General features: G+C 34.5%; 44 protein-coding genes, 3 tRNA genes and 2 pseudogenes (1 of these 49 running past the window's edge). 10 read left to right on the top strand and 39 right to left on the bottom strand.

Annotated features, from left to right (window positions below; genetic code table 11):
• Positions 1 to 2684, bottom strand: the 5' portion of a protein-coding gene (fdhF, locus tag BAQ44_RS04240) for a formate dehydrogenase subunit alpha (RefSeq protein WP_071720956.1). The gene continues 253 nt to the left of window position 1, outside the view; only the first 2684 of its 2937 coding nucleotides appear in the window; its start codon is at positions 2682 to 2684; its stop codon lies beyond the left edge, outside the window.
• Between the two features lie 301 nt (positions 2685 to 2985).
• Here fdhF and fdhD point away from each other — a divergent pair, with 301 nt between their 5' ends.
• Both fdhD and BAQ44_RS04230 read left to right on the top strand, forming a co-directional pair.
• On the top strand, positions 2986 to 3792 hold the full coding sequence (gene fdhD / locus BAQ44_RS04235; RefSeq protein WP_061676980.1) for a formate dehydrogenase accessory sulfurtransferase FdhD: 807 nt from the start codon (positions 2986 to 2988) through the stop codon (positions 3790 to 3792).
• A gap of 230 nt (positions 3793 to 4022) precedes the next feature.
• The gene (locus tag BAQ44_RS04230; RefSeq protein ID WP_000405874.1) at positions 4023 to 4529 is read left to right on the top strand and encodes a GNAT family N-acetyltransferase; all 507 of its coding nucleotides are present in this window, start codon (positions 4023 to 4025) and stop codon (positions 4527 to 4529) included.
• Positions 4530 to 4873: 344 nt separating this feature from the next.
• Here the strand turns inward: BAQ44_RS04230 and BAQ44_RS31555 are convergent, their stop codons facing one another.
• Positions 4874 to 4996, bottom strand: a complete 123-nt coding sequence (locus BAQ44_RS31555; RefSeq protein WP_001068388.1) for a hypothetical protein — start codon at positions 4994 to 4996, stop codon at positions 4874 to 4876.
• A 330-nt stretch (positions 4997 to 5326) separates the two neighbouring features.
• Between BAQ44_RS31555 and BAQ44_RS04220 the strand changes: the two genes are divergently transcribed.
• The 3 genes from BAQ44_RS04220 to BAQ44_RS04210 all read left to right on the top strand — a co-directional run bounded on the left by BAQ44_RS04220 (position 5327) and on the right by BAQ44_RS04210 (position 8185).
• The gene (locus BAQ44_RS04220; protein ID WP_063261618.1) at positions 5327 to 5998 is read left to right on the top strand and encodes a response regulator transcription factor; all 672 of its coding nucleotides are present in this window, start codon (positions 5327 to 5329) and stop codon (positions 5996 to 5998) included.
• Between the two features lie 65 nt (positions 5999 to 6063).
• Entirely contained in the window at positions 6064 to 7527 is a 1464-nt protein-coding gene (locus BAQ44_RS04215) for a sensor histidine kinase (RefSeq protein ID WP_071720954.1), read from the top strand.
• 145 nt (positions 7528 to 7672) lie between these two features.
• Positions 7673 to 8185, top strand: coding sequence for a GNAT family N-acetyltransferase (locus BAQ44_RS04210; RefSeq protein ID WP_000351216.1), 513 nt, complete (start codon positions 7673 to 7675; stop codon positions 8183 to 8185).
• A 32-nt stretch (positions 8186 to 8217) separates the two neighbouring features.
• Here BAQ44_RS04210 and pdxR read toward each other — a convergent pair whose 3' ends face one another.
• Positions 8218 to 9618, bottom strand: coding sequence for a MocR-like pyridoxine biosynthesis transcription factor PdxR (gene pdxR / locus BAQ44_RS04205; protein WP_071720952.1), 1401 nt, complete (start codon positions 9616 to 9618; stop codon positions 8218 to 8220).
• 120 nt (positions 9619 to 9738) lie between these two features.
• Here pdxR and BAQ44_RS04200 point away from each other — a divergent pair, with 120 nt between their 5' ends.
• Entirely contained in the window at positions 9739 to 10665 is a 927-nt protein-coding gene (locus tag BAQ44_RS04200) for a DMT family transporter (RefSeq protein WP_071720950.1), read from the top strand.
• 115 nt (positions 10666 to 10780) lie between these two features.
• Complete coding sequence (locus tag BAQ44_RS04195) at positions 10781 to 11305, top strand: DUF4871 domain-containing protein (RefSeq protein ID WP_071720949.1); 525 nt, start codon at positions 10781 to 10783, stop codon at positions 11303 to 11305.
• Between the two features lie 293 nt (positions 11306 to 11598).
• On the opposite strand, the gene BAQ44_RS04190 is transcribed toward BAQ44_RS04195, so the two are convergent.
• The 14 genes and pseudogenes from BAQ44_RS04190 to BAQ44_RS04130 form a co-directional block, all read right to left on the bottom strand.
• Positions 11599 to 12798, bottom strand: coding sequence for an NAD(P)-dependent malic enzyme (locus BAQ44_RS04190; protein WP_071720947.1), 1200 nt, complete (start codon positions 12796 to 12798; stop codon positions 11599 to 11601).
• A gap of 59 nt (positions 12799 to 12857) precedes the next feature.
• Positions 12858 to 14204, bottom strand: coding sequence for a 2-hydroxycarboxylate transporter family protein (locus BAQ44_RS04185; RefSeq protein ID WP_071720945.1), 1347 nt, complete (start codon positions 14202 to 14204; stop codon positions 12858 to 12860).
• Between the two features lie 122 nt (positions 14205 to 14326).
• The gene (locus BAQ44_RS04180; RefSeq protein WP_071720943.1) at positions 14327 to 15034 is read right to left on the bottom strand and encodes a response regulator; all 708 of its coding nucleotides are present in this window, start codon (positions 15032 to 15034) and stop codon (positions 14327 to 14329) included.
• Positions 15031 to 16635, bottom strand: coding sequence for a sensor histidine kinase (locus tag BAQ44_RS04175; RefSeq protein ID WP_061676990.1), 1605 nt, complete (start codon positions 16633 to 16635; stop codon positions 15031 to 15033). The genes BAQ44_RS04180 and BAQ44_RS04175 overlap by 4 nt, the downstream gene beginning before the upstream one ends.
• Before the next feature lie 78 nt (positions 16636 to 16713).
• Positions 16714 to 17532 (bottom strand): methyl-accepting chemotaxis protein, encoded by an 819-nt coding sequence (locus tag BAQ44_RS31915; protein WP_462934490.1) that lies wholly within the window; start codon positions 17530 to 17532, stop codon positions 16714 to 16716.
• 120 nt (positions 17533 to 17652) lie between these two features.
• Positions 17653 to 18666: pseudogene (locus BAQ44_RS31910) on the bottom strand (HAMP domain-containing protein); the annotation flags it as partial.
• Between the two features lie 277 nt (positions 18667 to 18943).
• Positions 18944 to 19690 carry a C39 family peptidase gene (locus BAQ44_RS04165; protein WP_063261627.1) on the bottom strand — a complete coding sequence of 249 codons (747 nt, stop codon included), beginning with the start codon at positions 19688 to 19690 and terminating at the stop codon, positions 18944 to 18946.
• 13 nt (positions 19691 to 19703) lie between these two features.
• Positions 19704 to 20525: a hypothetical protein gene (locus BAQ44_RS04160; RefSeq protein ID WP_061676993.1), complete on the bottom strand. Its 822-nt coding sequence runs from the start codon at positions 20523 to 20525 to the stop codon at positions 19704 to 19706.
• 206 nt (positions 20526 to 20731) lie between these two features.
• Positions 20732 to 21982 carry a sensor histidine kinase gene (locus BAQ44_RS04155; protein WP_084669460.1) on the bottom strand — a complete coding sequence of 417 codons (1251 nt, stop codon included), beginning with the start codon at positions 21980 to 21982 and terminating at the stop codon, positions 20732 to 20734.
• Positions 21979 to 22650 (bottom strand): response regulator transcription factor, encoded by a 672-nt coding sequence (locus BAQ44_RS04150; protein WP_071720937.1) that lies wholly within the window; start codon positions 22648 to 22650, stop codon positions 21979 to 21981. Before BAQ44_RS04150 ends, BAQ44_RS04155 begins: the two co-directional genes overlap by 4 nt.
• Before the next feature lie 150 nt (positions 22651 to 22800).
• On the bottom strand, positions 22801 to 23505 hold the full coding sequence (locus tag BAQ44_RS04145) for a metallophosphoesterase family protein (protein ID WP_071720935.1): 705 nt from the start codon (positions 23503 to 23505) through the stop codon (positions 22801 to 22803).
• Between the two features lie 650 nt (positions 23506 to 24155).
• A complete protein-coding gene (locus BAQ44_RS04140) occupies positions 24156 to 24992 on the bottom strand; it encodes an ankyrin repeat domain-containing protein (protein ID WP_249024720.1) in 837 nt (278 codons plus the stop codon).
• 292 nt (positions 24993 to 25284) lie between these two features.
• Positions 25285 to 25788, bottom strand: coding sequence for a nitrous oxide reductase accessory protein NosL (locus tag BAQ44_RS04135; protein ID WP_071720933.1), 504 nt, complete (start codon positions 25786 to 25788; stop codon positions 25285 to 25287).
• A 131-nt stretch (positions 25789 to 25919) separates the two neighbouring features.
• On the bottom strand, positions 25920 to 26174 hold the full coding sequence (locus BAQ44_RS04130; RefSeq protein WP_000857649.1) for a hypothetical protein: 255 nt from the start codon (positions 26172 to 26174) through the stop codon (positions 25920 to 25922).
• A gap of 253 nt (positions 26175 to 26427) precedes the next feature.
• Here BAQ44_RS04130 and BAQ44_RS04125 point away from each other — a divergent pair, with 253 nt between their 5' ends.
• Positions 26428 to 27732, top strand: coding sequence for a CitMHS family transporter (locus BAQ44_RS04125; RefSeq protein WP_000880453.1), 1305 nt, complete (start codon positions 26428 to 26430; stop codon positions 27730 to 27732).
• Positions 27733 to 27777: 45 nt separating this feature from the next.
• On the opposite strand, the gene BAQ44_RS04120 is transcribed toward BAQ44_RS04125, so the two are convergent.
• The 7 genes and pseudogenes from BAQ44_RS04120 to colA all read right to left on the bottom strand — a co-directional run bounded on the left by BAQ44_RS04120 (position 27778) and on the right by colA (position 37770).
• Entirely contained in the window at positions 27778 to 28470 is a 693-nt protein-coding gene (locus tag BAQ44_RS04120; protein WP_071720931.1) for a response regulator, read from the bottom strand.
• On the bottom strand, positions 28470 to 30080 hold the full coding sequence (locus tag BAQ44_RS04115; RefSeq protein ID WP_080467863.1) for an ATP-binding protein: 1611 nt from the start codon (positions 30078 to 30080) through the stop codon (positions 28470 to 28472). The genes BAQ44_RS04120 and BAQ44_RS04115 overlap by 1 nt, the downstream gene beginning before the upstream one ends.
• A 189-nt stretch (positions 30081 to 30269) precedes the next feature.
• Entirely contained in the window at positions 30270 to 31130 is an 861-nt protein-coding gene (locus BAQ44_RS31750) for a methyl-accepting chemotaxis protein (RefSeq protein ID WP_371399490.1), read from the bottom strand.
• Positions 31131 to 31211: 81 nt separating this feature from the next.
• Positions 31212 to 32246 (bottom strand): annotated as a pseudogene (locus tag BAQ44_RS31745) (HAMP domain-containing protein); the annotation flags it as partial.
• A 245-nt stretch (positions 32247 to 32491) separates the two neighbouring features.
• Positions 32492 to 34066, bottom strand: coding sequence for a flotillin lipid rafts scaffold protein FloT (gene floT / locus BAQ44_RS04105; RefSeq protein ID WP_000155003.1), 1575 nt, complete (start codon positions 34064 to 34066; stop codon positions 32492 to 32494).
• A 12-nt stretch (positions 34067 to 34078) separates the two neighbouring features.
• Positions 34079 to 34627 carry an NfeD family protein gene (locus tag BAQ44_RS04100; protein WP_071720927.1) on the bottom strand — a complete coding sequence of 183 codons (549 nt, stop codon included), beginning with the start codon at positions 34625 to 34627 and terminating at the stop codon, positions 34079 to 34081.
• Positions 34628 to 34872: 245 nt separating this feature from the next.
• Positions 34873 to 37770 (bottom strand): collagenase ColA, encoded by a 2898-nt coding sequence (gene colA / locus BAQ44_RS04095; protein WP_071720925.1) that lies wholly within the window; start codon positions 37768 to 37770, stop codon positions 34873 to 34875.
• Positions 37771 to 38038: 268 nt separating this feature from the next.
• Here colA and opuD point away from each other — a divergent pair, with 268 nt between their 5' ends.
• Complete coding sequence (gene opuD / locus BAQ44_RS04090) at positions 38039 to 39589, top strand: glycine betaine transporter OpuD (protein ID WP_071721056.1); 1551 nt, start codon at positions 38039 to 38041, stop codon at positions 39587 to 39589.
• A gap of 93 nt (positions 39590 to 39682) precedes the next feature.
• Here opuD and BAQ44_RS04085 read toward each other — a convergent pair whose 3' ends face one another.
• The 13 genes from BAQ44_RS04085 to BAQ44_RS04025 all read right to left on the bottom strand — a co-directional run bounded on the left by BAQ44_RS04085 (position 39683) and on the right by BAQ44_RS04025 (position 56588).
• The gene (locus BAQ44_RS04085) at positions 39683 to 40549 is read right to left on the bottom strand and encodes a GNAT family N-acetyltransferase (protein ID WP_071720923.1); all 867 of its coding nucleotides are present in this window, start codon (positions 40547 to 40549) and stop codon (positions 39683 to 39685) included.
• 154 nt (positions 40550 to 40703) lie between these two features.
• The gene (locus tag BAQ44_RS04080) at positions 40704 to 43913 is read right to left on the bottom strand and encodes a leucine-rich repeat domain-containing protein (protein WP_084669459.1); all 3210 of its coding nucleotides are present in this window, start codon (positions 43911 to 43913) and stop codon (positions 40704 to 40706) included.
• 129 nt (positions 43914 to 44042) lie between these two features.
• Positions 44043 to 45218, bottom strand: a complete 1176-nt coding sequence (gene yhbH, locus BAQ44_RS04075; protein ID WP_063263516.1) for a sporulation protein YhbH — start codon at positions 45216 to 45218, stop codon at positions 44043 to 44045.
• Between the two features lie 446 nt (positions 45219 to 45664).
• Complete coding sequence (locus tag BAQ44_RS04070; RefSeq protein ID WP_000353281.1) at positions 45665 to 47560, bottom strand: PrkA family serine protein kinase; 1896 nt, start codon at positions 47558 to 47560, stop codon at positions 45665 to 45667.
• Between the two features lie 393 nt (positions 47561 to 47953).
• A complete protein-coding gene (locus BAQ44_RS04065) occupies positions 47954 to 50023 on the bottom strand; it encodes a sensor domain-containing protein (RefSeq protein ID WP_071720921.1) in 2070 nt (689 codons plus the stop codon).
• Between the two features lie 128 nt (positions 50024 to 50151).
• Positions 50152 to 50640: a tRNA (uridine(34)/cytosine(34)/5-carboxymethylaminomethyluridine(34)-2'-O)-methyltransferase TrmL gene (gene trmL, locus BAQ44_RS04060; protein ID WP_000538149.1), complete on the bottom strand. Its 489-nt coding sequence runs from the start codon at positions 50638 to 50640 to the stop codon at positions 50152 to 50154.
• A gap of 58 nt (positions 50641 to 50698) precedes the next feature.
• Positions 50699 to 51586, bottom strand: coding sequence for an amidase domain-containing protein (locus BAQ44_RS04055; protein WP_071720919.1), 888 nt, complete (start codon positions 51584 to 51586; stop codon positions 50699 to 50701).
• Positions 51587 to 51630: 44 nt separating this feature from the next.
• Entirely contained in the window at positions 51631 to 52773 is a 1143-nt protein-coding gene (gene queG, locus BAQ44_RS04050; RefSeq protein ID WP_060629454.1) for a tRNA epoxyqueuosine(34) reductase QueG, read from the bottom strand.
• A gap of 199 nt (positions 52774 to 52972) precedes the next feature.
• Positions 52973 to 53046: transfer RNA gene (locus tag BAQ44_RS04045), tRNA-Gly, on the bottom strand.
• A 114-nt stretch (positions 53047 to 53160) separates the two neighbouring features.
• The gene (locus tag BAQ44_RS04040; RefSeq protein ID WP_000841317.1) at positions 53161 to 53811 is read right to left on the bottom strand and encodes a DsbA family protein; all 651 of its coding nucleotides are present in this window, start codon (positions 53809 to 53811) and stop codon (positions 53161 to 53163) included.
• Between the two features lie 187 nt (positions 53812 to 53998).
• Entirely contained in the window at positions 53999 to 54775 is a 777-nt protein-coding gene (locus tag BAQ44_RS04035; RefSeq protein WP_071720918.1) for a transglycosylase domain-containing protein, read from the bottom strand.
• 482 nt (positions 54776 to 55257) lie between these two features.
• Positions 55258 to 55719 carry an NUDIX hydrolase gene (locus BAQ44_RS04030; RefSeq protein WP_071720916.1) on the bottom strand — a complete coding sequence of 154 codons (462 nt, stop codon included), beginning with the start codon at positions 55717 to 55719 and terminating at the stop codon, positions 55258 to 55260.
• A 149-nt stretch (positions 55720 to 55868) separates the two neighbouring features.
• The gene (locus tag BAQ44_RS04025; RefSeq protein WP_000532956.1) at positions 55869 to 56588 is read right to left on the bottom strand and encodes a YebC/PmpR family DNA-binding transcriptional regulator; all 720 of its coding nucleotides are present in this window, start codon (positions 56586 to 56588) and stop codon (positions 55869 to 55871) included.
• Positions 56589 to 56940: 352 nt separating this feature from the next.
• On the opposite strand from BAQ44_RS04025, the gene BAQ44_RS04020 reads away from it, so the two are divergent.
• A complete protein-coding gene (locus tag BAQ44_RS04020) occupies positions 56941 to 57261 on the top strand; it encodes a DUF3884 family protein (RefSeq protein WP_071720915.1) in 321 nt (106 codons plus the stop codon).
• A gap of 167 nt (positions 57262 to 57428) precedes the next feature.
• Here the strand turns inward: BAQ44_RS04020 and BAQ44_RS04015 are convergent.
• Positions 57429 to 57510 (bottom strand) — tRNA-Leu (locus BAQ44_RS04015).
• A gap of 10 nt (positions 57511 to 57520) precedes the next feature.
• Positions 57521 to 57591, bottom strand: a tRNA-Cys gene (locus tag BAQ44_RS04010).
• Positions 57592 to 57671: the final 80 nt, after the last annotated feature.

The following is a 57671-nucleotide window of genomic DNA, read 5'->3' as shown; positions in this document are numbered from 1 at the left end:
CCCGTTACACGATCTGTAATAAGCGCCTGTACTTTAATTTTCCCAAATGGTGATGCTAATTCCACAAGACCACCATCTTTCACATTGCGTTCTATAGCGAGTTCAGGTGAAATTTCAACGAATACTTCAGATACTTTAGATAAAATACCAGCCGACTTATTCGTCATGTTCCCTTCATGGAAATGTTCTAGCATACGACCATTATTTAAAAGTAAATCATACTCATCTGGCGCTACAACAGGTGGCACCCATTCATCTAAGGATAAACGAGCAAGTTTATCTGGGAAGTTAAATCCGTCTACATATAATAGCGGTGTATCGCTACCATCATGACTGCCCCAACATAAACTATTCCATCCTTCTAGACGGTCGTACGTTGCTTGAGAGTATAACGGTGCAAGTGATGCGATTTCGTCCATAATTTCACTTGGACTTTCATAATTCCAATCCCCGCCTAGTGCACGTGCAACTTTTTGTAAAATCCACCAGTCTGGTTTAGAATCACCAAGCGGTTTCAATACTTCATATAATCTTTGAATACGGCGCTCTGTATTCGTAAACGTTCCTTCTTTTTCTAAGCTTGGTGCCGCTGGTAAAATAACATCAGCAAAACGAGCTGTTTTTGATAGGAACATATCTTGAACAACGAGGAAGTCTAAATTCGATAAAATATGTTGCACATGGTTCGCATTTGAATCAACTAAAGCCATTTCCTCACCCATGACATACATACCACGTAGTTTTCCTTCTTCCGCCGCAAGTAACATTGCAATATTATTTAATCCTGGTGCTTTCGGAATAGTTGTACCATATGCTTTTTCAAACTTCGCACGAAGCGTATCATCTGATACTGCTTGATAACCTGGAAGCCAGTTTGGTAATGTTGCCATATCACAAGCACCTTGTACGTTATTATGCCCTCGTAATGGATATGCACCTGCACCAGGACGACGATAGTTCCCCGTAACAAGCAGTAAATTTGAAATTGCAGCGGATGTTGTACTTCCTCCTGTATTTTGCGTTACACCCATTCCCCAAAGTATACAAGTTCCATCTGCTTCATATACCATACGAGCCATTTCTTTCAGATTTCCTTTTGAAATCCCCGTAATTTCTTCTGTATAATCGAGCGTATACTTTTCTAACATTTTGCTATATTCATCAAAGTTCTTCACATTTTCAGCTAAAAACTTTTTATCGTGCCAATCTTGATCAATAATATATTTCGTAATACCAGCAAGCCATACGTAATCCGTACCTTGGCGCGGATGAATAAATAAATCCGCACGCTCTGCCATTTCATGTTTACGAAGGTCTGCTACGATTAGTTTTTGCTCGTGTAATTTATGAGCACGTTTTACTCTCGTAGCAAGTACAGGATGTCCTTCTGTTGGATTCGCACCAACGATAATAACAAGGCCTGCTTCCGCTATATCTTTCACTGTTCCAGCATCCCCGCCCATACCGACAGTTTTAAATAAACCGTCTGTCGCTGGAGATTGACAATAACGAGAACAGTTGTCCACATTATTCGTTCCATATATTTGTCGAGCTAGTTTTTGCATAAGGTAATTCTCTTCATTTGTTACTTTCGAAGAAGAGATGAACCCAAATGCATCGCTACCGTATTCAGATTTAATATGCTGCATGTTAGAAGCAACAACCTCTAACGCTTCTTCCCATGAAGCTTCAACAAACATATCTCCTTGACGAATTAATGGCTTCGTAATTCGATCTTCACTATTTACGAAGTCCCATCCAAATTTACCTTTTACACATGTGGAAATCCCATTAACCGGTGCATCTGAAACAGGTTGAACTTTTAATATATGGCGATCTTTCGTCCATACTTCGAAGGAACAACCGACACCACAAAATGTACAAACTGTTTTTGTTTTATTCACTTTCGTCTTACGCATCGCAGCCTCTACTTCTGAAACCGCTAAAATACTACTATATCCCGGCTCAACATCCTTTACAAAATCAATCATCGGATCTAACACATCTGGTTTTAATCCTGTCATAAACCCAGCCTCACCTAACATTGATTTTTCCATTAACGCATTACACGGACATACTGTTACACACTGTCCACAACTTACACAAGATGAGTCATTTATGCTTACACCATGATCCCATATAACACGTGGACGATCTAAGTTCCAGTCTATCGATATAGTTTCATTAACCTGTAAGTTTTGACATACTTCTACACACTGTCCACAAGCAATACATTGATTTGGATCATACCGATAAAACGGATGTGACATATCTACTTCACAAGCACTTACTTTCGGCTCATACGGATATTTCTGTCCTTCAATTCCCATCATATGTACGGTGTTATGGACTTTACAGTTACCATTATTGTTATCACAAACGGTACAATACAATAAATGATTCTCTAATATACGATCCATCGCCTCAGTCTGTGCCTCTTTTGCACGCTGGGACTGTCTTTCGATATGCATACCGTTCTCTAATTTCGTTGAACAAGCACGCAATAACTTCCCATTTACTTCTACAATACACGTATCACAAGTTTGAATTGGATCTACTTCTGGTACATGACAAATTTGAGGATGTTCCAAATTACTCTCGTTAAATAATTGTAGTATCGTCTTTTCACCCGATGTGGAAAATTCTTTACCATCCACGGTTACACGGACTGTCTGTTCTGCCATAGTTTCCCCTCTCCTTACAACCAACTGTACAACACAATTATGAATCCGTTTTCAAAACCGCATTACTGTACATATTTTTGAAACGCTCTGCCCGAATACTTTTCTTATGAAGTCGATTCTAGATGTTATAAGGTATAACTACGAAAGCTTGAAAATATCACTATTCTACAGTTCTATTATATCGTACATATACAATAATAACCAAAATAATCTGTGATCTTCTTCCTAATAGGTGTTTTTATTTTTTCCATTGTTTTATGATAAATATGGGAGAGAAATACATAAAAAAGGGGAATTTAATATGGAGCCTACGCAAGAAACTTATACAATTGTACGCTATCAATCTGGTACATTTTCAAAACAGCTTGATGAGATTGTTACAGAATCTCCTATTACTATTAAATTGAATGGTGAAGAATATGTAACAGTCGTATGCACACCAACCTATATTGAAGATATGGTTATTGGTTTTTTAATTTCTGAGGGGATTATTTCTTCTTATAAAGATGTGGAAGAACTATGGGTGCAAAAAGATAACGGAATTGTCCATGTAAAATCATCAAAAGTAAATCCGCTCTATCAAACTTTATATAATAAGCGATACATCACTTCTTGCTGCGGAAAAGGTAGACAAGGTTTTATTTTCGTTAACGATGCAGCAAAAGCAAAAGATTTACATGATATACACGTGAAAATTACTCCTGAAGAATGTTTTTACTTAATGAATACTTTACAACAATCTTCCACTACATTCCGCCAAACCGGCGGTGTTCACAATACCGCTCTATGTGATCGAAACAATATTCTCCTATCAAGAATGGATATCGGGAGACATAATGCATTAGATAAAATATATGGCCATTGTTTGCGCAACGATATATCCGTTAAAGGAAAAATCATTGCATTTAGCGGGCGCATTTCATCCGAAATTCTACTCAAAGTTTCAAAAATCGGATGTGAAATTGTTCTATCTAAATCCGCTCCAACAAAATTAGCATTGCAACTCGCTCACGATTTAGGCATTACAGTCGTAGGATTTATTAGAAATGAATCTTGTAATATTTACACCCATCCAAAGCGAATTGATGGTTATCAATCGAATAACTAAAATAACTCCTCAACCGAGGAGTTATTTTAGTTATAAAAATGTAATATATTAAAAGCTTGAATAGTTAATAAAGTTAATATATAATTTCATTACATATTAAAAACAAAACATTGTAGCATATATCTTTTCATTCTTTTACAAATTAAAAGAGACTGCTAACAAAACGCATACACAATCTTATAAAAATAATGGATGTATTTTATTTGAAATCGACCAAGGAGGTTACAACTATGGAAATTCGCTTATTAACGACAGAGGACGCAGAAATATATTTAAAAGTTTGTATGGAAGGTTTAACGAAAAACCCGGAAGCTTTTAGCTCTTCTTATGAAGATGTTCTGAAACATGAGGATCCTGTAGCTGCTATGGCAAAACGATTAAGCAATCCGGATAAGTATACTCTAGGGGTCTTCAAAGATAACGATTTAATTGGCATTGCTACTTTAGAAACAAAGCCTTTCATTAAACAAGAACATAAAGCAAAAATCGGTTCCGTTTTTGTTTCCCCAAAAGCGCGTGGCCTTGGAGCAGGACGAGCTCTAATTAAAGCCATTATTGAAAACGCCGATAAATTACATGTAGAACAACTTATGCTCGATGTTGTAGTTGGTAACGCTGGTGCCAAAAAATTATATGAATCATTAGGTTTCCAAACTTACGGCGTACAAGAGCGTTCATTAAAACATAACGGTCAATATTGGGACGAGGAACATATGGTTCTGTTCTTAAATGATTAATACTTCAATATAGTTTTTTTAAAGCATCTTCTTATTAAAGAAGGTGCTTTTTTCATTACAACAATGTAATCTTCATGTCACCTTTATCGATCGTACCAAACCTTTCCATTCATTATACTAAAAGTATAAAGTAAGGCACCAATCATGAAATGAACGTATAGCATTCAATTGATATATAAAGGAGAATGTGACATGAAACAAAACAAACGAGCTATGCTTTTAATATTTACTACAGCAATTGTAACTTCTGGGTTAGCAATTTTACCTTGGTTTATTATATGAACACTCCCCCTAACAACGAAAAAAGCTTATTGCTTCTTAAGAAGCAATAAGCTTTTACTATATTATAAAATCCCCAAAATTTTATTTACACAACTTATAATAATAACCATAGATACGGCAATGCACATGACAACCGTATTACGATCTTGCTTTTCTTTTTTTGAAATTTCTTCTTTTGGATTCATGTGTATGATCTCCTTTTAAAAAAAGTGTGAGATAGGAAATTTTTCTTATCCGATGCGAGGTGAATACGAAAACCCTCTCTATCTCACATACACAATAGAATGGAATTGTCATTTTATAAATAAAATGACATGACGTTATGTCGCAACATAGGGTATTTTGTGTCGCTACGTTTTCTATTATAAAAAATAGTTGTGCAAAACTAGTGCATTTTTTATGTCAATTGCTTTGAGTGAAAAAATCACTCTTCCACTCAATCACATAAAAAGAGTTTTTTATTATTTTCATGTAAACTATACAAGTAGAATGAACAGTTTGGGGTGCACAAGATTATGGTTAAAATTTTATTAGTAGACGATGAAGAACGCATGTTACGATTATTAGATCTGTTCTTAAGTCCTCGTGGCTATTTTTGTATGAAAGCTACTTCTGGCCTTGAAGCACTAAAGTTAATAGAACAAAAAGACTTCGATATTATTTTGTTAGATGTGATGATGCCGAATATGGATGGATGGGATACTTGCTATCAAATCCGTCAAATTTCCAACGTTCCAATTATTATGCTAACAGCTCGTAATCAAAATTACGATATGGTGAAAGGCCTCACTATGGGCGCGGATGACTATATTACAAAACCATTTGATGAGCATGTATTGGTTGCACGAATTGAGGCTATATTACGCCGTACAAAGAAAGATGGATTTGTTAGCTTCAATGGTATCGAGTGGGATAAAACGAAACATACTGTCACAGTATATGACGAAAAAATCTCACTAACACCTATCGAGTTTTCGTTACTTGGACTATTTTTACTAAATACAAACCGTGCTTATAGCCGAGATGATTTAATCGAAAAAATTTGGGGTTATGAAACAGACATTGAATATAGAACAATCGATTCACATATTCGCAATATCCGTGATAAATTACGCAAAAAAGGATTTCCAGTTGAAAATTACTTAGAAACAGTCTATAAAGTCGGATATAAATGGAAAAGTGAATAATTACTTCGGTCAGTGGACAATAGTATACCACTGACCCTTTATATGAAATAAGGTATGGTGAGAAAATGAGTAAACTTTCACTTAAAATTGGGACATACTTTTTAATATTAGCTTTATGTATTGAAACCATTGCTTTCGTATCTTTTTACAAAAGTATTTCAACAATGCGGATTGAGGAAGAAACACTTGCTCTTTTAGAAAAAGGTAATCGCTATAGTAACAAAATTACAAACCGCACAAAGTGGAGTGCAATTGCTAAAGAAAAGAAACACGTCGAACGCGCTGAATACAATAAAAATCCTAACCGTCCTATGTATTCAGAGTTCGATATCGCGGATGAAGCTGAACACTTAGTAGAATCAGAATCAATCGCTAACTCTGATATAGCTATCATTATAACTGACAATAATGGCAAAATCATTTCCAATTCAGAACCCGTAACAAAGGCAATGCAAAAACAACTTACTTGTAAAACAGAACCTATTCCAAAAGGCGGATTGATCGTCGAAAAGAACTGGAAAAAATCAAAATTCATCACAACGGTAAGCCCACTTAACACAGAAGAGTTTCAAGGAAAGTTATATATGTTATTAAAAACATCTTTTTTAGAAAATATGTTACTTAAACTCATGAACCAATTTCTTATCATTAGTGTCGTGACAATTATTTTAACGACTATTTCTGTCTTTGTTTTTTCTCGTGTTATTACAGAACCGCTTATAAAAATGAAGAGAGCGACAGAAAAAATGTCAAAATTAAATAAGCCAATTCAATTAGGGATTAAACGCAATGATGAACTTGGAAGCTTAGCAAAAACGATTGAAGATTTATCCAGTGAACTGACTTATATGAAAAAAGAACGCAATGAATTTCTCGCTAGTGTCGCCCATGAACTATTAACGCCATTGACCTATATGAAAGGTTATGCGAAGGTAGCAAAGAGAGACTCTTTAACGAAAGAAGAGCGTGAAGAATACTTACAAATCATTGAGGATGAAACAGATAGTGTAACCGATCTCGTCCAAGATTTATTTATGTTGGTGCAATTAGAACAACACCAGTTTGTTATCAAAAAACAAAAAGTAATCCTTAAACCATTTTTAGAACGAATGGTTGAAAAAACAAAAACAACATTAACAAATAAACAAATGCAACTCCATGTATATTGCAAAGATGATTTAGAAGTTTGCATAGACGAAAGACGTATGGAACAAGTTATGTTAAATTTATTACACAATGCTTATCAACATTCGCCTGAAAACACAACTATTACGATACGTGTACTCACAGAAACAGATTCATTTACAATAAGTGTAGATGATGAAGGAGAAGGTATTCCTGAAGAAGATATCTCACATATTTTTGATCGTTTTTATCGTGTTGATAAATCCAGAACGAGAGCTACTGGAGGCAAGGGTATCGGGCTAGCTGTTGCAAAAGAAATTGTAGAATTGCATAACGGTTCCATTCTAGTAACAAGCCAATTAGGAGTAGGAACAAACTTTATAATTGAGCTACCTTTTGAATAAGATGCGTGTGAAAACACCAGTAGTAGTAAACACTACTGGTGTTATTTTGTTCATAAAATCAGCTCATATAAGCTAAGCTTTTGAAATTATTCTTATTTCAATATAAAATAAAGGTACATTTGCAAAGATTTGGAGGGTGATATAATTGGATATCCATGTATTAACAAAAGACGAAGCGGAAATTTACTTAGAACTTCGTGTAGAAGGATTAAAGCAAAACCCTGAAGCTTTCAGCTCTTCTTATGAAGATATTATTAATAAAGAGTGTGCAATTGAATATAAAGCACAAAAATTAGCACAAGATGAAAACTATACGCTAGGTGCATTTAAAGATGGACAATTAATCGGGGTTGCAACACTGGAAACGAAACCATATGTAAAACAAGAACATAAAGCTAAAATCGGTTCTGTATATGTGTCTCCAAAAGCACGCGGACTTGGAGCAGGAAAAGCACTTATTAAAGAATGTCTTGAACTTGCTAAATCTTTAGAAGTAGAACAAGTTATGCTTGATGTTGTTGTTGGCAACGATGGAGCAAAAAAACTTTATGAATCATTAGGATTTAAAACATTTGGTGTACAAGAACGTTCGTTAAAATATAACGGACAATATTGGGACGAAGAGCATATGGTCTTATTCTTAGATGAAAATAAATAGTAAAAAACATCCTCATACTTGGAGGATGTTTTTTACTTTCTTGTATACCATGCCGTATGTAATAATTGAATCGCTTTCGCAATTTCTTCTTCTGATAAAATTGCAAACCCAAGTAAAACTACATTTTCAGGTGCAGTACCGTCTTTATAGTACGTAGAAACAGGATATAGCTTAATACTATATTTTGCCGCTTCTTTAATGAGTTCTTCTTCTCGCATTCCATTATGCACTTGTAATAAAATGTGTAATCCCGAATCTTCTCCTATTACTTCAACACGATTAGAGAAATACTTCTCTATTTCAAAAACAAGTCGATCTCTCTTTTTCCGGTAGACGACACGCATTTTATGAATATGTTTTTCCCAATAGCCTTCATTTAAAAACCTTCTTATCACTTCTTGATCCATTCTCGAAACACTTTGTGTATAAAACAAGTATTCCTTTTGATACTTGTTAATTAAATTCTTCGGTAATACTATATAGCTCATCCGTAATGAGGGCAACAAAGCTTTTGATAGCGTCCCCATATAAATAACTTTCCCATCTGTATCTAGTCCTTGTAGTGCGGGGATTGGCTTTCCTGAATAGCGAAATTCACTATCGTAATCATCTTCAATAATATATCTATCTTCTTCTTTCTTCGCCCATTGTAAAAGCTGCGTCCTTCTCGTAATAGGCATAATCATTCCATATGGGAATTGATGAGAGGGAGTTACAAATACAACATTTGCATCGCTATTTTCTAAATCTGCCATACAAATTCCGTCCCTATCTAAAGACAACATTTGAACCTTCTTTTCTCCCTGTTCAAAAACGACCATTTTCCTATGATAACCTGGGTTTTCAACTGCATACTTACTTCCATTCAACAATTGAAAAAGTAGCTTCACTAATATTTGCGTTCCCGCTCCTAATACAATTTGACTAGCTGAACAACGCACACCTCTAGATTCATACAAATAGCTCGCAATTTCCTCCCTTAAGCTCAATTCTCCTTGAGGGTGTCCAAGAAAAAGCAACTCATTATTATGTGGCTGCCATACATCATTTATAAGCTTGCGGTACATAGTGAATGGAAACGTATTCGTATCAACCCCTGTTTGGGTGAAATCAAATGTATAGTTCTCCTCCCGAAACGGCACTTCTTCTACTTTCACTTCGCTTCCTTCTACATAAATCATTTGTTCAACTTTACATACAAAATAACCTTTTCTCGATGCCGACTCTATATAACCTTCAGCAAGTAATTGCTCGTAAGCCGCTTCTACTGTATTCTTACTCACTTGTAAATAGCTCGCGAGCTTTCTTTTTGCAGGTAATTTTGTAAAAGCCGGAATTGTTCCATCTTTAATTTCTTTTTTTATATACTCATACAATTGCACGTACAATGCCTTTTTACTTTTCGTATTTAAATTAGGCGTTAATTCTAACACAATATCTGACCCCTTAATAAAACTAATATCTGATACTTTTTACAGTACCAGAAGTTATATATAATTCCTTTTATCATGTCACACATAAAAAATCAAATACTCGAGAGGAGATGCATGATCATGAACAACAATAGACGGATTGGACTCATTATGATTATTACAGGAGCTACCTTATGGGGATTATCTGGCCCAATGATTCAGTGGCTATTTCAACATACTAACGTATCATCAATTGATTTTTTGACGATACGCTTGTTGCTTGCGGGAATATTTATTTTATCTTTCTTACTTATAAAAAAACAAAACATATTTCAAATTTGGAAACATCCTAGACATTCTATACAACTTATTATTTTCTCTATTCTCGGCATGCTCGGTGCCCAATATGCCTTTATCGAAACCGTTCATATTAGTAATGCTGTTACAGCGACATTGTTTCAATTTCTAGGTCCTGTTCTTATTGCCATTTATATCGCATTTGAACAACGAAAATTCCCTGCTTCTCTGCAACTACTCGCAATTATAACAGCACTAACAGGGACGTACTTTATTATTACAAACGGTTCAATTGAAAATATTGTTTTATCAAAAGAAGCCATTATTTTTGGTCTATTAACAGCAATTGGCTTTGCATTTTATACCCTTCATCCAGCTTCTCTTATTAAAGAATGCGGAACAACTGTAGTAATTGGCTGGGGGATGTTAATCGGCGGCATTGCCCTGCTTATTTGTAATCGCTCGTTTGAATGGAATCAGCTTTCACAAACTTTTACACCAAAAACTTTTTCTATGCTTATTCTTATCATCATAAGTGGCACCCTTTCTTTCCTTCTTTATATCGGTAGTCTGAAATATTTAGCAGCAACAGAAACAAGCATTTTATCTAGCATTGAACCACTTGTAGCTGCCATTGTTTCAATCGCTTGGCTAAATGAATCCTTTGGAGCATATCAATTACTAGGCGGCGTATGTATCGTTCTTTCTGTTATTTTCTTAACGATGCCGCAAAAAGAACGAGAACCAACCTTTACAACTGAGCAAATATAAAAAATGTCAAAAGAGGTCGTACAAAACTTACGACCTCTTTTGACGTTTTAAAGGAATTGTCCCGCTTTCTAGCAAATACAATTACACTAACAATAAAAATTAGGAGTGTGACACCATGAAAAAAATTGGAACTATGCTACTTTTCTCCTTTCTCATCGCTGGATGCACACAAGCACAGCCTGATTCAGAAGCACCTAAAAAAGAAGCTATCGCAACGTCATCCACTCAAGTTAATGCACCTTCCTTCTTTCATCTTAGCGTTTTAAAAGATGTAAATTGGGAAGAAACACCCTCCTTCATACAAGAAAAAATACCTTTAAAAGGCATCGAAGAAAAAGTCGCAATGGCTGATAAACCTATTATCGCAAATGAACACAATGAAATGATGTGGTACTTTTTAGATCCTGAAATGCCAACTGGAAAACTATCTATTGTTGCACTAAAACAAGGATCAGTAACCCCAACACCCGTACTCTTTCAACAAGAAGATTCTAAACCAACTTGGACTACTTCAAATACAATTGATTCTACTACAACCGAACTCCCACTCACTATGTCACTACCTTCATCTGGATTATGGGTATTAAACATATATGTAAATGAAAAATATTATGAGCAATTTGTAATCACCGCTAAGTAAAGTGACAAAAATAAAGCACTTTCTTACAACAATGTAATTTCTACGTCATGTACTTCGATAGTTGAAGTATCTCTCTTCTCTTATACTTAAAGTAAGAAATGAAACGAGGAGAGATGAGAGATGAAAAAAGTGATAGAAGTGATCGTAGCAGTAACTGAGGTTTTAGTAAATGGTAAACAAGTTGCAATGGAATTAAATAAATAGTGAAGAAACATAAATAATTCTACACTTCTTCATTATTTTGATTTCTTATCTCAAAAAAGCAGTGCCTTTTTAGGCACTGCTTTTTGCTATTAATAACTTGGTATTGTCGTAATTTGCGCCACGCCTGAATCAATAGCTGCCTTAGCTACTGCTTCCGCAACACTTGGAACAACTCTTTTATCTAACGGATTCGGGATTACATAATTCGTATTACGTTCTTCGTCCGTAATGATGTTAGCGATCCCATATGCTGCCGCTAATTTCATCTCTTCTGTAATATCCGTCGCGCGCACATCTAACGCACCACGGAATATCCCTGGGAACGCCAATACATTATTTACTTGATTCGCATAATCCGAGCGCCCGGTTCCTACTACAGCTGCCCCAGCCTCTAATGCATCCTCTGGGAAGATTTCTGGAATTGGATTCGCCATAGCAAACACAATTGCTTTCTCATTCATCGTTTGTACAAGTTCTTTCGTTAATACGTTAGGAGCAGATACACCAATAAAAATATCAGCTTGATGAATCGCTTCTTTTAACGTTCCACGCACATATTCTCGATTTGTCTTTTTAGAAACTTCAATTTGTGCTTCGTTCATCCATGATTCACCTTCACAAACAATACCTTCTAAGCTAACTAACGTAATGTGTTTTGCACCAGCCTTTAATAATAATTTTCCAATTGCAATTCCTGCCGAACCCGCACCGTTAATAACAATTTTTACATTATCCATTTGTTTGCTAACAACTTTTAATGCATTAATAACAGCTGCCAAGACGACAATAGCGGTTCCATGTTGATCATCATGGAATACAGGAATATTTATTTCTGCTTTTAATCGCTTTTCAATTTCAAAACAACGTGGTGCCGCAATATCTTCTAAGTTAATTCCTGCAAACGTAGGCTCTAAATTTTTCACAAGGGTAACGATTTCATCCACATCAGTCGTACCTAAACATAACGGGAAAGCATCTACATTCGCAAATTTCTTAAATAAAATACTCTTCCCTTCCATAACAGGCATAGCTGCTTTCGGTCCAATATTCCCTAAACCAAGTACCGCTGTTCCATCTGAGACAACTGCCACCATATTACCGCGTGCTGTATAGTCATACACTTTTTCTTCATCCGCCGCAATTGCTTTGCAAGACTCCGCTACACCTGGTGTATATGTCAGGCTTAAATCATCCGCTGAATTTACTTCTACTTTACTTGTAATTTCAATTTTCCCTACTAATTCTTTATGCAATAACAATGATCTTTCATTAATTTGATTCTCTAACATACTTATAATCTCCCCTTAATTTGACAAGCTAGCTATATGAATATAGCTAGCTTGTTTGATCATGAAAACATTTTTAATAAAATTGTCGCTGTTACAACCATTGCTGCCCCGCCTAAACGTGTTGAAATTTGCGCAAACGGCATTAATTCCATACGATTTGAAGCTGATAAAATAGCAACATCTCCAGTTCCACCTAAACCACTATGACATCCCGTTACAATTGCTGATTCAACTGGATACATTTTCATCACTTTCCCTACAAGAAAACCTGATGCTACCATTGTAAGAACAACTGATGCGCACACAACAACATATCCTACTGAAAGAACTGCTGCTACGTCTTTTAGCGGAATATATAGCAACCCTAATCCGACCATTAACGGCCAAGTTAAATTCTTCGAAATAAATTTATATAAATGGAATGCTCCTTGCTCCATTTTTGCTGGCATTAATTTAAAATATTTCACAAGTGCTGCTGAAAAAATCATAATGATTGCTCCAGGAATACCGATGAACTTAGAAGCAAATCCTCCAAAGATGAAAAACGTACACGCAATTAATAAACCTGCTCCCATTAATGAGAAGTCAATTGGCTTCTCTGTATTTTGTTCTTTTAATAACTCTGCTTGATTATCTGTTTTCACTAATACACCGTTACCACTAAGTTCCGGCTTCTTCTCACCTAAACGCTTCATATACCCTGCACTCACGATTGCGAACATATTTCCAATAATAGCCGCTGGAATAAGCTGCGATACAAACGTTGCTGATGATTCATTTAAAATATCACTATAAGCTAATGACAATGGTAAAATCCCTTCTCCGATACCACCACTCACAATGGGTACGATGATAAAGAAGAAAGTTTGCTTCATTTCAAATCCAAATAGTGAACCGACCAATAATCCTACTGCTACAGAAGCTAACGTCCCTACTACTAAGGGAATAAACATACGAACGAAACCTTGTACTAACACTTTACGGTTCATTCCTAAAATACTTCCGACTACTAAACAAGAAATATATAAATATAAAAAGTTCGATTTTTTCATTAACATAGTTGCAGCTTCCATTGAAGCTGGATTCATCCAGTTAAAGAATACAAGTAATGATGGAATAAATAACGAAAGTATTGCTGGACCACCGATATTTTTAAAAATTGGAATTCTCATCCCAATGTCGCCTAAGAAAATACCCATGATCATAATAACTGCAAATCCACCAATCATATCTGCTGGCAATTTATTATATACAGATGCCCCATAAATAATAGCAGCCAATACTACATATAACGGTAAAGGTATAACACCGATTTTTACATTCATAATTTTAGAAGCGAACGATTCTCTTTGTACTTCATTTCCTTCAGAAAATGATACCGCTTCCACATTCTTTTGAATTCCCATATGGCACCCCCTTGTTTTCTTAATAACAATATTAAAACGCTTTCAATAGTAAAAATAGTTTTTGTAAGTTTTGTAATTGATTTTGTAATTAAAAAAAGTATAAGCGACTTATAATAAGTCGCTTATACGTAAAACTCTATTTTTTTTTGGTCAATACATCTTAATTTACTCACTGGTCTTCCCACATGTTGATACACCATTTCGTTTTCTAATACTCCAATTTCAGTCAAAAACATTACATACTTTCGAATAGAAACTCTTGAAACTCCTACTAATTGTGCCATTTCGTCTGTTGTAAATGCTCGTCCATTCAACGACTCGATCTTCTGCCAAATTAATTGCATCGTTTGCTTCGTTAATCCTTTCGGAAGCTCTTTAGTAACAGTAGGCTCTTTTTTTTCTTTTTGCAAAATTAACGAATCTAATTCGGATTGACTAATTTTTTGTTGTTCTTTCATGAAAGTAAGTTTTTCTCGATATATAGTTAATGCCTTTTTAAATCGTTCAAATGTAAATGGTTTAATTAAATAATCTACTACGCCATATTGTAATGCTTTTTTAATACTCCCCATATCATGTACAGCTGAAATCATTATAATATCGATTTCTTTTTCTTGGTTCCGAATATACATTAAAAGCTCAAATCCAGTCTCTTCAGGCATAAAAATATCAAGTAATACTAAATCTACTCGTGATTTCTCTAATACTTCTATCGCTGATTTTACGGAGTTAACTGCTTGAACAAGTTCAAACCCTCCTACTTGCTCTAAATAATGCGTATTTAACATTGCTACCATCGGGTCATCTTCTACAATTAAAACTTTAATCATATTTGTCTCTCATCCCTACCTTTAGGTATTTCAATTGTTATCGTTGTTCCCTTTCCTACTAATGAATGCATATGAATTTCCCCATTTATTCGCTGTATACTTTCTTTTACAAGATACAAACCATAACCACGGTTATCTCCCTTTGTGGAATAACCTTTCGTAAATAATGCCCCTATTTCTTCTTCTGGTATACCTTTCCCCGTATCTTGTACTGTAATGATTAATGTATCACCATATTGTATCTCAAGTTCAACTTGCTTCTTTTCACAATTCGTCACTGCCTCTAATGCATTATCAATTAAATTTCCGACAATCGTAATTAGTTCATGAATAATACTTTCATCATCTATTTCCGGCATGTAAGAGTCTTCACTTATGATTAATTTTATATTTTTCTCTCTAGCATAGCTAAGTTTCCCAAGTAAAAAACCAGCAAATACTGGACTTTTTACTCTTTCCATAACCCCACCAATTTCATATTGATGCTCTGATACCATACCGCTTATATACTTCTGCAATTCTTCATACTGCTTCATGTGTGTAAGCCCTAATACGACATGCATTTTATTCATAAATTCATGCGATTGTGCCCGTAATGCTTCCGCATATAGTCTAATACCAGTTAATTCTTCTGCTAATTTTCTAATCTCTGTTTTATCACGAAATGTTGCAATCGCACCAACTATTTCTCCTTTTACATATAAAGGAACACGATTCGTCACAATCGTAATTCCATAAATATTTTGTTCTTCGTTTAATTGTACCTCTCCCGTTTGTAATACTTCTTTTATACGTGAATTAGGCATATACAACTCAACATCTTTACCAATAAAATCTTCTTCAAGACCACTTTTCTTAAACAATCGTTTTGCCTCATTATTTATTAAAGTTACATTGGCCTCTTTATCTACAGCAATAATACCTTCCTTTACAGATTGTAGCATCGTATTTCTTTCTTCAAGAATTTTTGCTATCCTGTGAGGTTCAAGACCAAATAAACTTTTCTTTATATGTCTAGCTAGTAATATTGCTCCTATAATTCCGACTAGTACTCCAACTCCAACTCCAATATAAATGATATGTCTACTTTCCTTAACTCTCTCTTTTACATTATCTGCTGAAATACCAACGGCCACCGCTCCAAGTTGTTCACCTGTTTCAGAAAATACAGGTACAAACACTCGCATTGAAATACCTAAAGTTCCTTCTGCCAGCGATACATGTTCCTTTCCTTTCAATGCAGGCCCTTCATCTCCCCCAATAAAATGATGACCTATTTTTTGAGGATTTGGATGTGATTTTCTTATTCCATTCATGTCCATAACTACAATAAATTGAACACCTGTGTTTTTTAATATTCTATTTGTATACGTTTGGATTGCAGAAGTATCTGCTTTCCCAGTCAAACCATCGATTACAATCGAATCATTCGCCACAATGTGTGCAATTGTTTTTGCTTTCTCTGCTTGGCTATCCTCCGTCGTCCGTTCTACATTATGACTAATTAATATATCTGTCACAAGTAAAGAAAAAATTACAACTGTACAAACTAACAATGTAATCGTTTTCCATAAATTCCATAGTCTTTTTCTTTTCTTCATCCCGTTAATGACTCCCCTAATTGCTAAATAGAAAAATAAGTAAGGTGATATTATTTTCACCTTACTTATCTGCTGTTATTATACTTTAAATTTACTAGTCATCGCTTGTAGTTCTTCGGCCATCTCAGCTAAATTTTGCGAAGCTGAACTAATTTCTTCCATTGAATTCATTTGTTCCTCTGTTGAAGCAGCAACACTTTGCATACTAGCTGTATTTTCTTCTGCAGCCGCTGCAATTTCATCAATAGCATTTGTCACTTCATTTGCATCTCCAGCAATTCTCTTCGTTGTTTCTACCATTTGATTTACTTGAGAAACAATATGTGTAGTAGAACTTAAAATTTCCGTAAAACTTACTTTCGTCTTTGTTACAACATCAAGGCCTTGTTGAACTTCCCCATTCACATTATCCATCGCCTTAACAGTATGTTCAATATCAGCCTTAATTTCTGCAATTAAATTTGCAATCTCTCCAGATGATTCTCCTGATTGCTCCGCTAATTTTCTAACCTCATCTGCTACAATAGCAAACCCTCGGCCCTGTTCACCTGCTCTTGCTGCTTCAATAGCCGCATTTAAAGCTAATAAGTTCGTTTGAGTAGCGATGTTTTGAATTGCTTCAGAAATAGCTCCTACCTGTTTTGATTTCTCATCAAGAAGTTTAATAATAGCATCTGACTCGGATACTGATTTAGAAATAGACTGCATTTGTTTTGCTGCTTGTTCAACCAATTCTTCCCCTTCTTCAGCTCTTTCTCTCGCATGTAATGAGGAGATAGAAATTGATTCCGCGCTTCCATTTACATCTTGAATTGCTGTATTTACTTGTTGTAATGTAGCCGCACCTTCTTCAACACCTTGACTTTGTGATTCAGCCCCACCTGATACTTGTTCCATTGCAATTGTAATTTGATCTGTCGCATCATTCGCTTGCTGTACGCTCGCTGTTAACTCTTCAGCCGATGCAGCGACATGTTCTGCTGAAAAACTAATTTGAGTAATCACATCTTGTAAAGAGGCAGACATTTCATTGAAGGAATCCCCTAATTTCCCTATGTCATCCTTGGAATGGATTGTAATTTTCTCTGTCAAATCTCCCTTACTAATTTTATGTGCCGAGTCAGCTATTCTTCTTAATGGTCTTGTAATAGACTTTGTAATGAAATAAATTAATACACTACCAAATACAATAGCGATAGCTATGACAATAAAAGTCTTATAAAATACTGGATTCGTAGCTTGGGTAATTTCTTCGTCGAACATAACTCCAACTACTTTCCATCCTGTTTTCTCATTTGTTGCAAAGATTAAATTTTTTTTATCACCTTGTTCTGTATAAGACACATTTCCTTGTTTATCTTCATAAATTGGTTTAATCCAAGGATCAGTAACTTTTGCACCTGGTTTTCTGGATGGATGACTAACAATTTGCTTATTTTGATCTAAAATAACTGCATAACCTTTTTCACCAATATTAATCATTTTGGAAATTTTTAAGATGTTATCTAAATTTAAGTTAATTCCTATAACACCTTTACCATCTTTTACTTCTTTAGCAATTGTCACTACCATATTTTTGGTAGATGCTGATTGATATGGTGCAGTAACAATTACTTTCCCTTTATTCTCATGCGCTTCTTTATACCAAGATCTATCTGTTGGATTATACCCATCAGCCATTTGGATAAATGGTTCTCTTATAAACTTTCCCGTCTGCGTTCCAATATAAATGCCTTCTACTTCTGGATGAAGTTTTATATATTGTGCTAACTTCGTTCTTACTATTTCTTCTTGCCCGTTTGGATATGTATCCTCTGTTAAGATGTCTGCAAAGTATGCTGCATCAACAAATTTCTCTTCTATATTTTGAGAAATAACAGTATTTAAAATCGAAATGTTTTCCTTTGCTTTACCTGTGATTTGTTGTTCAAAATTTGTTTTGGCAGTTTGATATGAAACACCACCGATAATAAGTCCTGGTATAGTTAAAATAAGAAAGAATGAAATGATTAATTTTTTCTTGATACTCATACATTTAACCCAGTTAAATATTTTTTGCATAATAAGCCTCCTTTATGTAATGTGAATACTTGTGTAATTTTATACAATCAACATATATAAAACAATATATAATGATAACATGTAATTTTTTCGTCAATTATGCATTTTTACATATTCACTACTTCTAAAGTTTTAATCATAAAAAATAAGAGAACTTCAGCTTATATAATAAGCTGAAGTTCTCTTATTTCTTAACAAAATACACCCTCACAAAATCCTCTTATAATTCCTTACATCCCCTTCCTTACTAATTGCTTTTCACATAACTAATCGCCTGACTCCCCATTTGCATCCATGCCTCTTCAAAACGATCTCTCGGTACTTTTACATCCAAACTTTCACTGAGAGGATCTCGAATATATACAAATTCCTTATCATATCCAACAAGCACAACACAATGCTCATTATACGTAATAGAAACATCTCCGCTATTTGTTTCCCATGTAGTAAATTCATCCTCATCTAATGGTGCAAATGTTGCATTCGTAATCATAACTACCGGTTGTCCTGATTTTACACTCTTATACATTTCTTCTATACTCTTCCCTGTTAAGTCTACAGCTTTATTAGGTAAATATTTTTTTGCTAATTGAAAAAGTGGTTCATGATATACACCATATCCAGATTCAGAAAAAGTATAAATATTTCCTACAAATCCTTCATTCGGATTCCCTCTTACACCCTCATCTAAAAAATTAACCTTTTTGATTTCACTTGCCAATTGCATCTTATCTACTGAAACACCTGCATATTGTAATAACATCGCTAAGCTCGTTACTTCGCATCCTCTATCTAGCTCTGGTAATTGCTGAATTAAAGGTACATTTGATAAGATAACCTTGTCATCATTATTACTAAACTCCGCTTCTTTTCCGCTTTGTATATTGAAAAATGTTAACTTCTCCATATACTTTGTAATTCCATTTGTATATACGTTCCATACTGCTATACCGAGTAAGGCCATACATAAATACCACTTCCATCTCCGTATCACTCTCACGCCCTTTTTAGTTCGTTAAATAAGAATAAAACGCGTCAGCATCCGTGCGAATCACCGGTACAAAATTTAGTTCTTTTCCTTTTTCAGGCTGATCTTTTTTTATTTTTTCGGCTAATTCTTGAACGTTCATATTCGTTTTATCCATATTAAGCTCATCTGCCATTTGTAATACTTTTTGCTCATTAATTTCTTTTAATACTTGATATATATCTTTACCATACAAATCAATATGATATTTTTTTGCTTCTTCCTGTACTTTTTGTTCATACACTTCTTGTGCTAACGTTTCTATCTCTTTTCCTTTTTGGGAAATACCTAACTCCCCTGCTTCCTCTCTTACTTTCGTTCCATAGATTTCTTCCTCAATGTCCTCTATTTCTTTTCCATTTGCCGAAATGCCTAATTTATCCGCTTCATTGTTAATTTTAATCGTATTAATTTGATTAATTAAATTTACAATCGTTGTATTCTCTATAGATATGCCTAGCTTTAACGCTTCTTGCTTTATTTTTGTTTCATAGATTTCTTCTGAAAGAGTTCCAACGTCTTTTCCTTCAATCGAAATTCCTAACTGTTCTGCTTCCCTTCCTACTTCCGTCTCATGGATTTCTTTTTCTAGCGTAATTTGTTCTTTCCCTTCCGTTTCAATCCCTAAATTCTCTGCCTTTTCTTCTGTATGTACCGCATGTATCTTTCCATTATTTAATTGTTCTTTACTACGCTGCGTGTAATTTGTCTTTCCTTTTGATGTTTCAGAAGGAGAGGCACCGCCTAATATACTTAAACTCATTACTCCAATAGTGAATACCGTCATCATTTTCTTTTTCAAAATTAATTCCTCCCTCTTACACTTTCTTTTACATCATTCCCTATACATAATCGAAATAACGTTATGATCGATATAATCTGCTCAAATACCTTTTTATAATCGCTTCTTCATACGGCGAACTTTCTGTATATCATACATGTTATAAATAGTTTCTTAACTTTCCCTTAAAAAAAGACGACCTTGTAAAAACAAGATCGTCTTCTCACTTATATTCTTTGGTTTTTAGGAAGAATCACTTCAAAACAAGTACCCTCTTCCCATTTGCTCTCTACTAATATTTTCCCATAATGCTTGTCTACAATCCAATTCGCGATTGAAAGGCCTAATCCAGCTCCTTCTGACGCACTTCTCGCTTTATCCCCTTGATAAAAACGATTAAATAGTTTGGGGATATCCTCATCTTTCACTCCTATCCCATCATCTTTCACTCGTATACGAATCGAACTGTTCGTTTGCGTACAATCGATTTGAATATGACCACCTTCATTCGTATACTTCATCGCATTGTCTAACAATATGACCATCATTTGATGAATTCTCTCTCTATCACCCATAAATGATATACCATGCTCTACTTTTAATATCATCTCTTTTTCTTGATAAGAAGCAATCTCCTTATATGGATCTACTATTTCTTCTAACAATGTATCCATTTCAAATGTTTTCTTATCCATCTCAATTTGATTAGAATCCGAACGTGCTAACAATAATAAATTAGCTACAAGCTTAGATAACCGTCTACACTCCTTTGAAATCGTAGAAATATCCATCGCTTTTTCTTCTATTGTCGCAGATGGTGACTGAAATAATATATCTGTTTTGGATTGAATAACCGCAAGCGGTGTCCTTAATTCATGCGATGCGTCCGAAACGAATTGCTGCTGTTTTTCCCATGATTTTTGAATGGGTACGAGCGCCCTTCCGGCTAAGAAAAAGCCGATGCCTATCGCAAATAGGCTTCCTACACTACAACCTATAACAAGAATTAAAAATAAAGTATTTAACATTTCTTCTTCAGCTGTTGTGTCACGTACAATTTGAACTATTTTCCCATCTTCTTTAAACGCAAAGGTTCTAAAATATCGTCCTTGTACTTCAAGATCTTGCAAATCCCCTAACTTCTTTGGAAAAAACTGATCCAAATTCCCTTCAAAGCTAGAACGAAATTTATGGTTATCTCCCTCTATCTCTACTACTTTCCCATTCCAAGTTATTCTAGTTACCCGTGGATCTCCAATTTTAATGTTCTCCATACGTTTTCTTGGTAATATTTTAGCATCTAATTTTTTTCCAAACTGAGCCATCATTTTTATAGATTGATCCATTTCATTATAAATCCGCTTATATGTGTACGAATAAATAATACTACCTAATACGCCTATCAAAATGATAAATACTAACGAATTCAATATAGTCAATCGAATGCGCGTCTTCTGAAACATACTTCCCTTTTTCATTGTTCTTTTAATATGTATCCAATACCTCGAACGGTTTGAATATCTTTCTGATAACCGAATGGCTCTAATTTTTTACGTAAATGATGTACATACACTTCTACAATTGCTACTGTCGTATCTGAATCAAATCCCCAAACACGATCGAAAATTTGTTCACGCATTAAAATCTTTCCGCTATTTTGAACAAGGTACTCTAAAAGCTCATATTGTTTTAATGTTAGCTTAATACTTTGTCCATCTACTTGAACATCTTTATCTTTTCCGAACAATTCAATCCCTTTATAGCAAATGGTCTGCTTTGTTGTTAAACTACCGCTTCGTCGTAACAAAGCACGAATTCTTGCTTTTAATTCTGGGGCCTGAAACGGCTTAACGATATAGTCATCCCCACCAAAGTCTAACCCTTTCACTCGATCTTCTAGAGAGTCTCTCGCTGTCAAAAACAGGACTGGTGTTTCAATCTTTTCATCACGTATTTTTTGAATCACTTCAAAACCGTCCATTTCTGGCATCATCACATCAAGCAAAATGGCATCATATATATTTTGCAACGCTAGAAATAACCCATCTTCTCCATTCAATGCTGTATCTACTTCAAATTCATCGCGTAATATTTGGACAATAGACTCTAATAAAGAAGCGTTATCTTCTACTACGAGTAAGCGCATATTCTCACCTTCCACCATATTGTTCAATTCTATTTATAATTATATTTTAACGTTTTTCTCGATATAAAATTGGGAAGATTTATTATAAAAACTCTTCCTTAAATTTTGCTTAATAAAAAATTGAAAGAAATAAGATTCCTCTTATCTCTTTCAACTTTTTACTACGTATACCTTTTTACTCGGCAACTCTAAACAATTTAGCTGGCCACCATATACAGCACCGCCATCAATCCCTATAATACGATTACTACCAAAATATACTCCGCAATCCTCACTACCATGAAGCGTTTTTGTTTCCGTATGACCAAATACAACAACCTTTTCGCCACTATATCCATTATGAAATTCATTACGGATCCACATTAACGTGTATGGTTCAGATTCAGAAACTCGTTTCATTGGCTCAACACCAGCATGTACAAATATATACTCTTCTGTTTCAATGTAATGATCTAATTCTTGAATAAATTTTACATGTTCCTCTAAAACATGAGATTGTAACATTGGTTTTTGGAAGGCTTCTTCATTAACCACAATATCTTTCTCTACAAATCCATAGCTATATAACGTCTTATCTCCACCATTCCTTTTGACCCAATGGTTCCATGAACGTTCCTCATCAGTCGTTAACGCTTTAATCATCATATCTTCATGATTGCCCTTTAGAACGAGGGCTCCCTCTTCTTTTAACCCCTTTACCTTTTCAATTACAGCACGCGCATTGGGACCACGATCCACATAATCCCCTAATAAAATTAATTGATCTTTTCTTGCATCGTATTGAGCTTCTTCCAATAACTGTTCGAACTTTTCTATTTCTCCATGAATATCACTAATAACAAGAATTCTTTTCATATTATCCCTCCTCTTTCTAATTATAGTTCAAAACGTCAGAAAGTTCCGAACTGTAATTCCGAATCACATTTATTACAAACTAAACTATTATCCTTACAACAATGTAAGTCTCTTGTCATCCAATTCGATAGTTGCGATTGCTATATTTTCTTATACTAAAAGTAAGAAATGAAACAAAAAACAAGGAGAGATGAGAGATGAAAAAAGTGATGGAAGTTGTAGTAGCAGTGGCAGAGGTTTTCGTAAATGGTAAACAAGTTGCAATGGAGCTAAACAAATAATGAAAAGGACAAAATTCATTCTAGACCCTTTACTCATATAAAAGAGATAAGACTTCTTCATTTTTTTGATCCCTTATCTCCTTGTAAAGAAAACCGCATTCTGAAAAAGGATGCGGTTTTCTTATTGCTATGTTCATTTACACACTTTATTATTCATAGTCAATTATAAACAAGTAAAATCTCTGCTTACATTGTTTTTAACTCAAGTTCTGAAAATCTCATTTTTCTCCTCCTTAGTTACTATGTATCTCTCCCTCTCTTCAAACAATTTTTCCAACAAAAAAATCCCATTCACATACACATTACTGAATCCATCATACGAAATGACTTCTTCATCCTGTCTATCTAAATGGGATTATTTCATACTTATTATTCCATCGGTTGTGGCTGTGGCTGTACGACTTCATTCGCTCCAGCTACCCTCAACATATTTGCAATATCTTTAAAACCTCTTTTTTCAGCATATTGCAGTGGTGTAATATTTTCCTTATTGGCCATATTTACATCCGCCCCGTGGTCAATAAGCATTTGAATTACTTTCTTATGACTTTCACTACCATTTCCTAATACGATTGCTTCTACTAAAGCTGTTCCACCACGAGCATTTCTATAATTCACATCAATATCCGTATGCTCTAATAACTCTTTTACGACCTCTACATGGCCACGTTCAGATGCAGAAATGAGTGCTGTTCCACCCGATTTAGTAATTTCTTTCGTATTAACCCCTGCATTAATTAGTAGCTTTACAATGTCTGTATATCCTTCTCTACTTGCATAAAGAAATGGATTACTTTGTTTCTCATCTTTACTTTCAATATTAGCCCCCGCACCAATTAATGCTTTAACTGTCTCTACATGATTTTGATACGTTGCTGCAAGGATAGGCGTTTCTCCATTGTCACCTTCTACGTTTATATTGGCTCCATCTTGAATCAGCTTCATAGCTGTTTCAGTGTCTCCAAGAGTCGCAGAAAGTAGCAACTGTTTGTCCATTAAATTTATACTTTTTTCTTCTTTAGGTTCTTCCTGTTCTTTATGCTTTTCTTTTTTCTTTTCGTTTTTCACATGAACCGGTTTCGATTCTGGCTCCTCTTGCTTATCGCAAGCCACTACCGTCATTAAAAGTCCTAATAACATACATAATAAAATTTTTTGTTTTCTCACAACTACAGCTCCTATGAAAGATAATGTTTTCTTAACCATTCCTCCATCACATACAATAACTCTTCTTGATTACATTTATCCATAAGCCCTTTATATTCCTTCTTTAATCGGATTATCTAAACTTATACCTACGTTTCTCAACCTATATTAGCGCAGCAATTAGTTTAGCACGATTTTACCGCATTTGTATACATTTCTAAAAAGTACATACATGATTGCTTTAGGTTACTATATTCCATTGTAACCGTTCTTCTAAAAATTTGACACCTTTTCTATATTTGCACCTGAGTAATAATAAAAAAGACAACTATGTAGTTGTCTTTTTCTATTATTAATGGTGTCCACCGTGATTTCCCGTTTTCGGCTTCCCCATCATCTCTTTATTCATTTCCCATTTATGCGCTGCTAGCTCTTTATATGAAAGAACTTTCCCTTTATAGTTAGACACAAAATTCTCTGCATCCTTTTTACTTTCAAATGAAATAACATTATAAGCCATCGGTGTCGTTATTGTTTTATCATATACATAAGTCGCATCTTCTAATGAAATCCATTCTTTCGAATCATAATCGCGAACAAATTTTTCTTTCGTCTTTTCTCCTGGATTAATCTCCATCCATTTATACATACAACCGATATCATCAAACTTTAACGCTTTTCCATTTTCTAAAATAACTTCTGTTGCAAATTGATTATCCATTACCCCAATTTGGCAAATATCACACTTATCATGTTTCTCATCAATTACCACAGCCTCTGCTTGCTTCTTGCCACATCCTACTATTGTAAAGACAAGAAATAAGCATATAGCAAGCATCACATACTTTGTTCTCATTTTATTTCCTCCCTAACCGTATCTTCCACTAGGAGAATATCAAAAACTTGTGTGAGATTTGTGAAAAAACAATGTGACTTTTGTAATATATGGAACAAAAAAGATGTGTAGTCATATCTACACATCTCTCATCATTCACAACCTGTAATTAATAAATCGTCTTCTAACTTAACTAATAATGTATCTGTATTAATTTGCTGTCCAACAACTACATTTACTAACCTTATATTTCCACTAATACCGATCGCAACTTTTTCAAGTTCACCGTTATTTTTTCGGATCATCATTAATTTTTCCCACTCATATACGTAAGAAGATTCTTTAACAAAAATCTCTTCTACTTTTCCTTCATAAGAACTATAAATCTCTTCCATTCTCGTTTTCATATAAAATCTACTCCCTATTTCACACTTCAATATTTTCATCTTATTCTACCATTCTTACGGAGAGCAGCTTACTTTTTAAAAATTCAAATTAACTCCTGTGAACAAAATGACCAAAATAAAAATTATGCTTCTAATGATGTTATTTTTCAAATTATTTACCATTTGAATGATTGATTTTATGATAAACAAAAAACATTTTATCTGAATTTTCATTACATTTTGAAAGCGCAATCATTTTTGAGGGGGAGATTACATGTTAGCACTACTTGGATTTGCGATGGTATTTGTCTTTATGTTTTTAATTATGACGAAACGTATGTCAGCACTAGTAGCATTAATATTAATTCCAATTACTTTCGCATTAATTGGCGGTTTTTATGCAAATATGGGACCTATGATGTTAGAAGGGATTCAAAAACTAGCACCTACTGGTATTATGCTTATGTTTGCTATTTTGTATTTTGGAATTATGATTGATAGCGGTTTATTCGATCCTGTCATTAGTAGGATTTTGAAATTTGTAAAAGGCGATCCTTTAAAAATTGTTGTTGGTACAGCGATTCTTACGATTATCGTTTCATTAGATGGGGATGGAACAACAACGTATATGATTACTGTTTCCGCAATGTACCCACTATATAAACGCCTTGGAATGAATCCACTTATATTAGCTGGGGTTGTTATGTTAGGAGCAGGAGTAACAAATCTTACACCGTGGGGCGGACCGACAGCTCGGGTTATGAGTGCTCTTGGACTAGACGCATCAGAACTCTTTACACCACTTATACCAGGAATGATCGCTGGTGCAATTTGGGTCGTTTTCGTTGCTTACTACCTTGGAACAAAAGAAAGAAAACGATTAGGAATTATGGATGTACAATATTTAAAGCAAATGCAAACGATGGATGAGCAAGCTGCAACAGTAGAAGCTGCCGTTCATAAACGCCCTAAGCTTCTATGGATTAACTTTTTATTAACTGTTACCTTACTTGTCTGCCTTATACTAGAAGTTATGCCGTTACCTGTTTTATTTACAATTGCTTTTGCGATTGCTGTTATGCTTAACTATCCGAACTTAGAACAACAGAAAGAACGTATTGCTTCTCACGCAGGAAACGTATTAGCGGTTGTTTCTCTCGTATTTGCCGCTGGAATTTTCACTGGTATTCTATCAGGAACAAAAATGGTAGATGCAATGGCTCAAAGTGTAGTCACTCTTATACCAGACGCTCTTGGACCACAACTACCAATTATTACAGCTCTTCTTAGTATGCCGTTCACATTTTTCATGTCCAATGATGCATTTTACTTCGGAGTATTACCTATTTTAACGAAAGCTGCCGCTGCTTACGGAATTAGTGCAGCTGAAATGGGACGTGCTTCATTACTCGGGCAACCTGTTCACTTATTAAGTCCTCTTGTCGCTTCCACTTATTTATTAGTCGGAATGGCCAAAGTTGATTTTGGTGAACATCAACGCTTCACTTTATTGTGGGCAGTTGGAACGACAATGGTGATGTTGATTACTGGAATTGTAATTGGGATTATTCCAATATAAGACGCAAAAAACAGTAGAAGAAATGTAATTCTCTACTGTTTTTTGTTATGAAGAAACAAGAAAATACCGTCTCTCTGGTCTCCCTACACTCCCATATGTAAGCTCCGCATGAACTTTCTTTCCAGATATTAAATACTCTAAATAGCGCCTCGCTGTTGACCGGCTTACTCCTACCATTGTACTTAACACTTCTGCTGTAATTCCTTCTTCATTCACTATTAACATATGCTTTTTTATTTTTGCTAAAGTTAAAGGATCGATCCCTTTCGGGGCATATTCTATTTCATTTCCCTTTACGCCTCTTTGAGACCATAAATATTCTATTTGTTCTGTAGATAATTGATTATTTTTCTTCAGCTGCACAATCTTTTTTTGATAACCTTCCAAACTTGCTTTAAATCGATCAAACATAAGTGGCTTTACGATATAATCTGTTACTCCGCCTCGTAAAGCGTGCCTCACTACATCTGTTTCCGATGCGGCTGTAATCATAATAATATCTGTATCATGTAAATTGCGCCTAATATATGTGACAAGTTCCGTTCCTTGCATATCAGGTAAATACACGTCTAATAAAACGAGCTGCGGCTTCACAAGATCTAGCCATTCTTTCGCTTGTTCTCCAGTCGTCGCTGTTCCAATTACTTTAAATCCCTCAACTTTTTCAGTAAAACGACGATGAATGTCCGCAATTCGAATATCATCTTCTACAATCAATACTTCAATCTCCTCACCCATTACAATTCGCCTCTCTCTTTTGGTAATGCGATAATAAATAATGCACCACCTAAATCCCCTTTTTCGATTGCAATACTTCCATTTAAATCTTCTACCAACTCTTTCACTTTTGCCAATCCATATCCTCGCTTCCCGCCCTCTTTCGTCGAGAATCCTTTATAAAATATACTAGTAATGACTTCATCATGAATCCCTTGTCCTGAATCTTCTACTTCAATTACTATTTCTTCTCCGATATCAGTTACAAACATTCTTACCTTCTTATCATTCTCTTCATTTCTTTCAATCGCTTCAAATGCATTCGTAATTAAATTTCCTAAAATAGAAACGACATAATTACTCTCAATGTGCGGGCTTAATTTGTCTAAGCTACTTTCTCGATCTAGCATAAAATCAATCTTTAACTCTCTTGCTCTATTATAGAATCCAATTAAAATCCCACCTAACCATGGATTTTGAATTCGCTTCATAATAAATTGAACAAAATCTTGATATACCGCTGTTTCCTTATGAATAAGTTCTAAAGCATCCTCATATGATTCTAACTGAATAAGACCTGAAAGCGTATACAACAAATTGTTATATTCATGTGTTTGCGCTCGTAATGCCTCTGTATATTGCTTCGTCTGAGATAATTCTGCTGTTAATTGATCCATTTCAGATTTCAAACGCAAGCTCGATACAACGCCAGTTACTTTATTCTTTACTTTAATAGGTAGACGGTTCGCAATCACAGCCTGCCCTTTTATATTTAATTGACGATCAAACTGTTCTTCTCCAGTTTGAAATACATCTAGTATTGTTGAATTAGGAATTACATTTAAAATAAATTCTCCAATAATATTTCGTTGTCTATCTAGCGAAAGAATATCATAAGCCGCTTGATTGACTAAACTAATCATGCCATTTTGATCAATAACAATAATCCCTTCACGTACAGATTGAATCACTGTACTATGCTCTTCATATAAAGATGAAATTTCTTCTGGCTCCATCCCAAACATCATTCTTTTTATACTTCCCGCTAAATATATAGAGCCAATTATTCCAATTAAAAGACCGATTATTGTAATCCAAAATACACGCTTTCCATACACTTCTACCGCTCCATGAATATCATCCATTGAAAATCCAACAGACACCACGCCAATAATTTCATTTTCCTGATTACGGATTGGAACTTTGCCACGTAATGAAGGGCCTAATGATCCAGTTGCTCTCGAAACATATGATTTTCCTTCTAATAGAACCCCTTCGTTATCTCCACCAACCATTTCTTCTCCTATTTTATCTCGCTTAGGATGTGCATATCGAATCCCCTCTTTGTTTCCAACTACAATAAAATCAGCATCTGTATCAATTCGAATTTTTTCTGCAATTGGCTGAATAATAGAAGCTGGATCTTCTTTTTGAAAAGCTTCCGTTATTTCAGGTATAGCAGCAACTGTTTTCGCAACGTGCAAAGCCCGTTTCCCAATTTGCTCTTCTACCGTTTCAGACAATATGTAATAAAATAAATAACTGGTTAATAGAAGTACGACTAGAATAAGCGTACTAATTGTTATTGTAATTCTCGGTTGTAGTTTTAACTTTTTAAATTTCAAAACCATTCCCCTAACATAATTAAAGATAGAATTTAATGAATTTACAGTCTTTTATAATTACACCTAATCATAACACGGTTACTCTATATTTCTTTATTTTTTATCTTCATAAAGCGAAACTTTAATCAATCCACAAATAGCGGGATAAAAAAAGAAACGAAGTACAATTACTACCTCGTTTCTTAACATTTTTTATTACACTTTAAATTTCCCGATCATCTCTTGTAATTCTTCTGCCATTTGCGATAAATGAACTGCTGCTGCATTGATTTCATCTACTGAAGCTAATTGTTCTTCTGAAGAACCAGCTATATTTTGAACGCTTGCTGCATTTTCTTCAATCGTAGCTGCAATTTCATTAATAGATGCACTAACTTGCTTTGCATCTACTGTCATTTGTTCCGCTACTTCTACCATACTATCAATTTGTACAACTGTATCATCTGTAGACTTCAATATTTCAGCAAAGCTTTGCTTCGTTTCATTTGCAACTACAAGTCCTGATTGTACTTCTGTTCCAACTTGCTTCATAGAACTTACTGTCTCTTTTATGTCAAATTGTATCTCTTTTACTAGTTTTCCAATTTCCGTAGAAGACTGTCCCGATTGTTCTGCTAACTTTCGCACCTCATCTGCTACAATTGCAAATCCTCTTCCTTGCTCTCCAGCTCTCGCAGCCTCAATTGCAGCATTTAATGCTAGTAAATTTGTCTGCTCTGCAATATGTTGAATTACCTCAAGGATTGCTCCAATTTGTTTCGATTTATCATCTAACAACACAATCACTTTATCAGATTGTGAAACAGACTCATGGATTAATTGCATTTGATTCACAGTTTGTTCAACTAACTTCCCACCATCTTCAGCCTTTTTCTTCGTATACATAGATGCTGTGGATACTAATGAAGAACTATCTGCAACACGCTGAATTCCTTCTGTAACTTCTTCTAATAATGTTGCGCCTTCTTCAACTTCTTTCGTTTGTATTTCCGCTCCACTCGACACTTGCTCTATCGCTTGTGTAATTTGTTCCGTCGCTTCACTCGTCTGCTTCATACTAGCTGTTAATTCTTCTGAAGATGCCGCTACATGACTTGCTGAAGTATTTATATTAGAAATGACCTTCTGTAATGATGCTGCCATCTCGTTAAAGCTTTCTCCTAGCTGTCCAATTTCATCCTTAGAATGAACTGTAATGGATTCTGTTAAATCGCCTTCACTAATCTTTTTCGATGATATAACAAGTTGTTTTAACGGATTAATAATAGAAGCAATGATGAAGTAAATTAAAATCCCACCAATTATTAATGAAATACCAATAACAGTTATCGTTTTATAGAAAATAGGTTCAGCTGCTTCAATAATTTCTTTTGAAGGCATAATTCCTGCTATTTTCCATCCAGTTATCTTATTTGTTTTAAAAGTGATATGGCGCTCTTCACCATCTAATGTGAAATTAAAATCACCTATTTCTTGTTTATACAACTTTTTTTCAAGCTTCTCTTCTACCTTATCCCCTGGCTTCATCGTTGGATGCGCTACTACATTTTTATCTTGATCAAAAATTGCTACATATCCACTTTTACCGATATTAACCATCTTCGAAGTGTTTACGATATCATTAATAATTAAATCAATACCGAGAACACCGCTCTTATCCTCATTTTGTTTTGCTATTGTAATAACAATATTTCCTGTCGTTTTTGATTTATATGGAGCTGTAATAATTACTTCTCCACTTTTTTTCGCTGCCTCTTTATACCAATCTCTTTCTGTAGGATTATATCCTTCTGGCATTTGAATAGACGGTGATTGAATAAACTGCCCATTGCTGGTTCCAGTATAGATGGCCTCCAGTTCTGGATGTAACTTATTATATTCTTCTAGTTTATTTTGGATATTTTGTATTTGATCCGCTTGGTAACTTGATTGTGTAAATAACTTCGTAAAATAAACTGCATCTACTTTTTTACTATCCAATTCTTTATTAATTACATTATCCAAAATTTTTATATTATCTTTCGCCGATTGTGAAATCGTTTCATTAAAATTTGTCTTCGCTTGTTGATAAGACGTCCAACCAATTACAATACTTGGAAGAATTAAAATGATAACAAATGATACAAGTAACTTTGCTTTTAAGCTACTACTCCTTAATTTTCCTTGAAACATGTTTCTACCCCTCCATACCGTTTTAAATGTAATTGCCTTACATTTAATTTCTTTATATAAATCTTACGATTTAAATGTATCAATGTGACTCTCTATATCTTTCTCTATTGAAGAGTTGATACATACCTTTTTCATTCTATATAATTTATATAATTAAAACAATATATAAAAATGTATATTATTCGAAATATTATAATTCACAGAAGAACCTCTAGTATCTCACTTACTAGAGGTTCTTCACTTTGCTATTCTTTATCTTTTGCTACTTCTTTTTTCTCATCTTCTACTACAGATACAACAGGTTTATCGTTTGATAATTGTTGTACTGCTCCTTTTCCAGCAAATCCTTCTAATAACTCTTTTAAGTCAATGCCAGAAGAAGCCTTTAATGTTTCTTGCATCGTTGCCATTAAATCAGTCGCATAACCTGCAACTTTTCCGGCACCGCTATTTTTACCACCGCCGCCTGTATCGACAACTGTAATTTTATCAATGTTGCTAAGTGGGCTTGCAACTTCCTTCGCATAACTTGGAAGCATGTTAAGAACCATATCCATAATTGCCGCTTGGCCATATAACTCAAATGCCTCTGCAATTTTTTGTTTCGCTTCTGCTTCTGCTAAACCTTTTAACCTAATAACATCTGCTTCCGCTGTACCTTGTGCTTTTTGTACTTCTGCTTTTGCTTGACCTTGCGCTTTTTCGATTTCCGCTTTCGCTAAACCTTCTACACGTACTTCTTCTGCACGAGCTCTCGCTTCAGCTTCAATCTTATATTGATCCGCATCTGCCTTTTTAATTTGTTTTACTTTCTCTGCTTCCGCTGATTGCTCAACAGCATAGCGATCTGCATCTGCTTTTTTCTTTACTTCTGCATCGTATTGCTTTTCACGACGCGCAATCTCTTTTTCTTCTAATTCAATTTGTTTCTCACGCTCAATGATTTTAACGCGCATTTGCTCTTCTGTAACACCTTGTTGCGCTTTCGCTTGTTGTAATTCGTAAGAAAGATCCGCATCTGCACGAGCTTGTTCTTGCTCTCTCTTATAAGATTGTACTTTTAACTCTTTATGTTTTTCAGCTTCAGCGATTTGGGCATCACGTTGGTATTCAGCTTCTTTCGCTTCTTTTTCAGCACGAGCTTTTTCAATACGAGCTTCTTTTTCACGCTCTGCATTCGCAATAGTTGCATCACGCTTAACTGTCGCAATTTGCGGCTGACCAAGTGCATCTAAATAACCGTTCTTATCCATGATTTCTTTAATTGTAAAGGAAACGATGCGAAGACCCATTTTCTTTAAATCTGTAGAAGCTACTTCATGCACCTTTTGAGCAAATTGCTCTCTATTACTATACGCATCTTCTACTGTCATAGAAGATAAGATAGCACGTAGATGCCCTTCTAAAACCTCTTTTGCTTCTATTTTCAACTCTTCTGTTTCTTTTCCTAAATATTGTTCAGCGGCTGTAGAAACTTCTTCAATGGTAGATCCTACTTTAATAATAGAAACACCGTTTACTGTAATCGGTACACCTTGTTTCGTATACGTATCACGTGTTCCTACTTCTAACTTGTAGTTTAATAGACTTAAAGGCTCTGCTCTTTGCATAATCGGAACTACGAAAGTACCGCCACCACGAATAATCTTAATCTTCTTTCCATCATCAGTGGTAACTACATTTTTCCCGCCACCAAGCCAGTTTCCAGTAACAATTAATGCTTCATCTGGTCCAACTGTTCGATACTTTGTAATGAATACTAAAATGAGTAGAATTAAAATTGCGAGTAATACTCCACCGATAATTAATGGAATCGTCATGTAAATTCCCCCTTATAATTTTGGTTTCTTTAAAGAATAAGCGATGTTCTGTACAAGCAAAACACCATCTTGGACTCCCTCTATAATAACTTCAGTTCCTTGTGAAATATCTTTCTTTCCAACTGTTTTAGCTAGGATTGCATTGTTTCCAAATTGGGAGGAAATTAATACTTCACCAAATCCTTCTGTAGGAATAGTCGTAATGACCTCTCCCTTACAACCAATGAATTCATCCATACGCTGCACAGTGTTTTGTTCTGCTTCTGCGATTGGCTTTAAAATTAATATTTTCATTATGAAAACACCAATAAAGGATATAGCAAATGCAGCCCCCAAAATAAGAATGCTATTAAAGGAAAATAAATATTCTCCTATATAACTAAGTCCACATAACATGGCGAAAAAACTAAGTAATAAAGTAACAACGGATACAGATCCGCCTCCAAAACTAAATATGGATTCAAATATATCTCCAAAAAAGATATAAATAACAGTGAGTATAGTAGCAATAATAAATCCGTATAAATAAATTGTTTCAAGTGGATAACCAAACAAAGCCATTTCTTATCCCCCTCTCTTAAACAATCCTTTTTTGTTATGTGTATGCCCCACCTCTTTCAAAGATTATAGTTCTTAATTTTCAGTTATTTATCCTTTAAAGAAAAGCCTGTAAGACAGGCCCCTAAAAAAGAACAGGAGAAACCTATTGTGACAGGCTCCTCCTAGTAAATAACCGATATATTATATATCTATATAATATACTATTTTCCACAAAAAGTAAAGTTAAACATACATTGGAAAAGCACTTATTTTACTGATAATTCGTACGTTCCATCGCCATTATCATATTTATATACATACAAATAATACTTACCTGGTTTTGCACCAAATTTTGCTTCTATATGATTTCCGTTCGCTTGACCGTAAGCTGCATAATTTTGCATATCTGATTCATGGTGAAGTACCCATGTCATCCCGATTCCATACTCATTTAAAACGGAAATATCGATATCTTTCGCTGATGCTACATTAAATGTATAAACATCAGTGTGATCTCCGCCGATAAGGCTACCTTTTATAGTAGTGTTTAGCCCAATACGATTTGCTTCCTCTGGACGATTATTTGGTTCTGATTCTGTTAAACTTCCATCTTTAATCGTAACAGTTGTTTCGCTTCTGCTCTCTTTACCTTTATCATCTTTTACTCTTAACGCTACTTTATAAGTTCCTTCTCTTTCATACGCATGTACTGGATTAACTTCTGCACTTGTGCTTCCATCACCAAATTCCCATAAATAAGAAACGATTTTTCCATCTTCATCATTTGATCCATCACTTTTAAATCGAATACCTTCTTTTACAAGTCCGTTATAAGGCCCATTTATATTAACTGTTGGAGCTTTATTTTCTCCGTCATCTTTTGCGATACCGTGGAAGACTACATCATATTCAAATTGCTTTGAGCTATTCACACGGTAATTGACGAAGTATGCTGTAATAGTTTTGTAGCCACTCCATTCTTTTTGTGCCAGTTGTTCTAGTGCTTCATTTACTTTCTTACTCATTGCATTCCAGTCTTCTGCCTCACCTTTTGTTGCACTACCCGTATACGTACCTTCTAATGTAAATGTATTAAAGAATTGTGAGCTATGTTTTTTCATTTTCCCATCTTTCATAGGCATCGTATCACTAATTTCTTTCTCTACTGCTGTTAGTGATTTCGGTGCATGTTCAGCTAAATAATCATTTGCTACTTCCGGCACATTATATTTATCTTGATTATCAATTAGCTGTTGCATATAATCTTGATACTCTTTATTTAGTTTAGAATCTTTACTTAGCTTTTCACGATATACATCATAATTTTTCACGTCATTTGCACGAATTAAATCTTGAATTTTATCAAATGTTTCAAATTGATGTGTATATAAATAAGACTGCAATGCGAATGAGTAATTATAGAAATCCCAAGAACCATATTTAGCAAATAATGTGCGCTCTGCTGTATAACGGCTTGCAGGATCAGATGATAATCCACTAATAATGCTCTTTCTCGGTACTACATTATTTGTACGAGTAGATCCTGCGAAAAATTCTGCATTTCCTTCTTGGAACCAAGTTAATCTCTCATTTTGATACATATCCCCTCTTCCGAATAAACCTGGCACTTCAAATCTACCTTGAAGATAATGAGTAAACTCATGACGGAATAACTCTTCTAAACTATAAATACTTTGCTCTGGCGTACGCTCATATGTAAAGAATGTTCCTGTTTCTTCAATATAAATTCCACCGTTGTTTGTTTCATATCCATACAGTTGTCTGTTTAACTGATACTCCTCTGGACTGTTATAAATTACTATCGTTAATACATCATCTGCATTGCCTGGCTCTAACGCTTTGTCATTTCCAATTACACGATGATACTGTGCTTTTACTTCCTTTGCAGCCCAGTATAGTCTCTTAATTTTTTCTTCTGATACTTTATCCCCTGTTTTAAATACGATAGATCCATCGTCAAATGTATACGTTTTTGGTAAGTACTGTTCTTTTCCTTCTTTACGTATTTTCTCTAACTCTACTGTATTCCCGCTATAATCTTTCCCGTTATAATTTGTTGTAATTTGTTCTACTGCAACAAAATATGACTCACTTAAACGCGGGTACATATGCATTGCTTGTGTAACAACCTCTAATCCTTTATTAGGATTACTATGAAACTTCCCTAAACGACTAGCGAAATAAATTCCATTATTAACGAGCCACTTGTTTTCTGATGTTACTTCATTTAGAAGAGCGATACGATTTATTTCATTAATAAACCCATCTACTTTCCCATACCACATTGTATCTTTTGCCTCTTTACGAGTTTCAAATAAATAAGATTGCATATCATAATCAATACCTTGCATCATATCGTATACAGCTTGTCCTTTCATACGATCGTCTACATACGTACGAAGATTATCATTGTATTGTTTTAAAATATTAGCTGCGTATTGAACCGTTTCTACATCACTTGAAGCATTGCTGATTAATTTACCGTATGCAGATACGACTGAATCTTGCTCATATGTACCAAGCTTAAAGTTTGGATTGGTTGCAATTGCTTTTAAAGCAGGTAAACATTTATCCTGGAAGCTTCTCTCATTTAAATCGCTTAATTCATTATTGTAAAATGCAAGATAAAAAGCTGAACGTAACACTTCCGTAAACGTTTGAATTCCTTTTGAATCATCTTTCGTAAACGTACTACCTCGGTGAGTTAATTCATCTATAACCGCTTGCATTTTCCCTTTGTCTTTATAAAAAGCCTTTGCATCTTCATTGAACTGGAATAAGTCTGTAATTTGATTCCATTTAATACTTCCTAGTGTTTCAACCAATTCTTGATTATTCATTTTGTTTAAATCAGCCATTGAATAACTTTCTTTAACTTGCTTAACTTCTGAGCTCTTCATAATAGATGCTGGTCGCTGCGAGAAGTCTCCTACTTGTAACCGTTCTTTAAACGATAATGTCTCCTCAGCTTTAGAAACGTGCCCAATCTCATCTACTGGCTTTTCAATTCCAACCGGTCTCGAATGCAATACATTATATGGCACCTTTTCTTCTGCTGATACGTGAGTTTGAATTGCCCCCAGTGATAGAGCCATTGTACTAATGCTAAGCATTACTTTATTAATTGTTGATTTCTTGTTCATATCCTTGCCCCCTATTCAAATATTCCATTCACGAATTTAACATAAAATCTATATACAACAATATAAAATGCAATATTTCATATTATTTCTTCTTACATTTTGTACAAATCGTGAACAACCTTCCCTTTATCTAACCTCCAATAGTTATGAATCTATAGCAATTAAACAGTCCCTTCACACGTGTCAAAAAGAGAATTTTTTGACAATTCAACCTTTAATTGTTATGATTAATATAATTGTTAACTTTATTAAACAAGGGTGGGATTCTATGATAAAAAAAGAGAACAGTGTATTTTATATCTCCATCTTGCTAACAACATTATTCATCATATGGGGAATTACCCCGGCAAGTTGGATACAAGGCTATGATTTACAAAGTGTTACATCTTCCTTAAATTCATTTATCCTCAATAAATTTGGATGGTTTTACTCTCTACTTATGACCGCAATGATTATTTTAGCCACTTATTTAGCATTTTCTAAGTACGGTTCTATTCGTCTTGGTAAAGATGGAGAAAAACCAAAGTATAGTTATCCATCTTGGCTATCCATGTTGTTTGGAGCAGGAATGGGAATTGGACTCCTCTTTTATGGAATCGCTGAACCAATTTCACATTTTACAGATCCATTAACAGGAAACGCAGGTACAGAGGAAAGCGCCAAGCTCGCTATGCAATATTCATTTTTCCACTGGGGTCTCTTTCCATGGTCACTATACGCAATGGTTGCTTTAACAATTGCATATTTCACATTCCGCAAACAAAAAGGTAGCACAATTGGGGCTGCAGTTACTCCATTATTTAATCGATCGAAAAATTCTCCTATCGGAAAAACAGTCGATATTTTAGCTGTTTTAGCCACAGTATTCGGTATTGTGCCATCTGTTGGGATTGGTGCTCAACAAATCGCCGGAGGATTAAGCTATTTATTCCCTTCTATTCATAACACTTTACTTACACAGCTCGTACTTATCGCCATCTTCGCTGTTTTATATTTAACAAGCGCACAAACGGGCTTAGATCGTGGGATTAAATATTTGAGTAACTTAAATTTCTCTCTTGCAGGTATATTACTCATCTCCTTTTTACTTTTAGGACCAACTGTATTTATTATGAAATATTTCACATCTACACTCGGTTCTTATATCGGAGCTTTACCTAGTATGGGATTAAATTTAGGAGCATTTAATGAAAAATCTTCTTCTTGGATTGAAAACTGGACTATTTTCTATTGGGGATGGTGGATCTCTTGGTCTCCATTCGTCGGTACATTCATCGCTCGTATTTCTAAAGGGCGCACAATAAAAGAATTTATTATTGGAGTTGTATTAGTCCCAACTCTTATATGTACATTTTGGTTTGCAGTATTTGGCGGTACGGCTATCCATATGGAAATGTTCCAATCGCTTGGAATAGCTGATGAAATTGCAAAAAACGGTACAGAGATTGGATTATTTGCTGTTATTTCACACCTACCATTCTCTACATTTTTAACGGTTATCGGGTTAATTTTAGTAGCCACATTTTTCGTTACTTCTGCCGACTCGGCAACGTTTGTTGTTTCAATGCAAACGAGTAACGGAAGCTTATCACCGAAAAATAGTTTAAAACTTATATGGGGATTAACAATCGCGATCATTGCAGCTCTTTTATTACAAGCTGGAGGATTAAATGCACTACAAATTGCAGCTATAATCGCAGCACTACCATTTTCTATCGTAGTCGTTCTTATGGTTGCTTCGCTCTTTAAAGAGCTGCGAAAAGAAGATGTTAATTCGCAAACGAAAGAAGTTCCGAAAAAAATAAAAAAAGTTATGTAACGATTAGTACCTGAATCCGTTATTACTGAGGGCGGCAAAGTAAATTAAATAAAACCCATTCGTATGAATTATAATCTTCATACGAATGGGTTTTTACTCTATTATATAGTGTTGTAAACATGCTTTCTCCTCAAAACCTACTTTCTTGTACAACTTCATCGCACGATCATTATTCGTATTCAAACATAACTCTATCTCTCTCATCCCGTGGAACGAGAAAATATACCGAATAGCAGCTTGTAATAACCGCTCTCCGACACCTTTTCTTCTACTATTTTCAGCACTTGCAATGAATTCGATATTCGCTTCTTGAAACTCCGGATTTACTTCAACATATACGTAACCTTCTAACTTATCATTCTTCATACTTACAAATAATTTATTCGTATCACTTAAACGTTCGATAATTTCATTTCCTTCATAATATGTATTAGGAAAAGCATTATTGTGTAAAGAGATAAACTGCTCAAATACTTTTGGTAAAGCTTCTTCTACATTACATATACTACGTTCTTCCACAATACTATGGCTTAAACTGAAAATACTGTGTCGATCTTGTTCTTTTGCATATAAATCCTTCATTAAGCGGGCACAATTATTATTTTCCACATGATAAAAACCATAAAACTTTTCAATATGAAAAGGCACCTTTTCGATAAGTTCCTTCCACATATGTAAAGCAACTTCTTCCCAATTCGCTGAAAGAATAAACGGTCCCCAAATCTCTGCACATTTTTTTACTTCATCCACATCAAATCCTAATACACCTATTAAATTATTATTCTCATAAGTAGCAACAAAAGATTGTTCCCATCCTATATCCGAAAAATCATGAATAATTGTCTGTAACAACTCCTCTTTCTCATCTCCACAATAACCAACATGATGAGTAGCATCTCTATTCATATTCGCAATAAATGCTGCCACCTCTTCAATTTTCAAAATAGAACTAACATGCATAACCTCTCCTCCTTCTCTAATACATTTACACTTTTTCCATTTATATCCTTAAAAAAAGACATTATCATAAGCATATTTCAAAATGAAATCGCCATAATAATGTCTTCTCAAAAAATCATATAATTATTTTACGTTATAGCAAGATAATACGTTTTTATTTCTTAAATAATTTCTTTCTAAATACAAACATACTTAATGCTGAAAGAACTAATGCTAAGCCACCAAATAAAGATACATTATTTTCTTGCCCACCTGTTGCTCCTAGTGATTTCTTACTTCCTTCTTTCTTAGTAACAACTGGTTTATTTTCTTTCACACTTTGATTCGCTACTACTTTTTCTGCCACAACTTGATTATTCACGTTTTGTTCTTGAACTACTGCGGATTGATTTACTGCGTCTTTTGAACCTTCAACTTCTTTTGCCGGTTCTTTTACCTCGACTTTCGATCCTTCAACTCCTGTTGTTGGTTCTTTCACTTCTTCTTTTGGTTCTTCAACTTCCGCTGTTGGTTCTTTTACTTCTTCTTTCGGTTCTTCAACTTCTTTTGTTGGTTCTTTTGGCTCTTCTTTCGTTTTTTCAACTTCTTTTGTTGGTTCTTTTGGCTCTTCTTTCGGTTCTTCAACTTCTTTTACTGGTTCTTTTACTTCTTCTTTCGGTTCTTCTACTTCTTTTGTTGGTTCTTTTACTTCTTCTTTCGGTTCTTCTACTTCTTTTGTTGGTTCTTTTACTTCTTCTTTTGTTGGTTCTTTTGGCTCTTCTTTCGGTCCTTCAACTTCTGGTGTTGGTTCTTTCGGTTCTTCTTTCGGTTCTTCTTTCGCTACTATATTTTGCATAACCGTACCACTGAATAATAGAGATAGACCGTGATAATTTCCGTTTAAGGAGAATGCATAAACTTTTTCTCCTGGGGTTTTCCATACGACTGTTCCTCTATCGGTAACGATACCGTCTTCACTCTTCAGTTCAATATCTTCGAAGATTTCTCCCTCTAAATCGTAGATAGGAATTTGGATTTCTTGATTCATTTGTCCATCTTCTAAAACAATTTTTTGGTTTTTAATATCAACTGTTATCCATTGAGCCAATTGAATGACCGGTCGTACATCACGAATCTCATTTCCAGCTAATTTCAAGCTAAGTAAATCAAGCATAGAAGATAAAGTAGAGATATCTTTAATCTTATTATCAGATAAATTTAACCACTGTAAGTTTTTCAAGCTAGCTAATGGAGAAATATCTCGTACTTTATTGCCCATCATTTCAAGCTTATTCAATTTGCTAACTTTGCTAATCTCATCTAAATTATTGATTTCATTATTATTTACTAACAATGCATCTAGATTTTCCAATTGATGAATTCCATCCAAAGCAGCATTATCCAGTTTATTATTTGATAGGTCTAGAGTTTTTAATTTCTGCATCTTAAATAGTTCGGGAACATTTTTTATACTGTTATTGCTAATATTTAATTTTTCAAGATTCTCTAATGAATGAAGTGGTTTAATATCTTCAATTTGATTATAGGATAAATCTACTGACTTCAAATTTCTCAAACCTGAGATAAATTCCACATTTTTCATATTAACATTTTGTAATGTCAATTCTTCCATATTTGTCATTAATTCTAATCCAGAAAAATCTGTTATGCCCTCTTTTTTCCCATCCGTAATTTTCAAAGCCTTAACTGTTAATAAATCTTCTTTCGTTATAGGTGTATTTACATTTTTACGTTCAAAATTATGTTTATTCATGTATTGTCTTAGTTTCATATCTTGAATTACGTTCGAACTCTCTTCTCGTTTTTCAACGATATTTTGTATTACCCTTCCTTGGAACCTTATCTTACTTTCGCCAGTATCCATCTTAAATTCATACGTTTTTTCTCCAAGGCTATTCCACTTTATTGCTCCGGTCGTAATACTTCCGCCTTCACTCTTCCACTCAATATTTTGAAGTGCTGTCCCATTTAAATCATATACAGGAATTTTCACTTCTTCATTCATGTAGGCTTCATCTAAAAAGACTTTTTGTCTTTGAGCATCAATCTTAATTCGTTTTCCTAATTCATGAATAGGTCTTATATCACGAATCTCATTTGTCGCAAGTTTTAAATCATATAAATTGTTCAAATTACTAATTGGTGATACATCCGAAACATAGTTTTCTTCTAAATTAAGTGATTGTAAGCCAGCTAGTTTAGATAGTGATGTAATATCTTTAATATCATTTTTTTGAAGATCAAGTTCCACAATGCCACTCATCTTACTAATTGGTTCAATATTTACAAGCCCATTACTTCCTACCCCTAATGTCCCTAACTTATTCATTTGCTCAATGCCTGTAAGATCAGTAATCTTATTATTACTTACATATAGCTTTCTTAAAGAAGAAACATTATATAAAGGCTTTATATCACTAATTTTATTACCTGATAAGTTAATTGTTCTAACCTTTTTAAGTTGACTCAGTGGAGTAATGTCAGCAATTCTATTATTTTGTAGCTCTAATATATCCAGTCTTTCTAAGTTTACAAGCGGCTCGACATTTTCTATTTTATTAAAAGATAGATCAACTACTTTTAAACGTTTTAGCTGTGAAATAGGAGCTATATTTCGTACATCAGACCCTTGTATTATTAGTCTTTCTAGATTTTCCATATACTCTAATCCTTTTAGACTCTCAATTCCTTGACCTGCATATATATTTAACTCTTTAATTTCTTTTAAATCTTCTTCAAATATAGGTTCATTTACATCTTTTCTATTTAATACATTTTTATTAATTACTTGTTGTAATCGTTTATCACGTATGATATTTTGTGTATCTTCAATTTGTTCTTCTTCATCCTCTTCTATATCGCTTTCTACAAATGTACGCATATTTACTTCAAACTGAATTTTGAATTCCTTATCGTACCCTAAAGTGGGAATTAAAATATGCATTTGCATATTATATCTTTTTCCTAACTCACCTACTTCGAATTGTATAACTTTCGTTCCATGTTTTCTTTTATCTTCTGAAAGCACCTTTACATCATGGAAGACACCTGGCTCTTTACTATCTTCGACTTTCAGATAGTCAAAGAAATCACTATCTTTTAATGTTGCTGTAATTATTCTTTTCCCATTTTCAATCGTCAGCTTTGGATCTTTTATATATACAGTTGCATATGACTCTTCATTTGAGTTATCTTTATAAGCCTTAATTACCGCATCAAAAACATGCTTTTTTGGACTTTGTGCAGCCATATTCTCTGTAGCAGCAGTAGCCGCTAAGACCGGTGTTGCATAAACCGCAAACGGCAACGATAATGTCGCAGCCACTAACATTGCATTTATATGTTTTCTTTTATTTTTTTTCAACTTTACATCTCCTCCAAAATATATAAATCTAAATGTAATCATATCTCGAATAAATGATAATGATTTTCATTTTCATTGTCAACTAGAAAAATAAAAAGTTTACAAAAAAATAACCCCTTTTTAAAGGGGTTATGCCATTTTCTCTCCTGATTCTTCTCTAAAGAAGCTTTTCATTGCGTGGAATACATCTGCTTTTTGCTTTAAAATATAATATCTGAAATTCTCATCTTTAATATTTTTATAGGCTGACATGAGGGTACTGTGGCGATTGTATTGATTCACTTCTCCATAGCCAAACATATTACACTTCTTCATCAACTCTTCAACAAGCTTTACGCATCTAGCGTTATCTGATGTTAAATTATCACCGTCTGAAAAATGGAATGGATAAATATTATAGCGGTCTGGTGAATATTTATTATCGATTAACTCGAGTGCTTTTTTGTATACAGAAGAACAGATTGTTCCGCCACTTTCTCCTTTTGAGAAAAACTCCTCCTCTGTAACGACTTTTGCCTCCGTATGATGGGCAATAAACTCAATATCTACTGTTTCATACTTCGTTCTTAGAAATCTTGTCATCCAGAAAAAGAAGCTACGTGCCATATACTTCTCCCATATTCCCATCGATCCACTTGTATCCATCATCGCTAATACAACTGCTTTTGAATCTGGTTTTAATACTTCATTCCAAGTACGGAATTTTAAATCTTCTTGGTGAATTGGATGAAAGGATGCTTTACCACGCATTGCATTTCGTTTATATGCAGATATCATCGTTCGTTTCTTATCAATATTTCCCCATAATCCAGTTTTTCTAATATCATTAAATTCAACATGTTCAATCCGGTTTTCATCCATTTCTTTTCTCTTTAAATTAGGCAGCTCTAACTCTTTGAAAAACGCTTGCTCTAATTCTAAAATAGAGACTTCAGCTTCATAATAATCCTCTCCAGCCGCGTCCCCTGCTCCTTGCCCTTTTCCTGGTCCTTTTTGCTTTTGACCACCTGATCCATCTCTCGCAACGACATCACCAACTTTGCTGTCACCATTTCCTTGCCCAACGTGTTTGTTTTTATCATAATTGTATCTAATCTTATATTCATCTAGAGAACGAATTGGTATTTTTACAACATCCTTGCCATTAGACATAACTATACTTTCCTCTGTTACAAGATCGGGTAAATTATTCTTAATTGCCTCTTGTACTTTTTCTTGATGGCGTTGTTGGTCGTCATATCCTTTGCGATGGAGGGACCAGTTTTCCTGTGAAATCGTATAATTTGGTTGGTTTTCTTCACCCATTTCTTTCCCTCCTTACTGTAATTGTCTTTCTATATGAACAGCAAGCTAGAATTTTTATTTTATACTGTGCAAGCAAGAATGAAAGGTAACTGCCCATCGAAATTCATCCCATAAACATATATAACGTTTTTCATATAATACCCCGAGCATTCTAAACAAAATTTTGCCACTCACATACTAGAAAGAAACATTCAGCCGTTGATAAGAAAGAAACACAATGCATAGTTGCACACATTTACACTTTGCAACATATTGTATTGTGTTGGCTTTTTTCGTATGAATGGTTGGTTACTCTATCATATGCATATTGTAAAAATAATTGACAATAAATTCATGAAATTGCATCTTAATTTATTATATTTGGACAAGGTATGACACTTTACACATATGAATGGATAATAAAACGCTGTCCCGCAAAATACAAGAGACAGCGTTTTGTTATCAAACTATCGGTTTAGCAGGCTACCTACATAGCGTAATAATTCATTCGCAGATGAAGAATTATAGCCGTGCTCATCAATTAGGCGTGCAACAACATCATTGATTTTCTTAAGCTGATTTTCGTCTGGCGTTTTCGTTGATGTTGTAATTTTCACTATATCTTTTAAATCAGCAAATAGTTTTTTCTGAATCGCTTCGCGAAGACGCTCGTGTGAATTATAATCAAAGCGTTTTCCTTTACGCGCATAAGCAGAAATGCGAATTAAAATTTCTTCACGGAATGCTTTCTTAGCATTTTCTGAAATTCCAATTTGCTCTTCAATTGAGCGCATTAGCTTTTCATCTGGACTCATTTCTTCACCTGTTAATGGATCACGTAATTTTGATTTATTGCAATATGCTTCAACGTTGTCTAAGTAATTATCCATAAGTGTCTTCGCTGATTCTTCATATGAATACACGAATGCTTTTTGTACTTCTTTCTTCGCAATTTCATCATATTCTTTTCTCGCTAATGAGATGAAATTCATATAACGCTCTCGATCTTCATTACTAATTGACGGATGCTGATCCAACCCGTCTTTTAGCGATCTAAGTACATCTAATGCGTTAATAGATGGTACCTCTTTTCGAATAATTGTAGAAGAGATTCGGTTAATAACATAACGAGGATCGATACCTTTCATACCTTCATCTTGATATTCACGTTGTAGCTCCTCTACATCAATCGCATTATAACCTTCTACTGTTTCTCCATCATATAAACGCATCTTTTTAATTAAATCAATATCCGGACGCTTCGGATCTTTTAAACGAGTTAAAATCGTAAACATTGCTGCAACGCGAAGTGTGTGCGGTGCAATATGCACATTGGATACATCACTTTCACGAATCATTTTTTCATAAATATGTTCTTCTTCACTCACTCGTAAATTATATGGAACTGGCATTACAATAATTCTTGAGTGCAATGCTTCATTTTTCTTGTTTGCTATGAAAGAACGATACTCCGTTTCATTCGTATGCGCTACAATTAATTCATCTGCTGAAATAAGCGCAAATCTTCCCGCTTTGAAATTCCCTTCTTGCGTAAGCGATAATAAATGCCATAAAAACTTCTCGTCGCATTTTAACATCTCTTGGAATTCCATCATTCCACGGTTTGCCTTATTCAATTCTCCATCGAAGCGATATGCTCGTGGATCTGATTCTGAACCATATTCTGCGATTGTTGAAAAGTCCAGACTACCTGTTAAATCGGCGATATCTTGTGATTTAGGATCAGACGGGCTAAATGTACCAATCCCTGTACGGCGATCTTCTGAGAAGAAAATACGCTCTACAACTACATCCTCAATTCTTGAACCATATTCTTGCTCTAGGCGCATAACGTTTAGTGGTGATAGATTCCCTTCAATTCTAACTCCATACTCATCAAAGAAATCATCTCGTAAATGATGCGGAATTAAATGAAGTGGATCTTCATGCATTGGGCAGCCTTTAATTGCAAAAATTGCTCCTCGATCTGTTCGGGAATATGTTTCTAATCCTCGTTTCAACATCGTAACTAATGTTGATTTCCCCCCACTAACAGGACCCATTAATAATAAAATACGTTTTCTAACATCTAATCGTTTTGCAGATGGATGAAAATATTCTTCTACAAGACGTTCTAAAGCATCCTCTAATCCAAATAGCTGATTACTAAAGAAGTTATACTTTCTTCTACCATCTACCTCTTCAATTCCAGCATCTTTTATCATATTGTAAATGCGAGAGTGTGCTGTTTGAGCCACCCATGGTCTTTCCTTCACAAGCTCTAAATACTCCGCAAACGTACCTTCCCATTGTAAGCGTTCTTCTGCTTCTCGATGCTGTTCAATTTTTTTTAGAATATCCATTATAGCTCCTCCCCCATCTCCTTGTTCAATCGGATTATTATAAAAGGTATGCTAGGATGTCCTCAAACATTCTTTAAATCAAAATGAAATATACAGTAGTGCAATAAAATTCTCTCCAAAATTCAAAGAAAATTCTGTATAATATAGGTATTAAAGATTTTACACCGCTATTCATTTTAAATAAATTCTTTTCTTCCAAGAACCTTACATACATTTCGATTCATATTTAAGATTCATAAACTGAAAAATTAGGAGGGATATTAGTATGAAATTATTATTAATTTTAGGTGTATCACTCACATTTCTTACAGCTATTTTTACATCTGGTTACAATGATAAACCCGGTACACATAAAAAGTGATGTGCTTTTGGCACATCACTTTTTTTTATGAATTATTTATAATACACATTTTCCACATCGTATTTTGATAGTGGTTTGCTATAATAATAACCTTGTACAAACTTCACATTCTTTTCCTTCAAAAATTGTATTTGTTCTGCCTTTTCTACTCCTTCTGCAATTACATTCAATTCCAAAGTATGAGCTAAATGAATAATCGCAGCCGTAATATTCGTATCACGTTCATCTACATGTATACCTTCCATAAAAGAACGATCGATTTTCAAAGTATCAATTGGATACGTTTTTAAATAACTTAAAGATGAATATCCCGTCCCAAAATCATCTAAATGAATCTTTAAATTTTGTTCTTTTAATTGTAGCAATACTCTTTTCGATATGTCTTTATGTATAAGGGCTCCTTCTGTAACCTCTATTGCTAATAGATGAGCTGGTACATTGTACTTATGTAACGCTCGTGTAATCATCTCTATTAGTGTAATAGAACGAAAGTGCCTGGCTGAAATATTAACTGCAATCGGGACCACTTCATATCCTTTATTTAACCATTCACGTATTTGCTGACACACTTCATTTACTACCCATTCATCAAGCTTAATAATAAATCCTGTTCTTTCTGCTAACGGAATAAATTGATTGGGAGAGACAAATCCTAATTCTTTATTCTCCCACCTTATTAAAGCTTCCATACTGACTATTTTTTTCGTGTCAATATTCATTTGTGGCTGATAATATAAGAAGAATTCGTTTTTTTCTATAGCACGATGTAATTGGTTTTCTATTATAAATCTTTGTTCACGTTCACAATCTAATCCATTGCAATAAAAATAATAATGCCCTTTTCCTTTTTCTTTTGCTTTTTCCAAAGCAGCATCAACTCTTTGGAATAATATTTTTTCATCCTCTCCATCTGTTGGAGCCATTACAATTCCGATTGACGCACTTAAATACACGTCCTCTTCTTCAATTACAAAATGTTCACTAATCTTTTTTAGTATGCTTTTTGCAACTACCTCTACACGTTCTTTCGTGATATTTTCTATTAACATAACAAATTGATCATCGTGTTCTCTAAATAAGTACATACCGTCTATTTTAAAACTGCTTAAACATTCTGTAACTTTTTGTAATACTTTATCTCCTTCTTTATGGCCAAAAGTATCATTAATAAGATGAAATTCATCTAAATCTATAAAAATAAACGCAAAATCTATCTTCTCATTTAAAAAAACATTTAACTTATTTGTACATGAAATTCTATTCATTAATCCTGTTAACTGGTCATAATAAGCTAAATATTCCGTTCTCATCTCATTTAATACTTGCCTTGTAACATCCCTCGTAACAATATATATCCCGACAATTTCCCCGTTCACAATAATTGGAATAGTTCTTAAAGAAATATAGAGCTCGTACCCTTCTTTATGAACATATTTCTTTGAAACAATTTGCTTCGCTTTTCCTTGCATGGATCCTTTAAATATAATTTGGAAATCTTTTTCATATTCTTTATTAATAAATTCAAAAATAAATTTATTGTTTAATTCTTCATATCGGTATCCAAATATTTCATACGTCGCTGGGTTTGCATATGTAATTCTACCTATAGAATCTATAGATATAATGGAGTCATTATTATATTCTAGTAATGACTTAAATAGCATTTGTTTTTCCTCTATTTCAATCTTCTCCTCAATTTGAGCTGTAATATCCCTCGTAATACAAATAATAAACTGACATACTCCTTCTTCATCAAATACAGGATTAAGTGAAGATTCATAATGTAAATTACCAGTTGGTAAACTAACTACATCACAAAAGGTATGTGCTTTCGCTTCGCTCGCTACTTTTGCATATTGCACTTGTAATATTTCCGCCGTATCTTCCGGTAATACTTCAGCGAACGTTTTTCCATAACATTCTTCGCTTAGCTTCGCATAATCCATACCTATCTTATTTACATAAATATATTTAAAGGTTTCATCATCCATAACTTTCACAATAAATACTAAATCTTGAATAGCATGTAATAATCCTCTTCTTATTAAATCCATATCTATCATACTTAAAAAGGTATTTTGATTACTATATCGTTCCTTCATATTTATCTCAACCCGTCTAATCTATTTTTATTCATATATCCCCATTCTATATGAATATGTCCCCTTTTTTAAATGTATGATTATATATTATTTTTATTTTTAGAAAAAAAGTCGCCATATGGCGACTTTTAATAAACAATTTCTAAATCTAATCCTGGATAATTTTGTTGACGGAATGCTTCATAAATTAAAATAGCTGCTGTATTAGATAAATTTAATGAGCGCACTTTATCAGTCATTGGAATACGTAAACAATGATCGAAATTTTCTTCGATTACATTAGCTGGTAAACCGTTTGTTTCTCTTCCAAATACAAAATAGTAATCCTTCTCACGTTTGCTATAATCAAACGCTGTATGAGCTTTCTCGCCATACTTTGTTAAATAGAAGAATTCACCGTCTTTATTTTTCTCATAAAATTCTTCAATTGAATCATAATACGTAACTTTCACGTGCTGCCAATAATCTAATCCTGCACGCTTTAACATTTTATCATCCGTTGAAAATCCAAGCGGTCTAATCAAATGTAATTCTGTTCCAGTTGCTGCACAAGTACGAGCAATATTCCCTGTATTTGCTGGAATTTCTGGTTGATATAAAACAACATGTACTCCCACGCGATATTCACCTCTATTTTTTGTCTACTACGTATTATACCACTTGAGCGAAAAATCTCTACCCATTAATAATGTGAAAGAATTTATATTTCATTTGCGGTGTATATTTACTAGAATCTTCATAGTTCCAATAACGCCGACGGCTATTCGCTGAATGTGCATTTACAAGTGGCATACCATCTGCGTCTTTTGCTACTACAATCGTCGTATGATTCCATCTACCATCATCCTCAAAATCATAAGCAATGACATCACCAAGAATAAGATCCTCTGGCCTTTCTACCGCTTCTGCTCGAAGCCCTGTTGTAGAACCTGATAAATACCAATAAAAAGAGTGTGCGACAGCCCAGCTCCAACTCCACTGATTCTCCCTTTGCCACCATCCTTTACGAATATTAGGATATCCATTCATTGGTACTTCTCCAGTATGAAGACATTGAGAAATAAAATTCGTACAATTATCAGGGAAATTACGATATACAGGGTTTCGATCATCCCACCAACGCTCTGCATATTTAACTGCCTCTAAACGATTATACTGATAAGAACCATACTTCTCTTTTATAACTTCTCTTTCTAACGTCTCACTCATGCCAACTGCTTCTGGCACTTCAATAGCATAATCACCTATTATCCGGCTATTATTTAAACAAACTCTTCGTTTTAGTTGTTCCTCTTCGATATAAAATAATTCTTTATGCTTAATTAAATATTTAAAATGTATTTGATAATCAATTTCTTGATGATTGCTATTATTTAATTGTCTCATGAAAGAAACGTCCGCAGTTGCTTTCACTATATGTGCATTACGCTTTTGAAACAATTGTTTCTTTCTCTGTGCTATCTGGAATAAATCTTCAGCAATCCCCTCTACATTTGTTCTTTTTTCTGTTATATAGGCTAAAAATTGTTGTACTTGCTTTTCAATATTTATTTTTACAACCATTTCGTCTCCCTCCCATATTACAATATGAAAAAGGGAGATATTATCTACTCTTTTTTCTGCGCTAACAATTCAAGTCCGCGATTCATTTCATGAAGAACCTCTTCATCTTTCTCACGCTGCATTGCTTTTTCAATGGCTTCGCCCACGCCATCTCCACCAATTTTCCCAAGTGCCCATGCTGCCGTTCCGCGAAGTACTGGTCTTGGGTCATCTTTCATAACACCTATTAAATCAGGAATTGCTGATGCCTCTTTAAAATGAGCAAGTGCCAAAATTGCATTTCGTTGCAACGGCTTTTTACCTCTCCATGAACCAGACATAATTCCATATTTCTCTTTAAAATCACGATTACTAATTGTTAAAAGTGGTGTTAATAGCGGCTTAACTAACTCAGGATCCGGTTCCATCTCAGGGTGGTTATGAAAATCCATTCCTTTGTTTTTTGGACAAACAGTCTGACATGTATCACATCCATATATACGGTTTCCTATTTTATCACGATATTCTTCCGGTAGGAATCCTTTCGTCTGTGTTAAAAATGCAATACATTTCTTCGAGTCTAACTGTCCTCCTTGTATTAAAGCACCTGTAGGACAAATATCAATACATTTCGTGCAGCTCCCGCATTGATCTTCTATTGGCTGATCTGGTGGGAATGGAACGTTTGTAATCATTTCTCCTAAATATACATACGAACCAAATTCGGGTGTAATAATAGCGCAATTCTTACCGCTCCACCCAATACCGGCACGCTCCGAAACAGCTCGATCACTTAATTCACCCGTATCAACCATTGACTTAACTTCTATATCAGGAAGTTTTTCGATTAAATATGCTTCTAATTTTTGCAAACGATCTCGTAAAACAAGATGATAATCTTGTCCCCAAGAAGCTCGACAAAAAATCCCGCGGCGTTCTCCACGCTTACTTAATGGTGCATTTTTTAATTTTGAAGGATACGCTAATGCAATCGCAATAATTGATTTTGCACCAGGTAGTAGAAGCTGTGGGTTCGTTCTCTTTTCTATATCAGGCTCTTCAAATCCAGATTGATAATTTAATTGTTGCTGCTGGATTAAGCGCTGCTTTAATTCCTCAAATGGTGAAGCACTAGCAAAGCCTATTTTATCTATACCAATTGTTTTACTATACGCAATTACATCTTGCTTTAATTGTTCAAAATCCATTCTTAATCGCCTCCTCAGATGAATCCATCCCTTATGTAACGACTATATTGGTTAGTAATTCACTTTTGGAATACTATTCTTTACTTCTATTTTCGCATACAATTATCTTTTTCAAACATTAAAAAACGCAATGCCTCGTTTATCTTAGAAACGAAACACTGCGTTGATCACAATTTATAGAAAAACATTTAATAAAATTTGGAGCGGGTGAAGAGAATCGAACTCTCGACCAGAGCTTGGAAGGCTCTTGTTTTACCACTAAACTACACCCGCAAATATGAAATAAATATAAGATATTAGAATAACTTATGTAAAGTAGTATAGCATGTTAAAAAAACGGAAGCAAGAATTTTATCGAAAAAAGTCGAAAAAGTGATGAGTAGCTCATCACTTTTTCAATTCTTTATCAATCGCCTTCTTCATACTATCGAAATCAGGGTTTGCAAGATTTCCGTTTATGTATACTGAAGGAGCACCTTGAACTTTTAATTTTTGAGCACGATCTGAATCTTTACGTACTTTTTCTTTTATTTCTTTACTGTGTAAATCTTTCTTAAATTGTTCTACATCAACTTTTGGAAGCTTCTCTTTCACAATGTTAAGAAGTAATTCTTCTGTAATCCATTCTTCCGTGTCTTTCTTTTGACTTTGATAAATCTCATCATAGAAAGTCCAGAATGAATCTTGATCTTGTTTATAAATTGCTTCACCAGCTGCTGCACCTAAATCAGAGTCTTTTCCAATAAACGGGAAGTTAATAAAATATAACTGCACTTTACCTTTATCAATATACTCTTCTTTTAATCGTGGTAATACTGTTACATCCCAAGTACGACACGCAGGACATTTGAAGTCTCCAAATTCAACTACCTTAACTGGTGCATCATCTTTCCCTAAAGATTGTTGTGTGGAATAAGCAAACATCTCATTCCCTTTATCTTTTTTGTCATTTATGATGCTATACGCAATTGTTCCGATTACAATCAATACTGCGATAGAAAAAACTATACCAAGAGCCATGAGTTTGTTTGATTTCATATACATTCCTCTTTAAATTCATATTCTGTATACAGCATTGTACACAATACACATAATATCAACACTTATATGCGTCACGCAATGAACACGCTCACATAAATTACAAAAACAGAACATTTGTGACAATATTGTGTCGCCTTTTGTCACAATTTATTCAAAAAAAGAAGCTCCTATGTAGGAACTTCCTTTAGCTTACTGCTTTTTCACGCGCATTATTTAACATCGACTGCTCTGTTTTGATATCATGACGAATGACTAACTTCTCACTAACTGCTTGCACATACTCATCATGATTGATATAGCCTTCTTTCTCCATCAATCTCAAAACGACATTTCGTCTCTCTACGGCCTTATCATAATTTTGTGCAGGCGAGTAATAAGCAGGTGCCTTTACTACAGCAGCCATCATTGCACTTTCAGCCAGCGTTAATTGGCTTACTTTTTTACCGAAGTAAAGGTTTGCCGCTTTTTCAATTCCCCATGCTCCTTCTCCGTAATAAATATTGCTTACATACAATTTTAAAATTTCATCCTTCGTAAATGTGCGTTCAATTTTTTTCGTATAGAAAATCTCTTTCCACTTACGAGAAAATGTACGTTCATTTGTTAAAAAAGCATTTTTGGATAACTGCTGTGTAATTGTGCTTCCGCCTTGCACAACACCACCAGCCTTTATATTCTCAACAGACGCTCTGACAATCGCTATATAATCTAAACCGTTATGATGATAAAACCTTTTATCTTCTGTCGCAATAAATGCATGTGTTAATGATTCTGGCACCTCTAACTTAGCCGGTACATGTAATTTACTAATATCACTTTGCTCGATCATTATATTTCCAACGAATAATAACGTACAACTTAACAATAATAATAAAATAATGGCTTTATAAAAGAATTTAGTCATTGGATTTAATGCAACTTTTTGATGATAGTTCACCCTAGATAATACTCGTTCTTTCATCTTGAACACCTCTTTTCCACACAGCGTATAACTCTTACTTTAAGAATACCTTGTTGTAAAAAAACATCCCATCGATTTCTCTTACACGTACCTTACATCATTGTAAGGTATAAAGTGAAACTTTAATCAGCCCTCCCCAATCGGGCTGTCCGGCAAATAACGGGGTAAAAAAGTATTGTATCACAGTCTTTTTTTATCTACTATTCATCTGAAATATTGAATATAGAGTATGCTAAACCAATAGTAGAGTATACCTTAAGCCTATACTTCCCTATTAAAACACCCTATTTTCATTATATCATCTACAAATATATATATTTGTAAGTATCTAGCAATCTAAATGTATACAATATATCATACATTATACAGAACAAACGTTCTTAAAATCAATACTAGCACTATTATTATTTTGACCTTTTTCTTAAACAGTATACAAAAAAGAGTAGTGATTTGATTGTATCTCAAACCAACTACCCTTTTCTTTATAATCTAGCTATTAAATTATACGGCTGCACTTCCCACGTTTCGTATGGAATAAAATGTGTCGCTCTCATCTCATCAATCGTTCTGGATTTCATATGAGGACGCGTTATGTACTCATCTATGTTCTCTTCATTTAAAGCAACAAATTTAGCCTCTTGTATTTCTTCAGGCTGAATTTGTATTTCACCGCTCACATATGCGACTTTAAAAATAACAGATACAATATGCATAGAAGCATTATAGTAAACACCTGTAACTCCAAGCGGCTTCACAGTCAAACCCGTCTCCTCAAACATTTCCCTACAAACTGCTTTATCGAGCGCTTCTCCTTCTTCCACCTGTCCTCCTGGCAACTCCCACGTATCCGCTCGCCAATGTACTTTAGCCAATAACACTTCACCTTTTTCATTTGTTAAATAGCCTGCTACGGCAACGATATGCTTTGGTGTTTTATGTTCCATATTAAGCCTCCTAGCAATAATGATTATTTCACATATCCCTATAAGCATATTCCCTGTCTACAACAAAATACCTTTACTAATTCATCAACTTAATTAACCTCATAAAAAAAGCCCCCTATCCGTTAAACGAACAGGGGGCTTCTATCGGATTATTCTCCTAAGTCTACGTTGTGGTAAACTTGTTGCACATCTTCTAGATCTTCTAATGCATCAACCATTTTTTCAAATTGTACTTGAGCATCTTCAGGAAGTTCTACATCACTTTGTGCAAGCATTGTTAATTCTGCAACTGTGAATTCTTCAACACCAGCATCTTTAAGTGCAGATTGTACAGAATGGAATTGATCAGGTTCAGCATACACGATAACAGCATCTTCTTCTTCAAGAATGTCACGTGCATCTACATCTGCTTCCATTAAAATTTCAAGAACTTCATCTGATGTTTTACCTTCAAGACCGATAACAGCTGTCGCATCAAACATGTAAGCTACAGAACCGTTTACACCCATGTTACCACTGTTTTTGCTAAATGCAGCTCGTACATCTGCTGCAGTACGGTTTACGTTATTTGTAAGTGTATCTACAATTACCATAGATCCATTTGGTCCGAATCCTTCATAACGAAGCTCGTCATAATTTTCTTCTGAACCGCCTTTTGCTTTTTCAACTGCACGATCAATAATTGTTCTTGGTACATTGTATGTTTTCGCACGTTCTAATACGACTCTAAGCGCTTGGTTTGATTCTGGATCTGGCTCACCTTGTTTTGCTGCCACATAAATTTCACGTCCAAATTTCGCGTATATACGGCTTGTATTTGCATCTTTTGATGCTTTTTTATCCTTAATATTATTCCATTTACGACCCATACTTTCCACTCTCTTTCCCGTTTTAAATCTACATAAAAATATTAATATGAAATATAATGTGTATTCAACACATTTTTAAAAGAAATATAAAAAGTTCATTTTTGATTCATATTACAGACATAATATAAATCACTATCATTTTGTTCTTTCAACAAGTTATATTATACATGAATTCCTACGTTTATTACGAATTTTAGAAGCACATAGCACAATTTAACAAAAAAACTCTAACATTTCTGTTAGAGTTTTTTTATATCTTCGATAACAATTTCCATAATATTACCATAATTATTTTCTATCGTTGTATAATAAAAACAGGAAAAAATTTGAAGGGAAGATGGGGGGGAGAATTATGACACATTCAAATGAGAAAAAAGAACATGGTCTTAAAGGAATTGGAGAGAAGTTAAACCCAACTATCTATCAAATAAGATTTATGAAATTAGATGAACCAATTCAATTTGAGTCGTTTCCTGAATTAAAGGAATTAGGGGACTGGTTGAGTACTTCAACGCACATGTGGGCGTGCCACTCAACCATGTACAAGTACAACAAAAAAGAGTTTAAAAAGAGGTTTTTAGAAATTACAAACTTAACCGTTGATAATGTACTAATATCTACTGGCGCTGTCGGATTTATTTTCATGTCACCGGGCTGGAGAAATTCTCTCTAGAGTACTCAAAGAGAATATTGTATAGAATACCGGAATTAAAAGGATAAAAATGAATGTTTGTTTTTATCCTTTTAATGTTTCCGCACACTTTTTGTGCTTATTTTGTCACGCGAAGAAAACAAAAAAACTCTATACAGTTAGTATAGAGTTTTTTACGCCGTTCATGATACCGATGGTCGGGGTCGAACCGACACTCCCGAAGGAACACGATTTTGAGTCGTGCGCGTCTGCCAATTCCGCCACATCGGCACAAAAGAAAAGGCGGCAACCGGATTTGAACCGGTGATAAAGGTTTTGCAGACCTCTGCCTTACCACTTGGCTATGCCGCCATATGAAATTTTATTGGAGCGGAAGACGGGATTCGAACCCGCGACCCCAACCTTGGCAAGGTTGTATTCTACCACTGAAC

This window comes from Bacillus mobilis (genome assembly GCF_001884045.1).
Classification (GTDB): Bacteria; Bacillota; Bacilli; order Bacillales; family Bacillaceae_G; genus Bacillus_A; species Bacillus_A mobilis.
The sequence above is the reverse complement of the archived record's forward strand: the minus strand, read 5'-3'. Positions and strand labels throughout refer to the sequence as shown.

What these genes read in the sequence shown, in the direction of transcription:
- BAQ44_RS04125 (WP_000880453.1), top strand. Translation starts at nt 26,428, where the DNA reads ATGTTAGCACTACTTGGATTTGCGATGGTATTTGTCTTTATGTTTTTA.
- BAQ44_RS04220 (WP_063261618.1), top strand. Translation starts at nt 5,327, where the DNA reads ATGGTTAAAATTTTATTAGTAGACGATGAAGAACGCATGTTACGATTA.
- BAQ44_RS04185 (WP_071720945.1), bottom strand. Translation starts at nt 14,204, where the DNA reads ATGGGAATTCAAAAGAATGTGGAAGCGGTATCATTTTCTGAAGGAAAT.
- BAQ44_RS04100 (WP_071720927.1), bottom strand. Translation starts at nt 34,627, where the DNA reads ATGGCTTTGTTTGGTTATCCACTTGAAACAATTTATTTATACGGATTT.
- BAQ44_RS04195 (WP_071720949.1), top strand. Translation starts at nt 10,781, where the DNA reads ATGAAAAAAATTGGAACTATGCTACTTTTCTCCTTTCTCATCGCTGGA.
- fdhD (WP_061676980.1), top strand. Translation starts at nt 2,986, where the DNA reads ATGGAGCCTACGCAAGAAACTTATACAATTGTACGCTATCAATCTGGT.
- BAQ44_RS31750 (WP_371399490.1), bottom strand. Translation starts at nt 31,130, where the DNA reads ATGAAGCAGACGAGTGAAGCGACGGAACAAATTACACAAGCGATAGAG.
- BAQ44_RS04200 (WP_071720950.1), top strand. Translation starts at nt 9,739, where the DNA reads ATGAACAACAATAGACGGATTGGACTCATTATGATTATTACAGGAGCT.
- BAQ44_RS04140 (WP_249024720.1), bottom strand. Translation starts at nt 24,992, where the DNA reads ATGGTTAAGAAAACATTATCTTTCATAGGAGCTGTAGTTGTGAGAAAA.
- BAQ44_RS04190 (WP_071720947.1), bottom strand. Translation starts at nt 12,798, where the DNA reads ATGTTAGAGAATCAAATTAATGAAAGATCATTGTTATTGCATAAAGAA.
- BAQ44_RS04155 (WP_084669460.1), bottom strand. Translation starts at nt 21,982, where the DNA reads ATGAAAAAGGGAAGTATGTTTCAGAAGACGCGCATTCGATTGACTATA.
- BAQ44_RS04020 (WP_071720915.1), top strand. Translation starts at nt 56,941, where the DNA reads ATGACACATTCAAATGAGAAAAAAGAACATGGTCTTAAAGGAATTGGA.
- BAQ44_RS04145 (WP_071720935.1), bottom strand. Translation starts at nt 23,505, where the DNA reads ATGAAAAGAATTCTTGTTATTAGTGATATTCATGGAGAAATAGAAAAG.
- BAQ44_RS04135 (WP_071720933.1), bottom strand. Translation starts at nt 25,788, where the DNA reads ATGAGAACAAAGTATGTGATGCTTGCTATATGCTTATTTCTTGTCTTT.
- colA (WP_071720925.1), bottom strand. Translation starts at nt 37,770, where the DNA reads ATGAACAAGAAATCAACAATTAATAAAGTAATGCTTAGCATTAGTACA.
- BAQ44_RS04115 (WP_080467863.1), bottom strand. Translation starts at nt 30,080, where the DNA reads ATGGTTTTGAAATTTAAAAAGTTAAAACTACAACCGAGAATTACAATA.
- BAQ44_RS04120 (WP_071720931.1), bottom strand. Translation starts at nt 28,470, where the DNA reads ATGGGTGAGGAGATTGAAGTATTGATTGTAGAAGATGATATTCGAATT.
- BAQ44_RS04040 (WP_000841317.1), bottom strand. Translation starts at nt 53,811, where the DNA reads ATGAAATCAAACAAACTCATGGCTCTTGGTATAGTTTTTTCTATCGCA.
- yhbH (WP_063263516.1), bottom strand. Translation starts at nt 45,218, where the DNA reads ATGGGTGAAGAAAACCAACCAAATTATACGATTTCACAGGAAAACTGG.
- BAQ44_RS04030 (WP_071720916.1), bottom strand. Translation starts at nt 55,719, where the DNA reads ATGGAACATAAAACACCAAAGCATATCGTTGCCGTAGCAGGCTATTTA.
- BAQ44_RS04175 (WP_061676990.1), bottom strand. Translation starts at nt 16,635, where the DNA reads ATGAAGAAAAGAAAAAGACTATGGAATTTATGGAAAACGATTACATTG.
- BAQ44_RS04085 (WP_071720923.1), bottom strand. Translation starts at nt 40,549, where the DNA reads ATGCATGTTAGTTCTATTTTGAAAATTGAAGAGGTGGCAGCATTTATT.
- BAQ44_RS04035 (WP_071720918.1), bottom strand. Translation starts at nt 54,775, where the DNA reads ATGAAAGAACGAGTATTATCTAGGGTGAACTATCATCAAAAAGTTGCA.
- BAQ44_RS04230 (WP_000405874.1), top strand. Translation starts at nt 4,023, where the DNA reads ATGGAAATTCGCTTATTAACGACAGAGGACGCAGAAATATATTTAAAA.
- BAQ44_RS31555 (WP_001068388.1), bottom strand. Translation starts at nt 4,996, where the DNA reads ATGAATCCAAAAGAAGAAATTTCAAAAAAAGAAAAGCAAGATCGTAAT.
- BAQ44_RS04130 (WP_000857649.1), bottom strand. Translation starts at nt 26,174, where the DNA reads ATGAAAACGAGAATGGAAGAGATTTATAGTTCTTATGAAGGAAAAGTA.
- BAQ44_RS04180 (WP_071720943.1), bottom strand. Translation starts at nt 15,034, where the DNA reads ATGATTAAAGTTTTAATTGTAGAAGATGACCCGATGGTAGCAATGTTA.
- BAQ44_RS04055 (WP_071720919.1), bottom strand. Translation starts at nt 51,586, where the DNA reads ATGGTTGTAAAAATAAATATTGAAAAGCAAGTACAACAATTTTTAGCC.
- BAQ44_RS04065 (WP_071720921.1), bottom strand. Translation starts at nt 50,023, where the DNA reads ATGAAGGAACGATATAGTAATCAAAATACCTTTTTAAGTATGATAGAT.
- opuD (WP_071721056.1), top strand. Translation starts at nt 38,039, where the DNA reads ATGATAAAAAAAGAGAACAGTGTATTTTATATCTCCATCTTGCTAACA.
- BAQ44_RS04070 (WP_000353281.1), bottom strand. Translation starts at nt 47,560, where the DNA reads ATGGATATTCTAAAAAAAATTGAACAGCATCGAGAAGCAGAAGAACGC.
- BAQ44_RS04150 (WP_071720937.1), bottom strand. Translation starts at nt 22,650, where the DNA reads ATGCGCTTACTCGTAGTAGAAGATAACGCTTCTTTATTAGAGTCTATT.
- queG (WP_060629454.1), bottom strand. Translation starts at nt 52,773, where the DNA reads ATGGATTTTGAACAATTAAAGCAAGATGTAATTGCGTATAGTAAAACA.
- BAQ44_RS04215 (WP_071720954.1), top strand. Translation starts at nt 6,064, where the DNA reads ATGAGTAAACTTTCACTTAAAATTGGGACATACTTTTTAATATTAGCT.
- BAQ44_RS04025 (WP_000532956.1), bottom strand. Translation starts at nt 56,588, where the DNA reads ATGGGTCGTAAATGGAATAATATTAAGGATAAAAAAGCATCAAAAGAT.
- floT (WP_000155003.1), bottom strand. Translation starts at nt 34,066, where the DNA reads ATGACGATTCCATTAATTATCGGTGGAGTATTACTCGCAATTTTAATT.
- BAQ44_RS31915 (WP_462934490.1), bottom strand. Translation starts at nt 17,532, where the DNA reads ATGGAACAAGTATCAGGTGGGGCTGAATCACAAAGTCAAGGTGTTGAA.